This is a genomic window from Corallococcus sp. AB045 (assembly GCF_003668895.1).
Classification (GTDB): Bacteria; Myxococcota; Myxococcia; order Myxococcales; family Myxococcaceae; genus Corallococcus; species Corallococcus coralloides.
Window position 1 is genome coordinate 1 of record NZ_RAWN01000018.1, and the last position, 55,618, is coordinate 55,618.

Consider the following 55,618-nt stretch of genomic DNA (forward strand, 5'->3'; position numbering starts at 1 on the left):
GGGGGGATGCGGACTGGCGTCAGGGTCTCCGTGAAGCGTGCCAGCACGGGAAGCGCGACCTCGTCCTTCCGCAAGGGTTGGCCGTACTTCAAGGTCGCCATGTCGACCTGCACGATGCACAGGTCCGGGCTGGTGGAGAGCATGAAGGCTTCGCCTTCGCGGACATCGACCTGCAACCGACGGCCGCTGCCGCCGACCGCTGGGTCGTAGATCCCGACGCGATGGGCGCCGCTGGGAATTCGATACGTGAGATGCCGATCGACGCGATGGAGTGGCTCCAGCTGTTGGTCATCCACGAACACGAGGAGATTGTTGCCCACGACATGGATGAAGCCGCCCTTGTCGCGGGTCAGGTGGAGGACGCCGCCGACCACCGCCACCGCCGCGAGGATTCCCAGCTCGCGCTTCGTGATCCACTGCGTCTTCAGCGCCTCTTCCGCGGGCGGCGGGGGCGGGGCTTCGTACGCACCGAGCAGGGTGTCGCTCGTCGGCGGGGGACCCTGGGTGAGCCGGAAGTATGCCCACCTTCCGGCGAGCGCCACCGTCGCGAAGACCCCGGCCCCCACGGTGTTCCCCGCGCGAAGCAGCAAGACGGTCGTGACGAAGACGAACCAGAGGAAATTGTTACGACGGAAGTCCATGGCTTCCCCCCCGAAGTGGCCTTCCCGCCACTTCAGGGTGTTTCATGGCACGTCTGGTTTTGGAGCGTCAAGAACCGGGGTCCACAGCCCACAGACCCACGGTCCCGTCACCCTGGGCACAGGCGATGAAGTGGCCATCGGGTGAGAAGACCGCGTCACCTGTAGTGAGCTCACTGTCGTCCGAGTGGCTGAACAGCACCTCACCGGTATCGAAGTGGTAGAGCGCGAAGCCATGGGTGTCACTGGAGGAGACCATCAACTCCCCATCCGGGCTGAAGTCGAGGTTGCTCACGTAATGACGGTCGTCGTTGAACGTCCTCAGGACGCGACGCTCATACACATCCATCACCACGGCCTCGTGGACGCATCTCGCGACGAGCAGCGGTCGCGTAGGATGGAATGCAACGCCCGCCGCGAACTGAAATCCCAGGGGATGAACCCAGGGATGGGAACTCGCCTTCAGATCCCAGAGGTAGAGAGCCGCCTGGTCATGACCGTAATACGTCACGATCACCGCCGCGAAGCGTGAGTCACGGGAGAATGCACACGCCTTGACCTGGACGTGCCACTCAACGCCTAGCAGATCACGAACCCATTTCCAGGCCGCCACGTCCCAGAGGAGGGCCTCGCCACGTTCCAGGATGGCCAGCAGCATGCCATCCCGGGACATGGCCAAACCGATGGCGGGCGCGGAGAGGGTCTCCTCACGCCAGAGAGAGCCGTCCGTCGTGGAGAAGGCCATGAGCCGGGGCCTCCAGGTGACAGCGGCCTCCGCGACCGGCGGCCCCGCGGTCACGATGTGACTCGAACCGTGGAAGAGGGCCTCGATGGGCTCCATCTTCAGCTCCACCGAGCCGCTGGCGACGTCCGTTGCCGTGTCCAGGTTCCACCACCGCAGGTGGGAACTCCGGGCGTCTTTCGCGAGCAGCCGGGTGCCTGACGGGTCAAAGCAAAGCCTCTCCCAGCGGGCGGAGTCGAGCTGGGAACCCAGCTGCCGCACACGCTTCAGGCCGGGCGCATTCGCAGCGGTGATGACCGCACGGGTCAGGTCTGTCAGGCTCATGTCGTGTAGGCCGGAATGGAAACGCGCGTGCGAAGGAAGACTCCACCCGTCAGGTCCCTGGCGGACGTGGCCATGGACAAGGCGTGGACGATCGAGGAGACGCGGCCTGACGACCGAAAGGCCCTCTTCGAGGCGTACCTCGCGGCGGCGCGGCTCGGGAAGATGGAGGCCATGACGAACGTGGGACTCCATTTCCTCTACGGGGATGGCGTCCGGCGTGATCCGAAGCGCTCCCGGATGTGGACGGAGAAGGCAGCCGCGCTGGGGGACGATGTCGCGGCCTTCAACCTGGGGCTTGCGTATTACTTTGGAAGAGGGGTCCGGAAGAACAAAGGACTCGCGGAGGCATGGTATCGCCTCGCCGCCGCCCGGGGATTCGCGGTCGCCGAGGGAAACCTGGTGGATATCCTGTTCGCGAGCCCCGAAGCCCATCAGCTGAAGGAGGCGGTCCGGATCTACCGGAAGTACGCACGACAGGGAGACCCGGTTGCCACATACAACCTGGGCCTTGCGTATGAGCAGGGAAAGGGTGTCCGCAAGAGCCTGAAGAGAGCCAACGCGTATTACGAAACGTCCGCGAAGGGCGGCTACGCGGACGCCCAGTTGGCCTTGGGCTACAACTATTCCAATGGCGTGGGTCTTCCTACAGACGCCATGCGTGCCTTTGGTTGGTTTCGACTGGCGGCGAAGCAGGGGAGTGCCAAAGCATCCTTCAACCTGGGGCTGATGTTCGCGAACGGTGAGGGGGTGCCCGTGTCCAAGGCGCGCGCCATGCGTCACTTTCGTGATGCCGCGAACCTGGGACATAAGAGGGCCGCCAGATGGCTGCGGAAGCTCGAGAAGGCTTGATCAGCCCACGTTGGTCCTGCTGAACAGTGCCGCGCCCTCGCTGTCACGGCTCGTCGGCCATGTCGTCAAGCTGCCCCTGTGCCGTCTCTCGGTAGAAGGGCACAACTTCGACCGCGAGCACATCGCGCATTTCCTGGCGCGCGCCCTCCCAGTCGCCTGAATCCTGGAGTCGGTGCATCCGATAAAGGGCGTCCACGAGTCGGTTGGAGCCGTCGGTGATGCGGCGGGCACACTCGCGGAGGAGCGCAAGGGCTCCGGCGTCCGTCTGGAGTGCCGCGGCGGCGTCGGAGACGGCCACTTCATCGGCGGTCTGGAGCAGGAGCGCACGCACGTCGTCGGTGATGACGAGTGGCGCGCCCTCACGGAGCACTCGCCGCGACAGGTTGCGGATCTCGTCCCAATTGGGGTGGGTGGACACCTAGCGCCTCCTCTTCGGGCCGCACAGGTCGATGGGCCATTCGTGCTGGCCTTTGCACCGTCGCAAGCAGGCGGTGCAGTCGCCGCCATACCGGCCGTCTGCGCACTCGTTCCAGGTTCGGAGGCACCTGTTCTTCCAGTCGGGAAGGCGCGGGTCGTCAACGTAGTCGCTTGCGTTCGCGCTGGAGTGCGTGCCCGTGGCACCGACGGCAGCGGCCATGATGGCGGCGGCCTCCGCGGCGGTGAGCCCGCATGCTTCTGGGAGGCCGGGGTGTCGCTGGATGCAGTCGGTTTCGGTGTCCATGGCGACGGTGGCGCATCCCAGGCTCAAGGCCGCGAGGATGGGGGCGAGGCGCCGCCGCCAGTGGGCGGTTCTCGGGACTGTCATGGCGTGCGGAGCCTACAGCATGTCCTGCGCCTTCCATCAGGCGAGCACTCCCCGTGAACGCTCAACCCACGTTGGTCTTGCTGAACACCCGCAGCGCCTCCGCGACACTCCAGGCCTGGGCGAAGCAGCCGCGTGGACGGTAGGGCTCCGTCGCGTCGAAGATTTCGGAAATCTGCCCGATGCCCGCGTGCGACAGGTGGTCCTCCATTCCAGCCAGCAGGGCTCTTGCTGCCTTGATGTCTGGGGACACCTTCAACGTCGCGTCCACGTAGTGGCCAATGAGCCAGCCCCACACCGTGCCCTGGTGATAGGCCGCGTCGCGGGCCCGCAGGTCTCCGTCGTACTTCGGTTTGTAGTCCTTGCTCCCCGGCGCCAGGCTACGCAGCCCCACAGGCGTCACCAGCTCGCGACGCACCACCTCCAGCACCTTCGCCCACTTGTCTCTCTTGAGAACCGGATGCTTGAGCGAGATGGCGAAGACCTGGTTCGGCCTCACGCTCGCGTCCTCGCGGCCGTCCTCTCCGTCCACCACGTCGTAGAGACACCCGCCCGCTTCGTTCCAGAAGCGCTGGTTGAAGCTGCCCTGCGCCTTCTCCGCCGCGGCCCGGTACGGCCCTGATTCCAGCCCCAGCCGCTCCGCCCAGCCCGCCATCAGTCGCAGGGCGTTGAACCACAGCGCGTTGATCTCCACCGCCTTGCCTCGGCGCGGCGTCACCACCCAGCCCTCCACCTTCGCGTCCATCCAGGTGAGCTGGTAGCCCTCCTGCCCCTGCCGCAGGAGCCCGTCCGCCGGGTCCACGCCGATGTGGAAGCGCGTGCCTTTCTGGTGGTGCGCCACGATGTCCTGCAGCGTCGGGAACAGGTCCCGCAACAGCGCTTCGTCTCCCGTCTCCTCCAGGTAGCGGTCCACCGCGTGGAAGAACCAGAGCGTCGCGTCCGCCGTGTGGTAGACGCCCTCGTTCTCTCCGTCCGGGAAGTAGTTCGGAATCAGGCCGTCCCGCACGTAGTGCTCGAACGTGCGCAGGATGGCCGCCGCCTCGCGGTATCGCCCCGTGGCCAGCGTCAGCCCGTCCAGGCTGATCATCGTGTCCCGGCCCCAGTCCGTGAACCACGGGTAGCCCGCGATGACGCTCCTCGCATCCAGGCCCATCGACCGTGCCCACGCGGCGTCCGCGGGCCTTGGCGGATCGATGATGAACTGGTCCGCCGCCAACACCAGTCGCGCCGGCACTCCCGTGCGCCCATGCTCCGGGGCGCGCTCCAGCAGGCGTTCCTGTCTCCCCAGCTCCCGCTCGAACACCTCCTTGGGGTTCCGCTCCAGCAGGTGCCCCGGCGCCTGCGTCGTGAGTCCGAAGTAGAGCGAGCCCCCGGGCTTCAGCATCGCCGTGAAATAGCCCGGCGAGTGCTGCGCCTCCGTGAAGTCGTAGCCGCGCGCCTTCTCCGTCCTCAGGTGCTGGGGCCTGGACGTCTCCGCCAGGCTCACGTACGGCGTGGGCCCGTCCGAATACAGCCGCATCCGCTGAAGCGGACCGTCCTCTCCGTTACGCAGCTCCACCAGCGGACCACGCAGCGTGACGATGGCCTCTCCCACGTCCTTCAACAGCGGCCCGTCATGCGGACGCAGCACTGGAAACGGCCGCAGGTGCAGCGTCACCTCCGGACCGGACAGGTGCTCCCATACAAGGAACACCGTGTCCTCGCCGTGCACCATCACGCAGCGGCGCCTCAGCCTCGCTCGCCCCACCGCGTACTCCCAGACGGGAATCAGCCCCTCCAGGTGGAAGTGCCGCAGGTGCCTCGCGCCGTCCTCCACCGCGCTGCCGTCGTCGTGCTCCTCGGACGTGAGCCGGTAGCGCTCCCCGTCCACCAGCGCCGTCTCCTCCAACCTGGCCATCAGCACCGTGCGGCCCAGCTTCTCCAACGTGGGGATGAACAGGCCGTGGTAGCGGCGCGTGTTGCAGCCCACCACCGTGCCGGAGGCGTAGCCTCCACGGCCGTTGGTCAGGAGCCACTCGTGGTGCACGCCGTTGCTGAAGTCGGCTCCGTCCGGAAAGTCGAAGGACAGGCGGGGCAGGGCAGGGGCTGGTTCGTTCACGCCTTCGTCTCCTCCTCGCCCGTCCCCCCTGGGCGGAGACGCGCGGGAAAGGGTAGGAAGCAGGAATCCGTCGGACATCGTCCCGGGGCCGCATCACGCCATCGCCCTCGCGGAGAGGTTGCTCATGCATGCCCGCGCCACACAGCGCATCCCCCGGCCCCCGGGCTCGAGGGGAGGACAGCCGGGCAGCCAGGCCCTCGACGCCAGCTCGAGCGCTCCGGAGTCCCTTCACGCGAAACCCTTGCGACCGTCCCAAGAGGACCGCACCTCACCCAGAGCCTTCGGGCGCGCCCCGCTTTCCCGAGGAGACACGCCGTGGCCATCGTGAAGTCATCGGGCATCAGCGGCCGGCAGCACAATCTGGCCGAACAGGTCTTCTCCCGCGCCGCGGGCGCGCCGCTCGTGCCGGGCAACGACGTGCGCCTCCTGCGCGACGCTCGCGAGAACTACCCCGCGTGGCTGCGCGCCATCCAGCAGGCCCAGCGCTCCATCCTCTTCGAGAACTACATCATTGAAGACGATGACGTGGGCCGCGGCTTCGCGGACGCGCTGGCCGCCCGCGCCCGCGACGGCGTGCAGGTCCGCGTCCTCTATGACTGGCTGGGCTGCCAGGGCCCCGCGTCCCGCAGCTACTGGCGCTTCCTGCGCGACGCGGGCGTGGAGGTTCGCTCGTTCAATCCCTTCCAGTTCGACCGGCCCCTGGCGTGGCTGGGCCGCAACCACCGCAAGACACTCACCGTGGACGGCGAGATGGGCTTCGTCTCCGGCCTGTGTGTGAGCCACAAGTGGGTGGGCGACGCGGAGAAGGGCGTGGCCCCGTGGCGCGACACCGGCCTGGAGATTCGCGGCCCCGCCGTGGCGGACCTGGTGCGTGCCTTCGCCCAGGGGTGGAGCACCGTGGGCCCTCCGCTGGACGAGGAGGGCTGCCTGTCCGCTCGCGCCTCCCTGCCCATGGGCGACGTGTCCCTGCGCGTGGTGGCCGGCGTGCCCTGGAGCGCGGGCCTCTTCCGCGTGGACCAGCTCATCGCGTCGCTCGCGCGCAAGCGGCTGTGGCTCACCGACGCGTACTTCGTGGGCACCGCCACCTATGTCCAGGCGCTCCGGGCCGCGTCGCGCGACGGCGTGGACGTGCGGCTGCTCGTGCCCGGCAGCAGCGACATCCCCGCGCTGCGCCCGCTCACCCAGGCCGGCTACCGCCCCCTGCTGGAGGCCGGCATCCGCGTCTATGAATGGAATGGCACCATGCTCCACGCCAAGACAGCGGTGGCGGATGGCACCTGGGCGCGCGTCGGTTCGTCCAACCTCAACCCCGCCAGCTGGCTGGGTAACTCCGAGATCGACGTCGCCGTGGAGGACGCCCCCTTCGCCCGGTGCATGGAGGACATGTACCTCCAGGATCTGGAGAACGCGACGGAGGTGGTGCTCAGCGGAAGGGAGCGGCGCCTGAAGGCCGCGCCTGCGCTGCCTCGCGCGCAGCGGCGGGCTGCCGGCCGGCGGGGCAGCATGAGCCGCGCGGCCGCGGGCGCGGTGCGCCTGGGCAACACCGTGGGCGCCGCCGTCACCAACCACCGCGAACTGGGCCGCACCGAATCCAAGGTCGTCTTCGGCGCGGGCGTGGTGCCGCTGGCCCTGGCGGGCGTGGCGCTCTACTGGCCCCACGTCGTGGCCGTGCCGGCGGCGCTCGTGGGCGCGTGGGCCGGCGTTGCCCTGTGGAGCCGGGCCCTGCGCCTGCGCCGCCAGGAAGCGCAGGGCACCGAAGAGCAGCCGCTGCCGGAGCAGGAGGTGCCTGCGCGCCCCTCCATCCCGGAGCCGCGCGCGCTGCCGGACGCGCACGCCTCCCAAGCTCCGGAAGCCGAGCCTCGCCAGCCTTGACGTGAAGGGGAGGGCAGGGCCCGGATACGACAAGGGCCCACGGGCCGGCAGCGGGAGGAAGCCTGGCTTCCCACTTCGCTGATCCGGCCCGAAGGCCCTGTGCTTCCTACAGCGCTTCAGACTTCGCTGGCGTGTGGCGCTACGCCTGCTTCGCGACGCCCGTGGGCTCCGCCACCTTGCTGCTCAAGAGCGAGCTGCCGCCGTACAGGGCCAGGCCGACCATTCCCAGCACGCCTGCTTCGACGCCGTTGCCCAGCGAGGCCCCCATCAGCCCCACGATGCTGGTTCCGAGCATGAAGACCACCCCCACCGCCCCTGCCACCTTGCCCATCCGCTGTCCCCCTCTGGACTGAATTGGACCCTGGAAACCCTACTGCTGTCCGACGCCCAATCCCTTATCAAGACCCGTGCCAGGGCCTTGGCACGGGCGTCCCAGAGGGGGCCCAAAAGGGCGTGGAAGGGATGGGGCTCACGTTGGGCAATCCTCTTCCACCCCGGGGAAGAGATCGGCAGAAAGCACAGGGGCGAACACCGGGGTAGGACCGGAATTTTTCCCGGATGCGCCCATGTGCGCCTGATGTGGCACGCCGTAACCCACTGCATTCCAAGGGTTTTCCCTCTCCCCATGCGCTGGCACACGCGCTGCTAGGAGCCATCGCCAGAAGCGAGCCACCCGGCCCTTCAGGGCGTGTGAACGGTGGCTCGCGCGGAACATCAGTGAACGAAGGAGAGCGGAAGATGGGAATGCGGCGCACGGGGTTCTGGACGGTGATGGGGATGCTCCTCCTGTCGGGTTGTGCTCACCAGCAGACGCTGAAGGTCGACAACGCGGATCAGCCGTACCGCATCGGCCGCGAGGACGTGCTCGACGTGAGCGTCTGGCGCGATTCGGAGCTGTCGCGCACGGTGCCGGTGCGTCCCGACGGCTTCATCTCCATCCCGATGGTGGGGGAGATCCAGGCCGCGGGCATGACGCCCACGGAGCTGGCGGAGGCGCTCAAGTCGGGCCTGTCGCCGTACGTGCAGGAGCCGCGCGTGACGGTCATCGTCCGCGAGGTCAACAGCAGCCGCGTCTTCGTCACGGGCGAGGTGGCCCACCCGGGCGCCTACCCGCTGCGCGGCCGCGTGTCGCTCTTGCAGGCCATCGCGCTGGCCGGCGGGTTCACGGACTTCGCCAACTCCGACGGCATCGTCGTCATCCGCACGGATGGCAAGGGCGGGCAGATTCCGGTGCGCTACAGCGACCTGGTCTCCCCCAACGGCGAGAGCGTCATCCTGCGGCCGGGCGACACCGTCGTCGTCCCGTGAAGCGGGACGGGCGAGCGGACATCAAAGACAGACATCAGGAAGCAGCGAAAGTGGGCGTGGGTCAGGACGGGAGGGCGGCGGTGAGGGGCAACTGGAAGCGGGCAGTGATTGCAGGCTGTCTCATCGCCGCGCCGGCCGCGCAGGCGGCCACCATCCTGGAGCCGCGGCTCCGCCTCACGGCGGAGGAGCGCTTCGACAACGACATCCGTCTGGGGGGAACCGGCACCAACGGGCAGTTCATGACGAAGCTGTCCCCGCGGCTGGGCCTGGACGTGAAGAACGAGCAGCTGACGCTCGAGTCCTTCTACGCCACGGACCTCCTGGCCCGGCACGGCTCCGGGAAGACGACGGTGGACCACCGCGCGGGCATTGGCTACCGGGACGTGCTGTCCCGGCGGCTGCGGCTGGACGCCAGCGCGCGGGTGTTCCGCGTCGCCGACCCCACGTCGCTGCCGCGTGACGGCCTGGCGCGCTCCACGGCGCCCACCTTCTATGCACAGACGAAGGTGGGGCTCACGGGGCGCGTGACGGAGCGCTTCGACGTGCGCGGCAACTACATGTTCGAGGCGACGCGCATCATCGAGCCGGGACGGGTGGCGGGCTACGCGCACTCCCCATCCGTGGAGCTGTGGTACCGCACCACGCGCCGGCTGTCCCTGGGCGCCGAGTACCGCTACCAGGGCTTCCTGTATGACCGGGACTACAGCCAGGCGCACGGCGCTTCCGCGGCCCTGCGCTACCGGCTGACGCGGCCCACCACGCTCACCCTCCGGGGCGGGCCGGTGCGCTACCTGCCTTCGGACGCGGCGCGCGGCGGGTGGCTGCCCCGCGTGGCGCTGGAGCTGGTGCGCGAGGGCGAGCGCAGCGACTTCGGCTTCGCCGTGGGCCACGACCTGGTGGGCGCGAGCGGTTTCTCCGGCGCGGTGTGGGCGGACTACGCGTCGGTGATGGGGGCGCACCGTTTCACCCAGAAGCTGTCGGCCTTCGGGGCGGCCAGCTTCTTCCGGAACGGCACGGCGCCCGGTGAGTACTACACGCAGTGGCGCAACACGACGAACGTGTCGCAGGGCTATGCGGTGGGTGGAGGCGTCGAGTACCGGCTGAGCCGGAAGCTCGCGCTGCAGGGCGCGTTCGACCGCATCGCGCAGGTGGGTGCGGCGGATGTCGCTGGGGCGGGGGACCTGACACGCAACGTGTTCGCCCTCCGTCTGGTTCTGACAGCTTGGTAGGCAACTTTCGAGATGACGAGGATGGAGGAGCGGATCATGGAGCGTGGGATGACGGCGGACCAGTTGCTTTCGGCGCTGTGGCGCCGCAAGGCCCTGGTGGGGGCGATCGCTGCAGCAATCTTCGTGTTGGGTGCGGCCATCGTGATGACGCGGCCGAGCGTCTATGAAGCGTCCGTGGTGGTGCGTGTGGAGCCGCAGCGCCCTGGCGAGGAGATGGTCCAGCGCACGGTGAGCGAGCTCATCGAGCAGCGGCTCGTCACCGTCCGCCAGGAGCTGCTGGCGCGGCCGGTGCTCCAGAAGGCCATCGAGGAGATGAATCTCTACCCGGAGCTGGTGTCGGACCGGGGCATCGAGGCGGCGGTGGAGCAGATGCGCAAGGACCTCACCGTGCGCGTCGAGGGTGAGACGGCCTTCGAGCTCACCTACGCGGGCCGCGACCCGCAGGTGGTGGCGCAGGTGGCCAACCGGCTGCCGGCCATCTTCTCCGAGGAGACGCTGAAGATCCGCCAGACGCAGGCGGCCCGCGCCACCGACCTCTTCACCGAGGAGATGGTCGCCATGGGCAAGGCCGTGTCCTCCTGGGAGACGAAGATCTCCAAGTTCAAGGTGGACCACCTGGGTGAGCTGCCCGAGCAGATGGAGATGAACATGCGCGGCCTGGAGCGCATCAGCGCCCAGCTGCAGACGAAGTCCGAGGAGCTGCGCAGCGCCGAGGCGCGCCGCTCCGACCTGGCCCGCGCCCGCAACGCCGCGGACAGCGAGGCCGGCCGCCTGGAAGCCACGGAGAGCGGCCTGTCCCGCACCCTCACGCAGGCCAAGACGCAGTGGACGCCGGACCACCCGGAAGTGAAGCGGATGGAGCGTGAGCTGGGTGACATCAGCGCCCAGCGCAAGGACGCGGAAGGCCGCATGTTCGCCGAGCGCAACGAGCGCACCCGCGTGGCCACGCTCATCACCAACGTGCAGAAGGACATCGTGGACCTCCAGAAGCAGGCCGAGGCGTACCAGGCGCGGCTGAACAACACCCCGCGCTGGGCCCAGGAGCTGGCGGTCATGAACCGGGACTACGAAATCGCCCGCACCAAGTACCAGAGCGTGGTGAGCCGCAAGGTGGAGGCGGAGATCGCCCAGGAGCTGGAGGCCAAGAGCGCCAAGAGCCTGTTCAACGTCATCTCGCCCGCCGGTGTGCCTTCCTCGCCGGCTCGCCCGGACCGCATGACGGGCCTGCTCATCGCCGCCCTGGTGGCCCTGGCGCTGGGTGTCCTCACCGGCACCGTCCTGGAGATGCGCGACGACAGCCTGCGCGATGGCACCGAGGTCCGTGAGCGCATCACGCTCCCTGTCCTGGCGGTGGTCCCGAACATGCAAGGCAAGACGGAGAAGCGGATCTTGATGCCGATGGCTGGGAGCAAGAACAGCGTCTCCTCGCCTACTTCCCTGAACTAATTGCCGACCCCATACGGAAAGGATTGGAGAACACAGATGGATTCGACGATGGAGCGGGCCGGTAACTTCCTCCCCCGCGTGGATGAGAGCGCGGCTTCCTCGAACGCGGTGGACCGCCGGGTGGTGACGCTCACGGCCCCTGCTTCCGCGGCCGCCGAGCAGTACCGCACCCTGTACTACCGCCTGGAGCGGATGCGCGAGCAGCGTCCGATGAAGGTGGTGGCGCTCACCTCCGCGATGCCCGGCGAGGGCAAGACGGTGACGAGCGTGAACCTGGCCCTGGCCGCCGCCCGGGCGAACCCGGAGCGCCGCATCCTGCTGGTGGACGCGGACCTGCGCCGGGGGCAGGTGGCCCCCACGCTGGGCATGCGCAACAAGGTGGGCCTGGCGGAGCTGCTGGCCGGTGAGTGTGACGTGCGCGACGTGGTGCGCCGCTTCAACTCCACGCGGCTGGCGGTCATCCCCGCCGGCTCCACGCCGGAGGAGAGCACCCAGGTGCTGGCCTCTGCCCGCATGAAGCAGTTCCTCAAGGCGGTGCGTGAGGGCTTCGACGAGGTGTACGTGGACCTGCCGCCCACGCTGCCGTTCGCGGACGCGGCCATCCTGGGCCACCAGATGGACGGCGTGCTGATGGTCATCCGCGCCAACGTCACCCCCTCCAAGGTGGTGAACCAGGCGGTGGAGCAGCTGGCGGGCGCGGCGCTGGTGGGCTGCGTGCTGAACGGGGCGGAAGTGAACGCGACCCCGTACCTGAAGAACTACGTGAAGAAGTAGCAGTCGGTTGTCGAGTGGGAGTGATTCGTGGCCCGACCCGCTCTTCGCACCGATGAGGTGCGATGGGCGGGGGGCCTGGAGCGGCGGCGGGTTGGGGTTGGAGGAGTCACGTGCTTCGCGTTTTCCACCATTATTTTTCAGCCAAGAAACTGACGTTCTTCCTCGCCGAGTCCTCGGCGATCGCGCTGGCCTGTGTCGCGGGTGCCGCGGCCTGCGCGGCCCTCTTCGCGCCCCTGGGTTCCCAGCCCCCGTTCGCCACGATGTGGCCGACGCTGGTGGGGCTGGGCCTGGCCTTCGTCGTCACCTTCCAGTTCACGCTGTACCTGTTGGACCTGTATGACTTGCGCATCGCGGCCGAGGACCGGACGCGCGGCTACCGCTTCCTCAAGGCCGCGGGTGTCACCGCGATGGTGGCGGGCGGGGTGATGCTGCTGCTGCCGCTGGCCCTGCCGGTGGTGCTGCCCCCGGGGACGCTCCTGGGCGGCGCGATGGGCGCCCTGGCCGGCACCCTGGTGGTGCGCGTCTCCATCCGGGCGCTGGTGGGTGAACCCGACGCGGTGCTCGTCGTGGGTGATGGCCTCAAGGCCCGCGCGGTGGCCAGCGCCATTGAAGACGGCGGCGAGGGTTCCTTCCGCGTGGTGGCCCTGGTGGACCCGCGCAAGGTGGAGGAGCCGCTGGACGCGATGGCGGCGCGCCTCAACGCCTCCTACGTGGTGCAGGCCGCGGACGACATGCGCGGCGCCAACTGGGTGGATTCGCTGCTGCGCTGCCGGCTGGACGGGCGGCGGGTGTACGACGCGGCGGGCTTCTGCGAGCGCGTGCTGCGCCGCATCCCGGTGCAGTTCCTGCGCGCCAGCGACTTCGCCTTCGCGGATGAGATGACGGTGTCGCCCCTGCGCCGGGCCTTCAAGCGGGTGTTCGACGTGGCGGTGGCGTCGCTGCTCCTCCTGATGGCTTCGCCCTTCCTGATCCTGGTGGCGCTGGCCATCAAGCTGGACTCCAAGGGCCCCGTCTTCTACCGGCAGGACCGCGTGGGCCTGGGCGGCAGGGCGTATCCGCTCTGGAAGTTCCGCAGCATGCGCACCGACGCGGAGAAGAACGGCGCGGTGTGGGCGCGCTCCAACGACGACCGCGTCACCCGGGTGGGCAAGTTCATCCGCAAGACGCGCATCGACGAGATTCCGCAGGTGTTCAACGTGCTGCTGGGCCACATGAGCTTCGTGGGGCCTCGTCCGGAACGCCCGGTGTTCACCGAGCAGCTCAAGCAGCAGATTCCGTTCTACGGCGTGCGTGAAGCGGTGAAGCCGGGCATCACGGGGTGGGCGCAGATCCGCTACCCCTACGGCGCTTCGGTGGAGGATGCGCGCAACAAGCTGGAGTTCGACCTGTACTACGTGAAGAACGGGTCGCTGTTCCTGGACGTCGGCATCATCTTCCATACGGTCCGGCACGTGCTGTTGGGGCGGGGTGCTCGGTAGCCAGGTTCAGTAGTAGGCGTTGATGACCATCCGCGGCCTCCGGTTGTCGGGGGAGGCCGGGATGCCAAGGGTGGGTAGCCATGGATTGGGATGGGCGAGGGGGTCGGAACATGGTGGGCATGGACGTGGACGCACCGTTCTCAGAGCAGTGGAGCCAGGACGACGCGCGCAACAAGCAGCAGGGCGTGGAGCGCAACGAGCTGCTGCAGGCGCCGAAGAACCGTCCCACGCGCATCGTCGCGATGGGCGGCGGTACGGGCCTGCCCATGGTGCTCAAGGGGCTGGCCCGCCGAGCGGCCCCCAAGGGCGGCCAGCCAGGCGTGGACATCACCGCGGTCGTGGCGATGAGCGACGACGGCGGCAGCTCCGGCCGCCTGCGCCGCCAGCACGGCGCGCTGCCTCCGGGTGACATCCGCAACTGCCTGGTGGCGCTCGCGGGCGGCAAGAGCGCGCTGAAGGACGTGTTCCAGTACCGCTTCGGCGGCGCGAAGGGCCTCGCCGGCCACGCGGTGGGCAACCTGCTCATCGCCGCGCTCGCGGAGCTGAAGGGCGACTTCCTGGAGGCGGTGCGGCTGTCCGGGGAGCTGTTGGGCGCGAAGGGCCAGGTGCTGCCCAGCACGCTCGCGTCGGTGCAGCTCGTCGCGCAGATGCATGACGACACGGAGGTCGTGGGCGAGCGCAACATCTGCCGCGCCCAGGGCCGGGTGCGCCGCGTGTCGCTCAGCCCCCGTTCTCCGCCGCCGGTGGACGGCCTGCTGGAGGCCATCTATTCGGCGGACCTCATCGCCATCGGGCCGGGGTCGCTGTACTCGAGCGTGCTGCCCAACCTGCTGGTGGACGGCGTGGCCCAGGCGCTGAAGGAGACGCGCGCGCTGAAGGTCATGGTGGCCAACCTGATGACCCAGCCGGGTGAGACGGACGGCATGAACTGCCTGGACCACGTGCAGGCCGTCATCGACCACGTGGGGCCGGTGCTGGACGCGGTGCTCGTCAACGGCCGGGCGCCCTCGGATGAGTCCATCCAGCGCTATGCGCGCAAGGGCTCCTTCATGGTCACGGCGGAGACGCGGGAGCTCTTGTCCTCCGGCGTGATTCCGGTGCAGGCGGACCTTCTCAAGGAAGGTTCCAAGATCCGACACGACAGCCGCAAGGTCGCTGCCTGCCTGCTGAAGATGGCGCGCAGCGGGTTGTAGGCCGCGCCGCCCATCACCACCTTGGGGCCCTCTCACATGGAAGCCATTCAACTTTCGGCCGCCTCCCAGGTCGTGGAAGTCAACGACCGGGCGGTCTTCATGTCCCTGGAAGCCGAGTGGAACCAGCTCGTGGAGACGACCTCCCACGAGCTGTTCTACCGGCATGAGTTCCTGCGGCTGTGGCTGGACAACTTCGCCGCCGGGGCACGCATGCGCGTGCTGCTCTTGCGCGGTGAGGATGGAACGCTCACCGCCGCGCTGCCGCTGGTGGAGGAGCGCACGTCGATGTACGGCGTGCCCGTCCGTCAGCTCACCTCCGCTGCCAACGCGCACTCCTGCCGCTTCGACATGCTGGCGCGGGAGCCGGATGCCGCGGCCCAGGCCTTCCTCGCGCACCTGCGCGCGACGGGCGGCTGGGACGTGCTGCGGCTGACGGACGTGCCGGACGGTGGCGCGGGCTTCCGCCTGCTGGAGGCCGCGAAGCAGGGCGGTCTGCCGGTGGGCGAGTGGGAGTCATTGCAGTCGCCCTATGTGCCGCTGCCCTCGAAGAAGGACGCGTACTTCGCGAAGCTGCCGTCCAAGTTCAAGGCCAACTGCCGCCGCCGGCGCCGCAAGCTGGAGGAGCGGGGCAAGGTCACCTTCGAGCGCGTCTCCGGCGGGTTGGATCTGGAGGGCACGCTGGAGGAGGGGCTGCTGCTGGAGCAGAGCGGCTGGAAGGGCGCGAATGGCACGGCCATGGCGCAGGACGCGAAGACGCGCGGCTTCTACACGGAGCTGGCGCGGGACTCGGCCTACCGCGACCGGCTGGCGCTGTACTTCCTGCGCGTGGACGGGCGCGCGGTGGCGTTCCAGTACGGCCTGGAGTTTGGCGGGCGCTACTTCCTGCTGAAGCCCGGCTACGACGAGTCCCTGAAGGAATGCAGCCCGGGGCAGCTCCTGATGGAGGAGGTGCTGGCGGACTGCCTGGACCGGGGGCTCACCGAGTTCGATTTCCTGGGGCCGGACATGGTGTGGAAGCGCGACTGGACGGATCAGGTCCGCCGGCACACCTGGCTCTATGTGTTCAACGACACCGCCTTCGGCCGGGCCCTGTGCGCGGCGAAGTTCCGGTGGGTACCGGCGGCGAAAGAGGTGGTGGCGCGATGGAAGAAGTGAAGACGACCGAGAAGATGTTCGTGCCGTCCCTGCCCACGCTGTGGCCGGGCATGCTGATGGCCCCGCCGCGTCCGGGGGCGCTGCCGCCGTTCTCGTCTCCCAACGCGCGGTACTTCTACTTCGCGCGCAACGCCGTCTGGCTGACCATCAAGATGCTGCGCCTGGATGGCGGCGAGGTGCTGATGCCCGCCTACCACCACGGCGTGGAGGTGGAGGCGGTGGTGGACGCGGGCGCCATTCCGCGCTTCTACCGCGTGGGCAGCCGCTGGGACGTGGACGTGGCGGACGTGGCGAAGCGGATTACTCCGAAGACGCGCGCGCTCTACCTCATCCACTACGCGGGCTTCCCGGGGCCGGTGGACGCCATGCGCAAGCTGGCGGACGAGCACGGCATCCCGCTGATTGAGGACTGCGCGCTGTCGCTCCTGTCGTCGGACGGCGCGACGCCGCTGGGCACCACGGGCGACGTGGGCATCTTCTGCCTCTACAAGACCCTTCCGGTACCCAATGGGGGTGCGCTGGTCGTCAACGGCAAGCGCGCGTACAGCCTGCCGGAGCCGCCAGCGCCGCCCTTGGCGTCCACCTTCAGCCACACCGTGTCCGCGCTGCTGCAGAACCTGGAGCTGCGCGGTGGGACGGTGGGCCGGGGGCTGCGCGGCCTGGTCCGTTCGGTGGGGCACGGCACGGTGAAGGCCGCGAGCATCGAGCGGGTGGCCACGGGCACGCAGCACTTCGACCGGAGGCACGTGGACCTGGGCATGAGCCCGCTGACGAAGCGGATTGCCCTGGCGCAGGACCTGGAGTCCATCGTCGAGGCGCGCCGCCGCAACTACTTCCTCCTGCTGGGCCGGCTGCGCGACGTGTCGCCGCCGCTCTTCAACCAGCTGCCCGCGGGCGTCAGCCCCCTGTTCTACCCGATGGTGGTGCAGGACAAGGAGCTGCTGCTGGCGAAGCTGCGTGAGAAGGGCATCGACGCCATCGACTTCTGGAAGCGCTTCCATCCCGCGTGTGACCCGTCGGAGTTCCCGGAGGTCGCGCAGCTGCGGCGCACCATTCTGGAGATTCCCTGCCACCAGGACCTGTCGCCGGAGGTCATGGGGCAGGTGGCGGACGTGGTCCGGGAGGCGCTGAAGTCCGAGCGCCGGCCGAGCAAGCGCGCGTCGTGAGGGAACAGGAGCTGGCTCCCGGGTTGCAATGGTCCCCGGGGGCCGTGGCAGTGCTTCGGGAAAGGCATCAGGGTGACGCGGTGATCCGCGAAGACGAGTTGACGTCGGGGCCGAGGTTGACGCCGCGGCTGGACGTGGCGGCGGTGGGCAGTGCCTCGCGGCTGGCGGGGATGCGGGCGGAGTGGAACTCGCTGCTGGACGCGAGCACGGCCGGTCCGTTCAACGCATGGGAGTGGCTGTATCCGTGGTGCAGGCGCATCGCGCCCGACGTGCGGCCGCTGGTGCTGACGGCGCGCGACAGGCTGGGCACGCTGGTGGGCCTGTTGCCGCTGGGCCTGGAGCACCGCTGGGTGAACGGCGTGCCGGTGCGGCGCCTGGGCTTCCTGGGTGAGACGCACGTGGGCAGCGACTACCTGGACGTGGTGGCGCGCAAGGGCCGCGAGGCGGAGGTGTCCCGGGCGTTCTTCAACGTGCTCCAGGGGCTGCGCGACGAGTGGGACGTGCTGGATTTGACGGACCTGCGTGAGGGTTCGACGACGCTCGGCGTGGCGCGCGAGGTGTTCGGCGACGTGCGCGTGACGGAGCGCTACGTGTGCCCGTACGAGACGCTGGTGCCGGGCGAGCCGTTCGATGCGTTCCTCAAGCGCACGGGCCGCCGTGACAACTACCTGCGCCGGCGCAAGTGGCTGGAGAAGCAGGACGGCTACCGCATCGAGCGGACGGACGCGCCGGGCGCGCTTGCCGGGCCGATGACGGACTTCTTCCGGCTGCATGCGCTGCGCTGGTCCTCGGATGGCGGTTCGCAGGGCATCAAGGGCGCAGGGGTGGAGGCGTTCCACCGGGACGCGACGCAGTGGCTCGCGGAGCGGGGCCGGCTGCGGATGTACACGATGAAGGTGGGCGGCCAGGCGGTGGCGTCCGTGTACGGCATCCTGCATGGCCAGACGTTCGTGTACTTCCAGTCCGGCTATGACCCGGCGTGGCGCAACCGCAGCGTGGGCCTGGTGCTGGTGGGCGAGACGTTCAAGGACGCCATCGAGATGGGCCTGACGGAGTACGACTTCCTGCGAGGCACGGAGACGTACAAGTCCGACTGGGTGACGAAGCAACGCCAGACGGTGTCCCTGCGCGCGCACGGCGCGGGCTTCACGGGCACGTGGTTCACGCGCTCCGAGGAATGGGCCCGCCAGACACGCAACGCGGTGAAGGGCGTGCTGTCGGATGAACTGGTGGAGAAGGTGCGCCGGTTCCGCCGGCGGAAGGCCGCGGTGAGTTGACGCTCGGGGGCGGCGCGGCGGATCCTGGCGGGTGCCATGGAGAAACTGCGCTGCGCCGTCTTGGATGACTATCAGGGTGTTTCCACGCGGCTCGCGGATTGGTCTTCCGTGAGCGGGCAGGTCGAGGTGACGGTGTTCCGCGAGCACTTCTCCGGTGAGGAGGAGTTGGTCGCGGCGCTGTCTCCGTTCGACCTGCTCGTCGTCATGCGGGAGCGCACGCCGTTCCCGAAGGCGCTCCTTGAACGGCTGCCACGGATGCGGTTGCTGGTGACGACGGGGATGCGGAATGCGTCCATCGACGTGGCCGCGGCCACCGCGCGCGGCGTGACGGTGTGCGGGACCGCGAGCGCGACCGAGCCTCCCGTGGAGCTGACCTGGGCGTTGATATTGGCGCTGGCGAGGAACGTGGTGGGGGAGAGCACCGCGTTCCGGCAGGGCGGCCCGTGGCAGCACTCCGTGGGCGTGGATCTGCACGGCAGGCGGCTGGGGCTCCTGGGCCTGGGGAAGATTGGGAGCCGGGTGGCCCGCGTGGGTGCGGCGTTCGGGATGGACGTGGTCGCGTGGAGTCCGAACCTCACGGATGCGAGGGCCGCGGAGGTGGGCGTGACGCGGGCCGTGTCGAAGGAGTCGCTCCTGGAGACAAGCGACTTCGTGTCCATCCACCTGGTGCTGGGGGAGCGTTCGCGGGGGCTGGTGGGCCGCGCGGAGCTCGCGAGGATGCGGCCCACGGCGTATCTCATCAACACGTCACGCGCGGCCATCGTGGATCAGACGGCGCTCGTTGAGGCGCTCCAGCAGGGGGTCATCGCGGGCGCGGCGGTGGATGTCTTTGAAACAGAGCCGGTGCCCGCGGACGACGCGCTGAGGACGCTGCCGAACCTGCTCGCGACGCCGCACCTGGGCTACGTGTCCCAGGGGAACTACACGACATACTTCCGTGAAGCCGTGGAGGACATCCGCGCGTTCCTCAAGGGCGAGCCCATCCGAAGGCTGGGGTAGGGCTCAGGGAAGGTTTCTGGTAGTTCCGGGCCCGCCGTACTCAGACACGACCCGGTACACCATTGCCCTGGCCCGCTGCACGTGCGGCGCGGGCCAGCCGGTCCGCGCAGGCCGCGAGCCCGAACAGCACGTAGAAGTGCACGGCCACCAGGAAGCCCGCGAAGAGACAGGACACCAGGTGGCCCACCACCGCCGCAGCGAGCGCCCGCACCAGCCAGCCGCGCTCCTTGTCTCGCGCAAGCGTCCACAACGGCCCCAGCGCCGCTCCGATGAAGGACAGGAAGATCGCCAGCCCTATGAAGCCCAGGTCTGAGATGACCTGGAGGAAGACGTTGTGCGCGGCGTACACCCGTGTCTGGCCCGGAGGGCCATATATCCGCCACGCATAGGGGAAGGTGCCCGCGCCCACGCCTAGCAGCGGGTGCTCCACGCTCACCCGGGAGGCCACCGTCCAGGCCCCCACGCGGCTCATCGCCGAGGCATCCTCCTCATAGGTGCCCACCGTGCGCGTGCGGTTCCAGAAGCTCTCCGGGGAGAGCAGCAGCATGGCCCCCGCCGCCACCAGCACCACCAGCGTGCGGGCCAGGTTCCGCTCCAGCAGCACCCACGTGCCCGCGGCGGCCACCAGCCCGAGGAAGCCGCCGCGCGAGTAGCTCAGCACCATGGCGGTGATGGCGAGCGCCGCCGCGAGGCCGCACGTCAGCCGTACCAGCAAGGTGCTCTGCTTTCGCACGAGGAAGGCCACCGCCAGGGGCACGATGATGCCCACGCTCATCGCCATCCGGTTGGGGTCCGCGTACACGCCCACCCAGCGCGAGCGGTAGCCCTCCACCAGGTCCACCCCCGCCTGGTGCCAGGCGATGACTCCGCGCGAGGTGAAGAGCGAGCCCAGGATGAGCGCGAGGCAGGCCCACAGCAGCCGCCGCTCCGTCGTCACCAGGTTCACCAGCGTCAGGTAGACGAGCACCCACTTGAGGAGCTCCACCGCGGTGAACTCCGTGGCGTCCAGGTACAGCGACCAGCTCAGCGAGGCGAACACCAGGCCACAGAAGGTGAGCAGCAGCAGCCCGCGATATCCGTCCACATGCCACAGCTTCTCCCGGCGGCCCACGCGTCCGATCAGCATCAGCCCGGTGGACAGCGCTGACAGCAACAGGGCCGGACGGAACTGGGCGAGCCCTGGAATCCACTCACCAGGGCTGATGTAGATGGCGGCCAGGAACGCGAGCAGGAATCCGAAGGACCAGCGACCCTGACTCCGCACTGCCTTGCTTCCCGTTCCCATCCCCGCACCTCCCCCTTGTGGAGCCAGCTCGCCGGCACCGCACGGCGAGCACCCTCACTTCCGGACGTGACTGCCCGAAAGGCGGTTCCTCCCCCGACACTTTTCATTGCCCGACGCGAGGCATGCCGGCGGACGGTCTCTCGTCACTCCCCCCGGGGCCTCTTGCTCGCGGCGGAATCATCCGCGCGGCCCTGCTGTCCCTACTCACTCAGTTTCCGCTTTCCAACAGGGTCCTCGCATGCGTCTCCGATTGACTACTCTCCTGCTGTCCACCTCGGTCCTGCTTGCCTCCGCTTGTGGCGGGGGTACTTCGTCTGGACCGCAAAGCCCCGCTGGTTCCGGGGACACGGCCTCTCCAGGCTACACTCCGACGGACGGGGCGCCGGGCGCTTCCCCGTCTCCCACGCCAGAAGCGTCCGAGACTCCAGAGCCGACCAGCTACGCGCATGAGTGGGTGGTGAGCCCCACGGGTGATGACGCGGCGGCCGGCACCGAGTCGGCTCCCGTGCGAACCCTCGCCAAGGCCCTCACCCTCGCCGGGCCGGGCGATCGCATCCGGGCGCTCGCCGGCACCTACGCCGAGCGGGTCCTCATCACCGGCAACGTCCGTGCCGGCACGGCCGAGGCGCCCATCACCCTCGAGGGCGTGGACACGCCGCACATCGTCCCGGGCTCCGCGCAGGGCGCGCTCGTCGTCGTGGAGCGGCCCCATTGGCGCATCAAGGGCTTCGACATCGACGTGCAGAACAAGCCCTCCTTCGCCGTGGCCTTCTCCGGTGACACCGAGGGCACCGTGCTCTCCAACTCGGAGGTCCACAACGCCCAGTACGGCGCCGGAATCAGTTTCCACAATGGTGCTCACGGGGCCACTCTCGAGAAGAACCACATCCACCACATCTCCATCCCGAACAAGGATGGTCACGGGGTGATGATCCAGCCCACGGCGCGCAACATCACCGTGCGCGACAATGTCATTCATGACAATTCAGGGGACTCCATTCAGTGCTACAGCACGGATGGCTCCGACCCCAGTGCACCCGCGGATGGATTGCTCATCGAAGGCAACGACCTGTACGGCAATATCGAGCAATCGATTGACATCAAGACCTGCTACAACGTCACCGTCCGCCACAACAAGATGCACAAGGCCCGCCGCCATCCGACGCTCGGAGGCAATGGCGCCATGGTGGTGCACCTGTCGGCCCGGGACGTCCTCATCGAGGAGAATGACTTCTATGACGCGGGTCTGGCCATCGGCGTGGGTGGCAACCGCTTCGGCCCGTACCCCTCGGGCATCGTCATCCGCCGCAATCGCATCCGGGACATGATCACCGAGGGCGGCATGACAGGCGGGGGCTTGCAGATGGCGGTCTCCACGGGGACCCAGGTGGTGAACAACACCTTCACCCGGTTGCAGGGTCCGGCGATCATCATGGGCAGCGGCGATGGCGGGCCCACCGAGAACATGGTGGTGAAGAACAACATCATCGACGCGGCCCAGGCGATGCAGGTGGGGAGCCAGTCGCCCGGGCTGACGACGGGCAACAATCTCTACCAGCCCGGAGCCACCTTCCTCAAGGCGGGCGCGGCCCTCAATCTCTCTCAATGGCAGGCGCAGGGCCAGGATGGCAACTCGCGTGAGGATGCGGCCCTGGTCGACCCGGATACCCTGTCGCCCGGGCCCGCCGCCGTCGACCGCGGCGAGCACCTGGACTTCGAGGCAACTTGTGGTGCGGGGCCGGACATTGGCGCGGTGGAGTCCGGCTGCTGATGCGCAGCCTTCATCCGTGGAACTTGCGAAGCGCCGGTCCTGAACTCATCTCAGGGAATGGGGAGTGGGCTGTTCGCTGACGGTGAGCGAGCAGGGGGAGCGAGGCCTCGGACCGGGGCCTCGCGCGCGCATTCCGTCCGGAAGGACGGGTGCGAGGGGGAGGGCGTATGAAGGGGCTTCGCATCGCGCTGCTGATAAGCATGGCTCCACGCAAGCAGGGCTCGTTGGAGGACTGGATTCACGCTTTCTGCTGGGAGGCCGCGCGGCGCGGTCACCAGGTGGATGTCTGGCTTCACCAGCCCATGCTTCCGTCCTTCGTCACGGAGCTGAAGGCGAGTGGCGCGCGGGTGGATGACCTGGGGGAGTTCGAGCGCTCAGGGCTGGTCAGCATGACGCGGCGTCTGGCGGGTCATGACGTCATCCACCTCAACTTCCTGGCCCCGCGCAGCAGCATCGCGATGGCGGCCTACGCGGCGTGGCCCTCCCAGGTGTTGTACACGGCCCACTCGGACCTCATCGACAAGGCCGAGAACGTGGTGCGCCGGAGCCTGCGCTGGGTGGTGAACCAGGCCACCATGGTCCGCGTGCACAGCCTGGCTGGTGTCTCCGAGCACGTGCGCGTCAAGGAGGGCCGGCGCTTCGGGCTCCATCCCCACCGCTCCCGCACCATTTTCAATGGCGTGGACACCCGGCGCTTCCATCCCCGCGCGCGCTCGCGGCCCGAGGGGAAGGTGGAGCTCATCACCATCGCCAACCTCGTGGAGAGCAAGGGCGTGCACCACCTCTTGGGGGCGCTCGGACGCCTGCGCTCGCCCCGGGGGCGCCTGCGCGTCGTCGGAGATGGTCCGGCGCAGCAGTCCCTTCGTGTGCTCGCGGTACAGCTCGGCCTCCAGCACCAGACGGAGTTCCTGGGGCTGCGCAGCGACGTCCAGGACCTGCTCGGAACGTCGGACATCTGCATCCAGCCCTCGCTGGTGGAGGCCTTCGGTCTCACCGTCGCGGAGGCCATGGCTTGCGGCTGTGCCGTGGTGGCCTCACGGGTCGGCGGCATCCCCGAGCTCATTCATCACGGCAGGACCGGTCTGCTGGTGGAGCCTGGAGACGAGGCCGGCTTCGCCGCCGCGCTCGAATGCCTGCTGGACGACCCGGTATCGAGGTATCAGCTCGGTGCTGCCGCACGCCAGCGGGCCTGCGAAGCCTTCGAGCTCTCCAGCGCCGTGCGCCGTCACGTGGACTGGTGCGAGGACGCCGCCGGGTATGTCTCCCGGGCTCGCGTCCGGCGCACCCCCGCTTCGTTTCTCCCCAAAGCCTATCTCATGCATCCTGAGACAGCCGGGTGAGCTGGCGCCCGGGCGGCGCTCCGGCCCCTTCCGTGCGGACGGCTACTGCTGGCCCGCTTCCGCGCGCAGCTGGGCGATGGCGGGGGCCAGCTGCGGGGGCTGCATGTTCTTGGGCACTTCCACCGTGAAGCGTTCGAAGTGCTCCAGCGCGCCGGCCTTGTCGCCGCGGCGCAGCGACAGGCTGCCCAGGAAGATGAGCGCCTCCTGCGCGTCCGGCCACGTGTCCACCAGCTCCGTCAGCTCCTGCTCCGCGCCCTGCAGGTCGCCCTGCGACGCCGCGCGCAGCACGCCCCGGTGCACCCGCAGCTCCACGTTGAACGGATCCACGGCCAGGCCCTTCAGCGTCACCTTCAGCGCTTCGTCGAACTGCTGCTGACGGATGAGCTCATGGCTCAGCATCGACGCGGCCTCCACGTCGCCCGGGTTCGACGCCAGCCGCTGGCGCGCCTGCTCCAGCTCGTCGTTCATCTCGGGCATCTGCTGCGTCTGCTGCTGGGCCATGCCCGGCGGCGTCGCGCCCGTGCCCATCTGGCCCTCCTCACGCGGCTTCTGCTCGGAGACGAGCAGGTAGCCCAGCCCTCCGAAGAAGACCACCACGCCCGCCCCCCACATCGCGCCCACCATCTGCGGGTTGCGCGACGCCCAACCCGTGGGCGCCGGCACGTTGCGCGCGGGCGCCTTCACTCCCGCCGCCTGCCGCTTCTGGTGCTCGTCCTTCGCGCGCAGCGCCGCGGCTGCTTCCTTCTCCAGCCGCGCCTTCTCCGCCGTGTAGTGCTCCGCGGTGAAGTGGTGCTTCTCCGCCTCCAGCGTGCGCAGCTGCTCGATGAGCGACTGCGCCCGCTGCGCCAGGTCGTCCGCCGTGCCGTCCGCCTTCGTCGTGGTGTCCTGCGGCAGCGCGCTCCCCGTCTTCATCTTCATGTAGAGGAGCCACACGGCCGCCAGCACGAAGGCGACCGACAGGACGATGATTCCGGGCAACCAGTTGGTGGGCTCGGGCTGCATGGCTTAGCGCTCCAGCTCCCGGCGCACGGCCTGGAGGTAGGGGTCCGCATCGTCCGTGGACGGCGCGGGCGTGGAAGGGGAGGGGACCGGCGCGGCTTCCGCGGGCGCGGCGCCCTCGGGCAATGGCTGACGCTGCTTCAGGATGACGAAGAGGCCGCCCAGCACCAGCGCGACGGGCCCCAGCCACACGAACCAGTTGAAGCCCTCCGCGCGCGGCTCCAGCAGCACCCACTCGCCGTAGCGCGCCACGAAGTAGTCGACGATTTCGGTGTCCGTCTTTCCGTCGGAGACCAGCTCGCGCACCTTGTCCAGCTGCGCGCGCGCCATGGACGACGGGCTGTCCGCGACCGACAGGCCCTGGCACACCGCGCAGCGCAGCTTCTTCGCCAGCTGCTGCACCCGCGCCTCCTGGGCCGGCGCGAGCGGATCACTCGCGGCCTGCTGCGGCGCGAACTGCCCCGTGGCAAGGCTCAGGGCGAGGGTCAACGAGACGAGGACGGCATTCATCGGGGGCTCCAGCGGGGGCCGTCCCTAACTACCGCCCCCTGACGGGTATTGCACACGGAATCCTGGGCCGCACGCCCGCCGCCCGGGCAGCCCTTCCGACTGAAGCCGGCAGCCTAGCCCCGATAGCCCGAGTCGGGCTCGGTCTCCAGGTCCTGGTCCGGGTCGTAGGGGTCGTCCTCTGGTGGCAGGAACTCGGCCGGCTCGTCGCGGCCCAGCGCCTGGCGCACGGCATGGAAGCCCACCGCCCCCAGGCCCAGGAGGAACGCGATGGGGCCCACCGCGAGCTTCACCCCCACGAGCGCCCAGAGCAGGCTCACGCTCACCGCGCCCACCGGCGCCCACTTGAGGAGGGCCGGGCGCTCCACGTCCGGCCGCAGCGCCGCGAGCACGAGCACCGACAGGAGCACCAGCAGCGGCAGCTCCGACACCGGCAGGTCCCAACCCGAGCGCGACGCGACGCCAGCCCCCGCGCTGTAGAGCGAGTCGTCCGAGGGCCGCGTCGTGGGAATCACGCGCAGCTCGGACGGCACGCCGCGCACGCTGCCCGGCACCGGCGCGTTGTCCGGCACGGGCGAGCCGTCCGCCATCACCTTGCCCCACGGCAGGAAGAGCGCCACCACGCACACCGCCACGCCCGCCAGCGCCAGCACCCGGGGGAAGCCCAGGAGCGAGCGCAGGTCGAAGTGGCGCGCCACGCCGTCCGGCTCCGCGATGACCAGCCGGTACTGCTCCACGGCGATGAGCGCCGTCCCCGCCGCCCAGATGGGGAAGAGCAGGTTGAAGCCGGAGAGCAGCCGCACCGACAGCGCCACCAGCAGCAGCGTGAACGCGGCGGGGATTTCCGGCCGCATCAGCACCAGCGGCACGGAGTCCACCCAGCCGGGCGCGTTGCCGTCGCGGCGCAGCTCCCTCGCGACGAGCGCCACGCTGCCCACCAGCGACAGCAAGGCCCCCAGCACGCCCACGCTGGGGAAGAAGGGCAGGATGGACAGCACCAGCGAGAACGCCACCAGCCCCACGCCCAACACGCTCTGCGAGTGGCCCGGCACGTCCTTCAGCCAGCGGGGGCCCGTGTACGGATCCTCGTCCTCGTAGGCGTCCTCTGGCGGAGGCTGTGCCTTGGAGCCGCGCGGGGGCGGAGCGCCGCTGCCCTGTCGCCGGGCCTCCTCCTCCTCGTCCAGGATCTCCGCCGCGTAGGCCGGCTCGGACATGGGACGGCTGGGGCGGTTGCTCCTGGCGCTGCTGGCACGGGGCGGGGGCGCGGGACGCGCGGGCATCTTCGCGCCGCAGTTCTCGCAGTACATCAGGCGGACGTCCGCCGCGCTTTCACCGCACTCGGGGCACTGCATGGGGAGCCCACCTCGCTGGAGCAGGGGCCGGGGGAAGCCCTCGCGAACGACGCCGACAGCAGGGACTTACTACGGATTCCAGGGCCCCCGCGAGGCGGCCCCGGGACGCCCTCTCGGGCTCACGGGTGCCTGCCTTCCAAGCGGGCGGAGTTGACTCAGTCCCGGCGCGAGGTTTCCGCCGTCGGACGGGCCGCGGGCTGGGTCAGCTCCTGCACCCGGGTGGCCAGCGTCTTCGGGTCGATGGGGCCCACGTGCTTGCCGCGGATGATGCCCTGCGCGTCGATGAAGTACGTCTCCGGCACGCCCGCGACGCCGTAGTCCACTGCCATGCGCGAGCGTTCATCCATCAGCTGCGGGAAGCTCGCGCCCATGCGGCGCAGGAAGTCGCGCGCGTTGGGCTCCGTGTCCTCGAAGACGACGCCCATGAACACGGCCTGGGCGCCCAGCTCGCGCGCGCCCCACTCGAGCACCGGGTGCTCGTACTTGCAGGGCCCGCACCACGACGCCCAGAAGTTGATGACCACCGGGCGGCCCTTCAGGTCCGCCATCGTCACGGCGTCGCCGCCGTCCAGCGGCTTGAGCGTGAAGGCCGGAGCGGCCGCGCCCTTCAGCATGAAGGGCACCTCGTGTGGATCCCGCCCGAAGCCCTGGAAGAGGACGAAGAGCAGCGCCGCCCCCACCGCGGCGAACACCAGGGGAAGCCGCCAGCGCTTCACGCCGCACCCCGCTCGGCGTCCGTGCCCGGCAGGGGAGGCGACGCGCCCACCGTCGGCGCGTCCGCGCGCAGCACCGCCGCCCGGCGCGCAGGCCATACGGCGATGAGCGTGCCCAGCATCAGGAGCGGCAGGCTGTACCAGATCCATCCCACCAGCGGGAACACCCAGACGTTGAAGCTCGCCGTGCCCGTCGTCTCGCTGAAGGCCATCAGCGAGATGTACAGGTCCTCCTTCGGCGACTCACGCACCGCGGGCGTGCCCACGGGGTCCGTGCTCCGCTCGTAGTAGTTCATGCGCGGGCGCACCTCCGTCACGTCGCCGTTGGGCGCCGTCACCTCCAGGCGCGCGGCGACGTAGGTGCGGTGCGGCTCCTCGCCGCTGGACAGGCCCAGGTACTTCAGCTGGTAGCCGTCCAGCATCAGCGTGCCGTCCTTCTTCAGCGTGCCGGATGTGTGCTTCACGTACGCGCTGGAGGCCGCCACGGCGACGATGATGAGCACGATGCCCAGGTGCACCACGTAGCCGCCGAAGCGCCGGCGCGACTTGCTCGTCGCGGTGGTCAGCGCCGTGACGAAGCCTTCCTTGCGCTCGGTCATGCGCACGCGCACCGGCACCACCAGCTCGCGCAGGGTGATGAGGGTGACGAAGCCCGCCAGGCCGAACGTGAGCAGCGGGTACACACCGCGCAGCCCCGCCGCGTAGCAGGCGATGGTGATGGCCACGCCCACCGCCGCGGGGATGAGGAACTGCCGGCGCAGCGTGGCCTTGTCCGGCGTGCCCCACGGCAGCACCGGGCCCACACCCATGAGGAAGAGCACCGCGATGCCGCCCGGCACCGCCATCTTGTTGAAGTACGGCTCACCCACGCTCACGCGGATGCCGCGCACGGCCTCCGACACCAGCGGGTAGAGCGTGCCCAGCAGCACCGTGAAGGTGATGGCCACGAACACCAGGTTGTTCACCAGGATGCTCGCCTCGCGCGACATCAGCGACGAGAGCCGGCCCTCCGGCGCCAGCAGGTGGCCGCGTGTGGCCAAGAGGCCAATGCACACCACCAGCAGGACGGCGATGAAGACGAGGAACGTGGGCCCGATGTCCGACTGGGTGAACGAGTGCACCGAGTTGAAGATGCCGGAGCGGGTCATGAACGTGCCCAGGATGGTGAGCACGAACGACGCCAGCGCGAGGCTCAGCGTCCACAGCTTCAGCATCCGCTTGCGCTCCTGCACCATGGTGGAGTGCATGAACGCCGTCGCGGTCAGCCACGGCAGGAACGACGCGTTCTCCACCGGATCCCACGCCCAGTAGCCGCCCCAGCCCAGCACGGCGTACGCCCACCAGGAGCCCAGCACGATGCCCAGCGTGAGGAACATCCACGCGATGAGCGTCCAGCGCCGCAGGGGCGCCATCCACGCTTCACCAATCTCCCCGCGCAAGAGGCCCGCCACGGCGACGCCGAACGGCACCGTCATGCCCACGTAGCCCGCGTAGAGCATGGGCGGGTGGATGATCATCAGGAAGTGGTTCTGCAGCAGCGGGTTGGGGCCCGGACCGTCCGCCGGCACCGGCGACACGGCGCCCCAGGGGTTGGCGGGGCCCGCGATGAGGAAGGCGAAGAAGACGCCCACGGCCAGCATGGTGCCCAGCGCCAGCTGCATGTAGCGCGCGTGCTCCTTGCGGTGCACCCAGGCGAACGCCGCCAGGTACACGCCCATGATGAGGCCCCAGAAGAGGATGGAGCCTTCCAGCGCGCTCCACAGCGACACGATGGTGTAGATGAGCGGCGTCGCGCGGCTGCCCACCTGGGCCACGTACTTCACGCTGAAGTCGTGGTTGATGAGCGCTTCCACCATCACCAGGTTGCTGCCGATCATGCACGCGGCGAAGCCCCACACCGCGCGCAGCACCCAGGGGTAGCTGGCGTCGTTGCGGCGCATGCCGCCCACCAGTCCCAGGATGGCGCCGAAGGCGGCGAAGGCCAGGCCCGCGAGGACCAGCCCATAGCCCAGCATTCCGTTCACGGCGCCCCCGGCGGCGTCGCGGTCGCGGTGGTGGCGCCTTCAGCCAGCGTGTCCTGCCACTTGCGCGGCTCCTCGCCTTCCTTGGGCGCGCGGTACTCGTTGGAGTGGTTCACCATCAGCCGGTTGGACGTGAAGACGCCGGACTTGTCGTAGGTGCCCTCCACCACGACGCCGATCTTCTCGCGGAACATCTGCGGGGGCGTCTCCAGCGAGCGCACGTGCACGCTCTTCGCGTCCGCGTCCGGGCCGTCCGCCACGCGGAAGTCCAGCGTGGTGTGGCCTTCATTCCACTGGATGCTGCCCGGCTGCACCACGCCGCCCAGGCGGATGGTGGCCGTGTAGGCCTTGTCCCCGTTGGAGAGCAGCTCCGACGGGCTCCAGTAGTAGACGAGGTTGTCCCCGATGTTGCCAAAGGCGATGAAGCCAAGGCCGGCGCCGGCGAAGAGCAGGGCTCCCAGCGCGATGAGGCGGTTGCGGTTGACGGGCGTCATGGGCTCACTCCTTCGAATCGGCAGCGGCGCGGGGACGGCGCGCCCAGAGGGACACCGAGTAGAGCACGAAGGCGGCCACGGTGATGCCGTAGCAGGCGCCTACGTACCCCCAACCACCCTGGAGACGGCCACTGCCCACCTGGGCCAGCAGCATCAGCGACGTCAGCGAGGTCATGTTCAGGCCACCTTCGAGGAATGGGACGCGCGCAGCGCGGGGTCATCCGAGGGCAGCGCCTCCGGCAGCGCCACCTCCGCCTGCCGCTCCGCGAGCGCGGAGCGGTAGCGGTGCACCATGAAGACGATGAGCAGCGCCAGCATGCCGAACGCCGACACGCGCAGGGGCAGCACCATCTGCGGGTCCACCGTCTTGGGGCTGGACTGCACCTGGTGGAGGCTGCGCCACCAGCGCACGGAGAACCACACGATGGGCAGGTTGATGGCCCCGATGATGGCCACCACCGCGCTCCACACCGCGCGCTTCTCCGGGTCCTCCACGAAGCGCCGCAGCACCAGGTAGCCCGTGTAGGACACCAGCAGGATGGCCTCCGACGTCAGGCGCGGGTCCCAGGACCAGTACACGCCCCAGGTGGGGCGGCCCCAGATGGAGCCCGTAATCATGCCGAGCGTGCCGAAGAGCAGGCCGACCTCCGCGGAGGCCTCCGCCATGGCGTCCGTCTTCCACGACTGACGCAGCAGGTACGTCACCGCGGCCACGAAGTTGATGAACATGGCCATCATGGCCATCCACTGGAGCGGCACGTGGACGTACATGATGCGCTGTACTTCGCCCATCTCCCGGTCCGGCGGCGCCCACGCGAGGCCCAGCCACCAGCCCGCGCCCAGCAGCGCCAGCGTCACCGCCGGCAGGCCAAACTTGACGAACTTGTTCATCCTTCAGTCCTCGATGACCCGGGGAAACAGCACGAAGCCCACGCCCCAGTAAATCAGATTGAACCCCAGCAGAAGCCCCTGCCATGAGCCCAGCTGCTGCATCGGGTCACCCTGGAGTACGAGCGTGGTGCCCTTGGCGGCGGAGAGGAGGGCTGGGATGACGAGCGGGAACAATAGCAGAGGAAGCAGCACATCCCGGGCCCGGGCATTGCTGGAGATGGCCGCGTACACGGTCCCTGGGGCGCTGAGCGCCAGGCTGCCCAGGACCAGGATGCCCGCCAGGTCACCGAACCCGGTGACGATGCGCACGCCATACAGGGCCACCATCACCGGCACCAGCACCACCGCCAGCGCCAGGAGCAGCAGGGCGTTGCCCAGCGCCTTGGACAGGAAGATGGCGCGAGCGTCCGCCGGGGCCAGCCGCACGCCGTCCAGGCAGGCGTTCTCCGTCTCCACGCGGAAGGACTCGCCCAGGGACAGCACGCTGGCGAAGAGGATGGCCAGCCACAGGTAGCCGCCCGCGTTGCGCTCCAGGAGCTTCGTGTCCGGGCCCAGCGCGAAGGAGAAGAGCAGCAGTGTGGCCATGGCGAAGAACACCAGCGCGTTGAGCCGCGCGCGGGTGCGCCATTCGATGAGCAGGTCCTTGCGCATGAGGACGAGCGTCGTCGTCAGCAGGCCCGGGCGGCGCTTCGTGTTCGGGGGGCTCATGCCGCCACCGCCCGGCCGTCCTGCAGGTGCAGCCGCTCCTCGCACAGGCTCAGGCCCTGTTCGATGAGGTGCGTGGCCAGCACCACCGTGGTTCCGCCCGCCTTCAATTCCGCGATGACGCCCTCCATGTCCTGGATGCCCGCGGGGTCCAGCTCACCGAAGGGCTCGTCCAGGAGCGCCAGGGCGGGGGCCTTCATCAGGAGCCGCGCGATGGCCAGGCGCTTGCGCATGCCCGCGCTGAAGCCTCGCACCGGGCTGTCCGTGCGGCGGGTGAGGCCCACCCGGTTGAGCAGCGCGTCCGCGACGTCCCGCGGCGCGTCCACGCCCAAGAGGCGCCCCAGCACCATCAGGTTCTGCTGCGCGGTGAGGTCCTCATAGAGGAAGCTGGCGTGGGACAGGAGCGCCACGTCGTGGCGCACGGCTTCACGGTCCTTCACGGCGTCCCGGCCCAGCACCTCCACCCGGCCCGCGGTGGGACCGAGCGCGGTGGCGACGAGGCGCAGGAGCGTCGTCTTCCCGGAGCCGTTGTGACCGGTGAGCAGCAGCGAGCGGCCGGCGGGCAGCGCGTAGGTGAGCCGCGCCAGCGCCCACCGTCGTCCATAGCGCTTGCTCACGTCATGGAGGGCGAGAGCGGGCGCTGATCCAGAGGGGAGAGGGGGCATCGGCGGGCCGTTTCGTAGCCTTAAACCCCGTTGTTCACCAGTGAAACCCCTGGGGTCGCCCGCCGGAGGACAAGAAGTTTTTACGCCTGCTTCTTCCGCCGCTTTCGCCGGGGGACTGAAAGGTTTTCGCCACGGGTGGGCGCGCGACTGCCCTGGTACACCCAGGTACGACCTCCAGAGGGGCGTTCCTGCCCTCGGGGGCACGGGGTTTCCTGGGGTTACGGGGGATTTCCACCATCTTCCTGCCCTGGCATCCAGCATGCAAACAGGCGGCGCGGGGCCCGGTCCATTGGGGGGAGCGGGCAGACGGCGAAAGCCGCGAGGGAGGCGTGATGGCAGGCAGGGTGTTGCGGCGGGCGGCGAAGGCGGCGGCGGCGGGGTTCCTCCACTACAGCGGGGCGCGCAAGGCGATGGCGGCGTACCGCCGTTCGCAGTCTGGGGGCCGGCGCATCCTCATCGTGAGCTACCACCGCGTGGTGAGCGACTTCACCGGGGAGCTGCAGCGCTCCATCCCGGGGCTGCTCATCTCCCAGGAGACGTTCCGCCGTCACCTGGAGCAGGCGCACGCGGCGGGCTTCGAGCTGGCGAGCATTGGCGACGCGGTGGACGTGATGGCGGGCCGCCGCACCGCGAAGAAGGACCTGTTCGTGGTGACGTTCGATGACGGCTACCGCGACGTGTACCGGTACGCGTACCCGGTGCTGAAGCAGATGGGCGTGCCAGCCATCACCTACCTGCCCACCGCGTTCATCAACACGGACAAGCGCTTCAACCACGACCGGCTGTTCCACCTGCTGCGCCGCGTGCAGGAGCGCCGCTTCCGTCCGGACTACGACACCATGCCCAGCCCGTCGGTGGCGCTGCTGGGGCCCATCCTCACCGGGCAGAAGACGACGTCCGCGGCGCTGGACGACTTCATCGGCGAGCACCCGACGCGCGTGCTCACCGACATCATCGACTCGCTGGAGCAGCAGCTGGGCGGCGGCGCGGACCTGGTGCCGGAGCAGGGCGACGTCATGAACTGGGACGAGGTGCGCCAGATGGCGCGCGACGGCTTCGAGTTCGGCGCGCACACGCTGGGCCACACGGTGCTGACGCTGGAGCCCACGGAGGTGGTGGAGAAGGAGATCCTGGAGTCCAAGCAGACCATCGAGCGCGAGGTCGGCGTCCAGGTGAAGGACTTCGCGTACTGCAACGGCTGGTACTCGGATGAGATGATCCGCGTGCTCAACCAGAACGGGTTCCGCTCCGGCGTCACCACGGAGGACCTGCCCAACCGCGTGGGCGGCGACCCGTTCGCCCTCAAGCGCAAGGTGATGTGGGAGAACTTCAGCCTGGGGATGATGGGGGACTACTCGTCGGCGCTCACGGTGTGCCAGTTCGATGACTGCTTCGGCGTGCTGGGCATGAGCCACCCGGTGCTGGGTCACCGGCCGCACATCCTGGCCCCGATGAACAACACCAACGTGCTCGTCCAGGAGCTGGACGCGACGCTCGCGAAGGCGACGCCGGTGGAAGTCGTGGACGTGACAACGCCGGTGAACGCGACGGACTCGCGGGTTGCGGTGGCGGTGACGGGTGCGCAGGTCGTGGATGCGCCGAACGTGGCCCTTGCCCCGGAGGCGGCGCAGCCGGAGGAGCTCCAGTGAGTGCGTCACCCAAGCCGGCCCCGACCCCGTCGTTCCTGGGGCGGGCCGGCCCGTTGGTGTTGGCCCGGTTGTTCACCGCCGGGCTGACGCTGTCCATTCCGCTCGTGCTCGCCCGGGTGCTTCACCTGGACGAGTACGGCACCTACTACCAGCTGTTCCTCATCGCCACGACGCTGTCGTACGTGCTGCCGTTCGGCGTGGCGCAGAGCCTCTACTACTTCCTGCCCCGCGCGGAGGCGAAGCGGCCCTACCTGGGGCACGCGCTGCTCTTCGTGACGGGCGCGGGCGTCGTGGCGGCGGGGCTGGTGTGGGCCTTCCTGGGCCACGTGGCGGCCTACTTCAACAACCCGGCGCTGATGGAGCACCGCGCGGCGCTGGCGCTCTACACGGCGTTCTTCCTGGGCAGCTTCCCGCTGGAGATTTCGCTCACCAGCCAGGGGAAGACGAAGGCGTCCGCGGTGGTGTACCTGGCGTCGGACGCGGTGCGTTCCGGCGTGATGGTGCTGCCGCCGCTGTTGGGCTTCTCCCTGCATGGGATGATGATCGCCGTGGCCTGCTTCGCGGGCCTGCGCTACGTGGCCGCGTGGTTGGTGTCCCTGCGCGGGTCCACCGGGCCGCTGGTGGACTGGAAGCTGTTCAAGGAGCAGCTGGTGTACGCGGCGCCCTTCGGCGCGGCGATGTGCCTGGCCATCCCCCAGCAGAACGCGCACATGTACGCGGTGGCGGGCGTGGTGGCCCCGGCGGTGTATGCGCTCTACCGGGTGGGCTGCTTCCAGCTGCCGGTGGTGGACCTGCTCTACACGCCCACCAGCGAGGTGCTGATGGTGCGCCTGGGCGAGCTGGAGCGCGAGGGCCGGCTGGAGGAGGGCGTGGAGGCCTTCCGGGAGGCGGCCGGCAAGCTGGCGTACGTGTTCCTGCCGTTCGCGGCGTTCCTCTTCGCGGCGGCGCCGGAGTTCGTGGGGGCCATGTTCGGCCAGAAGTTCCTGCCCGCGGTCCCCATCTTCCGGGTGAGCGTGCTGGGCGTGGTGCTGTCGATCCTGCCCATGGACGGGACGCTCCGGGCCCGGGGACAGACGCGGGCCATCTTCACGTCGTACCTGGTGAAGGCGGTGGTGACGGTGCCGCTGCTCTGGGTGGGCGTGAAGCACTTCGGGATGATGGGCGGCATCGCGTCCTGGGCGCTGGCGGAGATGGTGGGCAAGGGCATGCTGCTCATCCGCGTGCCCCGCGCGCTGTCCACGCCCGAGCGGATGCTGGGGCTCAAGGACGTCATCCCGTGGCGGGAGCTGGCGCAGGCGTCGCTGGCGGCGTTCGCGGCGGGCGGGAGCATCTTCCTGCTGCGCTCCGGCGTGCATGACACGTGGGTGAACCTGCCCACGGGCTTCCTGTGGCGGGTGCTGCCGCTGGTGGTGGCGGGGCTGCTCTTCGTGGTGGGGTACGTGGGGGGCCTGTATGCGCAAGGCGTTCGCCCGTGGAGCGCATTGCAGTCCCTCCGTCCCCGCCGGGCGGGCTGATTCACCGTCGGGTAATGCACGCGTGGGGGGCACTTCCCTCCCTACGCGTGGGTACCTACCTTCCAGGCGTCACGGAGTTCGGGTGAGGGCGAGGAGAGGCGTGATGGGATTCGACGCGATGACGTTGTACCGGATGGCGCATGGGCTGAAGAAGCGGGGGGTGCCGTTGCTGCCCGCCGTTCTGCGCAAGGCCATCTACTACCTGCACAGCTCCTACATCCCCGAGGACGCGGAGCTGGGCGAGGGGACGCAGCTGGGCTACGGCGGCATCGGCGTGGTCATCCACAAGGCGGCGAAGGTGGGCCGTCACGTCCTCATCTCTCAACAGGTCACGATTGGCGGACGCTCCGGGCTGGAGGGCGCGCCGGTGATTGGCGACTACGTGCGCATCGGCGCGGGCGCCAAGGTGCTGGGCAACATCCACGTGGGCGACTTCGCGGTGATTGGCGCCAACGCGGTAGTGGTGAAGGACGTGCCTTCGGGCGCGGTGGTCGCGGGCGTGCCCGCGAAGGTCATCCGCCAGGACGCGGATCCGCTCACCACGTACCAGCGTGAGATGGGCCTGTTGCCCACGCGGACGCCGCCGAAGCTCACCCAGGTCCCACGCCCCTCCGCGCAGGTTTCCGCGCGCTAGGCACTTCGCTTCGTTGGAGAAGGGGCTTCCTTCATGCGCGTGCTGCTCGTCGGGGACTACCCGCCGCCGTACGGGGGCGTGGCCATCCACGTCCGTCAACTCCATCAATTTCTGCGCGACCGCGGGGTCGAGGCGAAGGTGCTCGATATCGGGAAGGGTGGCCGGCCGGCTCCGGACGTCCTCCCCGTTCACGGCGCCGCCGCCTTCGGCCTGCGGCTCGCGGGATTCACCTCCGCGGGCTGGACGGTCCACCTGCACACCAGCGGCAACAACCCGAAGGCGTGGGTGCTGGCGGCGCTGGTGGGCACCATGCCCGGGCCGCGCTCGCCGCGTGTCATCACGCTGCACTCGGGGCTGATTCCGGACTACCTGGCGGAGTCCCAGGCCCGGCGCGTGTTCGCGCGCTCGGCGCTGGCGGGCTACGCGCGGGTGGTGGCGGTGTCCCCGGCGGTGCGCGACGCGGTGGTCGCGTGCGGTGTGCCGGAGGAGAAGGTCGTGGTGCATCCGGCCTTCTGCGGTTCGCAGGTGCGGCCCGGTCCGGTGACGCCGGAGGTGGAGGCCGCGCGGGCCCGGCGACGTCCGCTGCTCGCGATGGCGCACCACCCTTCGCCCGTGTACGGGCGCAAGCAGATGTTCCGCGCGCTGAAGCTCGTGGCGGAAGCGCACCCGGGCGTGGGCCTGGCGCTGTTCGGCCCGGGCACGCGCTCCGAGGAGTTCATCCGCGACGCGCGCGAGCTGGGCGTGGCGGGGCTGCTGGAGGACCTGGGCGAACTGGAGCACGCGAAGGCGCTGGGGCTCCTGTCCCAGAGCGACGTCTTCATCCGGCCCACGACGCACGACGGGGACTCCATCTCCGTGCGCGAGGCGCTGGCGCTGGGCGTGCCGTGCGTGGCCAGCGACGTGTGCGCTCGGCCGGAGGGCACGCGGTTGTTCAAGGCCGGGGACGAGCGGGCGCTGGCGCAGGCGGTGCGCGACGCGCTGGCGGCGGGCCCGGCGAAGGTGACGGCTCCGGATGCGGGGCCGGTGATGCTGGACATGTACGCGGAGTTGCTGTCGTCCGGCATGGCAGGTGCAGGAACCGTGAACGCGGCGTGACGGAGTGGGGACGGGTTGGGGCGCCTTCGAGTGAGAGGGCGCGCTTCAGGGCTTTCAGCACGGAACTTTTGACTTCAGGAGAAGACGATGCGGCGCAGTGAAGAGATGGACCTGTCGAAGCGGGCCCTTCGTGGGCGGGACCTGGTGGTGTTCTCCAACGACTGGGACGGGGATCCGCTGTCGAAGGTCCACATCATGCGGATCCTCTCGCGGGACAACCGAGTGCTGTGGGTGAACAGCATCGGCAACCGCGCGCCCAAGGCGAACGCGCACGACGCGCAGCGGATCATCAAGAAGCTGAAGACGTTCACCCAGGGCATCAAGGAAGTGGAGCCCAACCTCCACGTGCTGGCGCCGCTGGCGATTCCGTTCTACGGCTCGGAGACGGTGCGCCAGGCGAACCGCCACCTGCTGCGGCTCCAGGTGTTGCGCGCGATGAAGCAGCTGAAGTTCGAGCGCCCCATCTCCTGGAGCTTCCTGCCCGCGTCCGCGCCGGTGTCCGGCACGCTGGGCGAGGACTTCGTCGTGTACCACTGCGTGGACGAGTTCTCCGCGTTCAGCGACACGAACGGCAAGCACATCGCGGAGCTGGAGGAGCGCCTCTTGCGCCGCGCGGACATGTGCATCACGTCCGCGGAGCGCCTGTATGAGAACAAGAAGCGCGTGAACCCTCGCACGGTGCTGGTGCGCCACGGCACGGACCACGCGCACTTCGTGAAGGCGTGCGACCCGGCCACGAAGATTCCGGAGGACATCGCGAAGCTGCCCAAGCCCATCATCGGCTTCTTCGGGCTGGTGGCGGACTGGATTGATCAGGACGCCATCATCGCGTGCGCGAAGGCGCACCCGGAGGGCTCGGTGGTCATCGTGGGCAAGACGACGCCGGACTGCGACGACAGCCGCCTGCGCGCGGTGCCCAACATCCACATGCTGGGGCGCAAGCCGTACGCGGACCTGCCGGGCTACAACAAGGCGTTCGACGTGGCGCTCAACCCGTTCGTCATCAACGAGCTGACGCTCAACTCCAACCCGCTGAAGGTGCGCGAGTACCTGGCGTCCGGCCTGCCGGTGGTGTCGTCGGATTTGCCGGAGGTCCGCAAGGTGGGCCTGTGCCGCATCGCCACCACGCCGGAGGACTACGTGAAGCAGGTCAACGCGGCGCTGGCGGACAACCCGGGCCCGAACCGGGAGCGCGCGGAGAAGATCTTCCACGAGAGCTGGGAGGCGCGCGTCGCCGAAATCCGTCAGCACGTGGGTGAGGCGATGCTCGCGGCGGGCAAGAAGCTGTAGGTCCGGTCCGGTACCGGGCGACAAGAGGGCGCGGGTCCGGGGCGTGTGAGCGCGCCGGGCACCGCGCCTTCGTCATTCCTGGGGGACGCCCTCACGGCCCGTCACGCGGCGCTCCAGCAGGGCGTAGCGGCGGGCGAGGCGGGTGTAATCGGCGGGGCGGATGGGAGTGCGCTCCCGCGTGCGCAGGAGGTCTTCCTTCGTGTCCAGGTAGTCGCGCGCGGGCACGCCGCAGGTCTCTTCCAAGAGGCGCGCGGCCTCCGCGTCTGGCAGGGACGGGGCGATGCCCAGGCGCTCGTGCATCAGGCGTCGCAGGCCGGTGTCGAGCTCCGGCAGCAGCTCCGCCTCCACCTTCGCGCGGCGCATGAGCCAGCCCAGGGAGCGCACGTACTCGCGCGACGAGCGGTGCCGCTCCACGCGCACGGGCCGGGGTGCGCCGAAGCGCGTTCCTCGGGAGACGACGTAGACGAGCCCCACGGCGAGGCTCTGCGCGATGAAGACCCAGAGGCCCTGGGACAGGGGCGGGCGGGTGATGACGGCGTGGTGGAACTCGTCGAAGCGCAGGGGGCCGCGCGCGGCGAGCACATCCCAGAGGCGCAGGTTGTCGAGCAGCTCCAGGCGCCGGTTCTCCGCGAGGTCCGGGCCCGCGGCGACGTAGACCTCGCCCTGGCCCAGGCCCCAGCGCCACAGCACGCCCGCGCCGCCCAGGCCCGCCAGCGGCACCGCGTCCTCGTGGTCCACCCGCAGGCTCCGGTCCCGGGCCACGCGCAGGAGCGACAGGTCGCGCAGCGCGCCCGCGGGCAGCCACACGTCCACGGTGACGCCAGCGGGATCCACCCACTCGGAGGCAAGGCCCTGGTGGTTCGTGCCGGGCAGCGGGCCGGAGACGATGTGCAGCCAGTCCTCCATGCCCGGCTGGTGTTCGCCCAGGGCATGCGGAGACAGGTACACCAGCGTGCCGCCGTCCCGGACGAAGCGCTCCAGCGCGGCGACTTCTTCCTTCGTCACGGGCTGGGCTTGCGGCGCGGCGATGACCAGCGTGCGCGTGCCGGCGGGAATCGAGTCCAGGGACGACGTCTGCGCGCTGACGTCCCGTCCGCGTTCCTGCAAGTAGACGAAGAGGGCCTTGAGTCCCAGTGGGCCCGGGTTCGTGATGGACGGCACGGGGGAATCCGGCGGGGCCTCGTGCGAGGCAAGGCCCACCGCCAGCGCCACGGCGATCATCAAGCCCAGGACGACCGCGACGCGCGTGTTCCTCACGGCCGGCCCTCCGCGAGCGAGCCGTGCAGCTGCTCCACGGACTCCACGAAGCGCGTGGCCTCTTCGCGCGACACCGGCTCCAGCGAATAGAAGGCCCGGTCGTACCAGCCGACCAGCCGCTCAACTTCACCGGTCACGCGCGCGGGGGCGCCTCGCGTGGGCAGCTCCGCGGCGAGCTCGCGGTTCGTCTTCACGCGGTCCGGCCGCGCCAGCTTGCGCTGCTCCAGCGTGGACAGCAGGCCCAGCAAACCCTCGCGAATGGCCTCGCGCGCGTCCTCCGTCTCCAGCGCGGTGCGCGCCCGGCCCAGGTGTTCTCCGGGCGTGTCCAGCTCCAGGGGCGCGGCTTCGCCCTCCGCTCCTGGCGCGGTGACGGTCTTCTTGCCGCGTCTCCAGCGCACGCGCAGCACGCCGAACAACACCACCGCCAGCGCCACGCCCAGCATCACCGCGCGCGTGGCCACCGCGAAGCCCTGCGCGCCCCGGGACTCGAAGAGGCCCTCCAGCCAGTTCTGCAGCTCGCGCAGGAGGCGCGTCAGCAGGTCGCTGTTGCGCTGCCGGGCTCTCGCGAACTCCGGCCGGTCGAGGATGGCGCGCAGCCGCTCCGGTTCGCTCGTTACGCCGGGCGACACGGCCGGTTCGGCGTCCAGGGCGCACACGGCCTCCAGGTACACGGTGAGCTGCGTGGCGCGCTCGGGCGCCGTCTGTCCGGAGGTTCCGGGCGGCAGGGGCACGCCGTCCAGCGCCTCCACCAGCCGGTTCACCTCCGCGTTGAACGCATCCGGCCGCGAGCGCGCCGTGTCCTCGAGCCGGCGCGACACGGCTTCCCGGTCTGCGCACGGGGGCAGGGCGGCCAGCAGGAGGAGCAGGGGCAGGGCGGGCACGGGTTGTCAGGGGGACGGCGTCGCCGGCTCCGCGGTCGCGATCCGCCGCTCCAGGTCCAGTCCCTCGCGGCGCACGCGCATGTCCACGTAGAAGAACGCGGACACCACGAAGCTCAGCGGCGTGAAGAAGGACTGCCCCACCACCTGCAACAGCTCCGCGGGGACGAGCAGCGCCTGCGGAATGGCCGCCTGCGCCGCCGGATCAAACAGGTTGCCACCATAGGCGAGCCGGACGATCCACGCGGGCAGCCCCGACACCAGGCTCACCGCGATGAGGATGCCGCCCACCACGGTGGACAGCACCATGGCCCGCACCGTGCCCCGGCCCATGAAGCCCGGCTCGACACGGCCCTTCAGCAGGGCGCCGGAGCGCTTGAAGGCCGCCCACGCACCCACGTCCTCCATGGCCAGCACCGGCGGCAGGAGCATGAATCGCAGGAAGTACCAGAGCACCGCCGCCAGCGCGCCCAGGCCCAGCACGATGGCGCCAATGATGATCAACGCGATGCTCAGCGCCGTTCCTCCGCCAGTGCCCTTGCCGGTGACGGCCGCGACCACGCCCAGCCCCATGACGAGCGAGCCGGGCAGGCACAAGAGGAGCGTCACCCCCGCGGCCCACACGATGGACAGCAGATAGGTCGCGGTCAGGGTGCCCAGGCGCGACACGGCCCGCCGCAGACCTTCCGAGGGCCGCACCGGTTCACCCAGCCGCGCGGGAATCACGTACCGGGCCGCCGCCGTGGTGGCCACCCAGAAGTTCCACACGAGGAACACGTACAGCACGAGCATCAGCCCCAGCATGATGCCGGACTGGGTCAAGGCCTGCGTGGGCTCCGCGCCCGAGGGAGCCTTGCCCAGCCCGGGCAGCACGCCCACCGTGCGCGTCATCGCGACGGTGAACGCCTTGACCGCGATGTAGTTGAGCAGGTCGAACCCCAGGACCAGCACGAACAGGGGCTTCAGGTGCGCGCGCCAGAACGTCGCCGCACGGTCGATGATTTCTCCGATGGCGAGGGGGCGCAGCTCAACGGAGGTCGGGGAGGGCGTCACGGCCGCGCAGCATAGCGCCGCCTCAGTCGCGCGGGGGCCGGCATGCGTCCAGCAGCGCGCCGGCCGCCGCGCGCGGATCCTCCGCCTCCAGCACGGCGGAGATGACCGCGACACCCCAGGCCCCCGGCACCTCCCGAGCCCGCTCCGGCGTCATCCCCCCCAGCGCCAGGGCAGGGCAGGGCAGCCGCTCCGCGAGCCCCCTGAATCCATGAGGCCCCAGCGTGTCGCGCGTATCCCCCGGCTTGGACCCCGGAGCGAACACGGGGCTCACCAGCGCCAGGTCCGCGCCCACCGCGCCTTCCGCCTCACGCGCGTCATGCACCGCCACGCTCACCCACCGGTCCGCGGGCAGGAACGGGCGCACGTCGCGGGGCGAAGGGCCGGACGCGGGCAGATGCAGGTGCGCGCCCACGAGCAGCGCGACATCCAGCCGGCCGTTCACGAACAGCGTCCGGCCCCGGCACACCTCCGCCAGGAGCCGAGCCTCCTCCAGGAACAGCCGCCCGGAAGACTCCGGGTGACGGTGCTGCACGGCGACGTCCGGCCCCGCCTCCAGCGCCCGCTCCAGCGCGGTCAACAACCGCGCCCGGGGCAGCCGCCAGTCCGTGATGACCACGAGGCGGGGCAGGGCGGGCACCGCTACTCCACGAGCCCTTCGATGGGGCTGGACGCGGAGCCGTACGCCTTGCGCGGGATGCGGCCCGCCAGGTACGCGTCGCGGCCGGCCTCCACCGCCTTCTTCATGGCCACGGCCATGCGCACCGGATCCTTCGCGCCCGCGATGGCGGTGTTCATGAGCAGCGCGTCCACGCCCAGCTCCATCGCGATGGCCGCGTCGGACGCCGTGCCCACGCCCGCGTCCACGATGACCGGCACCTTCACCACCTCGCGGATGAGCCGCAGGTTGTGCGGGTTGCGGATGCCCAGCCCGCTGCCGATGGGCGCCGCCAGCGGCATCACCGCCGCGCAGCCCGCGTCCTCCAGCTTGCGCGCGGTGATGGGGTCGTCGCTGGTGTACGGGAGCACCGTGAAGCCTTCCTTCACCAGGATGCGAGCGGCCTTCACCGTCTCCTCGACGTCCGGGTAGAGCGTCTTCTCGTCGCCAAGCACTTCCAGCTTCACCCACTTGCTCATGCCCAGCTCTTCCGCCAGCCGGCACGTGCGCACCGCGTCCTCGGCCGTGTAGCAGAGCGCCGTGTTGGGCAGGAGGCGCATCTTGTTGCGGTCGATCCAGTTCATCAGCGACGCCTCGCCCGTCGCCTTCAGGTCCAACCGCCGCACCGCCACCGTGACGAGCTCCGCGCCCGACGCTTCGTGGCACTGCTTCATCACCTCGTGGCTGGGGTACTTCCCCGTGCCGACGATGAGCCGCGAGGTGAACGTCACCCCCGCCAGCGTGAAAGGCTTGTCCGCGATGCCGCTCATGACCGTCTCCTCTCCAGGGCCTGCGCTCACCCGCCACCCACGAAGGTGACGATCTCCACCCGGTCCCCGTCCTGGAGCCGGTGCTCGGGATGACGTGCGCGGCGCACCACCTCCGCGTTCACCTCCACCGCCACCCCCGGGCCGCTGCCCAGCTCCAACAGCGCCAGCAGGGACGAAAGGGTGCTGCCCTCTGGCAGCGTCCGCGCTTCTCCGTTGACCCACACGTTCACGGCCTCACGGCTCCTTCCGGCCCCCTTCAGACGGGACCCGCCGGTGCCAGTACAAGGGCGGTTCTGCCCTGTCAACGCACAGCCTCCCCCACGCAACAGACCTGCTTCAGCGCACGGGAACGGATTTTTCGCGCTCGTTTGCGTTTTGTTCCGCTTCCCCAGCAGGCGGGCGGCCAGGGCCTCCCTCGTGCGCGGGCCGCCCCTGCTCATGCCGCCACGCGTTGCCAAGCGCTGTGCAGGTACGGGGGGAGCGACCAGTTTCTGCCCAACGCCGGGGAACAAATCACCGGCACTCAAGAACACACTCACAGGGGGCGGTCACACATGCGGAAGCTCATGATTGCGGTGACGGCGGTCGCGGGTCTGACGATGGTCACCGGCTGCAAGAGGGATGATGTCCAGGCCCAGCGCGAGGATGTCGCCGAGGCCCGTCAGGAAGCGGCGCAGGAGAAGGCGGAGGCGCGTCAGGACGAGAGCCAGGAGCTGGCGGCGACGCAGCAGGACGCCAACGAGGACATCGCGGAGGCCCGTCAGGACGCGAACGACAAGATCGCCAGCGCCAACGAGGACGTGCGCGACGAGGAGCAGGACCTGGCCGAGGCCCAGGCCAACCGGAACGAGGACCTGGCCGAGGGCGGCTCCGGCATGGCCGGCACCACCAGCGCCGCGGCGGCGACCACCGTCAACGGCCGCGTGCTGTCCAAGTCCGGTGACACGCTGACGCTGGTGGACAGCACCAACAAGGAACTGAAGATCAAGACCAACGACAAGACCGCGGTGATGGACAACGGCAGCCGCGCGGTGAAGCTGGACGACATCAAGGAAGGCTCGCAGGTGCGCGCCTCCTACGTGATGGACGGCAAGGACATGGTCGCTCGCGACGTGACCCTGGTGGCGCCCATCAAGAAGATGGACAAGTAATCCCCGCGCCTCACGCGCACCTGTCCTTCACGGACTGGGGAAATACTTGAAGGCGGCGGCTCCCACCCTCGCGGTGGGGGCCGTTTCCTTTTTAGTCGGGGAGATGCCCGGTGGGGTCGGATGGGGATGTCTGACCCGGGTGGTAGGACGCGGGCGTGAGGAGTTCCTCATGCCTTCCCACCCCCGGGAAGCGCCTCTTCGTCAGGAGCGTCACCCACGATGGCCACCCATCCCCCCGCGTCCTCCGCGTCCCGGCCCTTCATCCTCTTCACCACCGGGGCCACGTCCTATGAGCTGGTGCGCTACCTGGGGTCGCGCGCCGGAGGGGAGCTGCTGCTCGCCCGCCGGCACTACGCGCGCACTCCGGGCGGACTGGTGCTCATCAAGCGCCTGCGCGACGTGACGGATGACGTGGCGCGGGCGCGGCTGCGGGAAGAGGTGAAGCTGCTCATGCGGCTGTCCCACCCGGCCATCGCGCCGGTGTACCTGGTGCGGGTGCATGACGGCGCGCCCCACCTGGTGACGGAGTACGTGGACGGGCCGTGCCTGGAGACGCTGTCCAGCTTCGCGGCGCTGCGGCGGCGGCCCTTCTCGGAGGCGTTCGCCGCGTACGTGGGCGCGGAGGTGGCGGACGCGCTCCACCACGCCCATGCGCTGGAGGACGCGCGCGGCCTGCCCGTGGGCGTGGTCCACCGCGACATCAGTCCCCGCTCCCTGCGCGTGGACGTGCACGGGCGGGTGCGGCTGTCGGACTTCGCGCTCGCGTGGTCGCGGATGCCCGGGCGCGTGGTGACGGAGCCGGGGCTCGTGCGCGGGGACGTGGCCTATGCCTCGCCAGAGGCGCTGGAGGGCCTGCCGCTGGATGGCCGCGCGGACCTGTTCTCCCTGGGGATGGTGCTGCTGGAGCTGCTCACCGGACTGCACCTGCTGGACCTGGACGACGTGGAGCGCGCCGCGCAGCAGGCCCAGCCCGTGCCCGGAACGCGCGGGCTGTGCGCGGAGACGCCCAGCTGGCTCCCCGCGCCGCTGATGGCCGCGCGCATGGCGTGCCTGACGCCCGCGCACGTGGAGCAGGCCACGCGGGGGCTGTCTCCGGGCATGCGGGCGGTGCTCCAGCGGGTGCTCCAGCGCGACCGCGACCTGCGCTTCCAGACGGGCGCGGAGCTGCGGGACGCGCTCCGGGGCCTGCTGAACGCGCAAGGACGGCCCTATGGTTCCCCTGAAGCGCTGCGCGAAGTGGCGGAGGTGCGCACGGACGCGCTCGTGGACCCGGCCGGGGCGGCGGAAGCGGGGCTCCCGCTGGAGGACGACCTCTGGGACGGCTGCGATGACGACGGCGCGGAGTGGACGTGAGGCGTGACAGCGGGAGGTCCCGGGGCGCTTGTCATCGCGGGAGGCCGTGACGAAGACTGCTGGCATGGGTGACGTGAAGGAGCTGCACCGCCAGTGGTGCATCGCGGATGGACACGCGGATTCACTGATGTGGAACCGCGACCTGTGCGAACGGTCGACGGAGGGGCACGTGGACTTCCCCCGCCTGCGCGAGGCGGGGGTGAAGCTGCAGTGCTTCACGCTGGTGACCCGGGGCTTCCCGTTCATTGGTGGCTTCCCGCTGTTCGCCGCGTGGCGCAAGTGGCCCCGCGAGGCGCGCGGCAGCGAGTGGACGCGCGCGCTCTGGCAGATTGAAAGGCTGGACGCCTTCTGCGCCCGCTCCGGGGACACCGTGCGCGTCGCCACCACGGGGGCGGGGCTGGAGGACAACCTCGCGCACGGGCGGCTGTCGGCGGTGCTGGGCGTGGAGGGTGGCCACGCGATTGAAGGTCAGGTGGAGAGGCTGGCGGAGCTGCACCGGCGCGGGGTGCGCTTCATGGGGCTCACGCACCTGTCCAACAACGACCTGGGCGGTTCGTCGTTTCCCATGATGGGCAACCGGGGACTGACGCCGCTGGGGAACCAGGTGATGGAGGAGATGGCCCGCCTGGGGATGAGCGTGGACGTGGCGCACGCCTCCGAACAGACGCTCACGGACCTCTTCGCGCACCCCACGGTGCGCTACTTCTGCTCGCACACTGGCGTGCGCGCGGCGGGCGGCGGCTGGCGCAACCTGTCCGACGCGGCCCTGCGCACCATCGCCCAGCGCGGTGGCGTGGTGGGCATCATCCTGGCGCCGGTGTACCTGGGCGGCGACACGTGGGACGACGTGGTCCGCCACGTGGAGCACGCCGTGGACGTCATGGGGGAGGAGGGCGTGGGCGTGGGCAGCGACTACGACGGCATGGTGGCGCTGCCTCGGGGCATGCGGGACGTGACGGATCTGCCCCGCCTCACGGAGGCACTGCTCAAACGACACCCGGAGTCCTGGGTGGAACGTGTGATGGGTGGCAACTTCCGGCGTTACTTTCGCGAGACGCTCGGCGGCGGTTGACAGCGAAAAACCTGTCGAAAAGAGTCGCCGGCACCCATGAACCGTCTCCCCCTCGCGCTCTTGTCCCTCGTCGGTTTCTTCCTTCTTTCCGGCTGTGGCGGGCCGGGTTCGGGCGACTCGTGTGACGGCGGCGACTACGTGTGCCAGGACGACGCGCAGGCCCTGGAGTGCCGCAACGGCACCTGGCGCCCGCTCGCGTGCCGGGGGCCGCTGGGCTGCCGGGAGCTGGCGGACAGCGTGCGGTGCGACACGTCCCTCAACCAGGAGAACGACGGGTGCGCCATGGACGCGGAGGACAAGGGCGTTTGCAGCCCGAACGGCGCCGCGCTCCTCACGTGCAAGCAGGGCGTGCTGGTGAAGACGGCGGATTGCTCGTCGTGCGCCGTGCAGGACTCGCAGGTCGTCTGCCAGCCGTGATGTCAGCGCTCCGGTTCCCCTCCGGACCTGGGCGGGGAACCGGGAGGTGGCGCGGGCAGGTAGCCGCCCGCGGCCATGCGCTTCGCGGACCGTTCGTACATGGCCGGTGAGAGGCCCTGGACGCCGGTGCCGTCAATCCACCGGTTGTAGAAGTTGAAGAGGGCGCAGACGGAGACCGCGTCGTAGACGGCCTCGTCCGACCAGCCGGCCGCCCTCAGGCGCTCCACGTCCTCGCGGCGCACGTCTCCGGGCGCGTCGTTGAGTTGGTCCACGAAGGCGAACAGCGCCTTCTCGGCCTCCGGGATGGGGGCCGTCTTCACGTCGTCCAGCACCGCCTGGACGTGCTCCTTGCTGCCCAGCAATTCCGCCGCGACCGCGGCGTGAGAGCCCGTTCAAAATACGCAGGCGTTGCGCCGCGACGTGTACGCGGCGATGAGCTCCCGCAGTCCTGCCGACAGCGGGGACGGGCCGCGCATCACCTCGTGGGTGAAGGCGGACAGCGCGTCCGTCATGCGCGGCTTGAACGCGAACAGGTGCCAGATGCCCGGCGGCGTCATGCCCCCGGCCCGCGCCATGGCGATCATCTTCCCGTAGTGCCCGTCGGACTCGTGCGACTCGACGTCGGGCAGGTACATGTTGTCCGGAGCGGAGGACTTCATCATCGCACACTTCCCTGGCTAAAGGACGGGGACGCCGCCCATCAGGCCAGCGACGCGAGGAAACTGTCCAGCACCGAGTTGAACGCCTCTGGCTGTTCCTGGTTGGGCAGGTGCGCCGCGCCGGGGATGACCTCCAGCCGCGCGCCCTGCACCAGGTCCGCCATCTGCTTCGCCTTCGCCAGCGGCGTCACGGTGTCGTGCTCTCCCACCACGACCAGCGCGGGCCCCGCGTAGCGCGCGAGCAGATCCTTGCTGTCCAGCCGCAGCGCCATGCCCCGCTGCGCGGCGGCGATGGACTCCGGCGACACGGACAGCCCCAGCTTCGTCACCTCGCGGCCCACCGGTGAGTCCGGCCCCGCGTGGACCAGCTTGGGCACCAGCCCCTGGACGACGGACGCGGTGCCTTCCTTCAGGGCCTGCTGCGCGGTGGACTCGCGCTTGTCCTTCCCGGCGGCGTCGTCCGCGGTGCACTGCGTGTCCGAAAGCACCAGTCCGCGCACCCGGCCCGGGTCCTCGCGCAGGAGCGCCAGGGCCGCGTAGCCGCCCATGGACACGCCGCCCACCACCGCCGTGTCGATGTTCAGCGCGTCCAGCAGCGCGATCGCGTCCTGCGCCAGCTTGCGCATCTCCGTGGGGCCTTCACCCAGCCGGCTCTGCCCGAAGCCGCGCAGGTCCGGCACGAGGAATCGGTAGCGCCCGGACAGCGCGGCCACCTGTTGGTCGAACGCGGAGCCATCCAGCGGGAAGGCGTGCATGAGCAGCACCGGCAACCCCTGGCCCACGTCCCGGTAGTGCAGCGAAATCCCATCCACGGCGACCGTCAGCATGCGTGCCTCCTCGCGGCCCGTCGCAGGGGGCGGCGTCAGATCCACTTCTTGTACTTGAACCAGCCGACGAGCCCCAGGGGGAAGCCCACCATGGTCACCCACATGGCGGCGTACCAGCCCCGTCCCGTCAACTGTTCGAAGTTCTGCCCGAAGAAGCCGACGATGAAGGACAGGGGCAGGAAGAGGGTGGCGAAGATGGTGAGCTGCTTGCTGATGTCGTTGGTGCGTTGGGCCACCACGGACAGGTAGCCGTCCATCACGTTGCCCACCACGTCGCGGCTGGCGTCAATCTGCTCGTAGAGCCGCACCAGGTGGTCGTAGACGTCGCGGAAGTACAGCGTCGTCTTCTCCTGAATCTGCGGGATGCCCCGGCGCGACAGCATGCCCACCACGTCCCGCTGTGGAGACAGCACGCGGCGCAGCGTCACCAGCGCGCGCTTGAGCTGGAAGATGCGCTGCAGGTGCTCCGGATCCGGCTCCGCGAAGATGGCGTCCTCCAGGTCGTCCAGCCGGTCGCTGAAGTCGTCCATGATGGGGAACTGCGCGTCCACGAGCGCGTCCGCGAGCAGGTAGAGGATGACGTCCACGCCCCGGCCCAGGGTGCCCGAGGGGTCGTCCTTCACGCGGCGCAGGACGGCGTCATGGCTGGGCAGGCGCAGCGCGTGCACGCTGATGAGCCAGTCCTGCGCGAGGAAGAAGTGATGCTCGTGCAGCGTGAGCTCCGTGACGTCCGGACCGCAGCTGAAGCCCTGCAACACGATGAACTGGTGGTGTGGGTATTCCTCCAGCTTGGGCCGCTGGTCCAGGTGCAGGCAGTCCTCCACGGCCAGCCGGTGAAGCTGGAAGCGCTCGGCCAGGCGGCCCAGCACCTCCGCGTTCGGCTCCAGGACGTCGATCCACTTGGGCCCCGGCCGGTCGAGCAGTTCCTCGCCCCCCGAGACAGCCCTGCCGTCTTCCCACAGACAGACCTGGATCATTTCCGTGGACTCCCCGGCCCACCCCTCGGGCCCGGGACGCTTGCTAGAACTCCCCGGACGCGATGTCGAGCGGTAGAGTGGGGTCAACGTGTCCGCTGCCGCCGAGAATCCACCGCCGGCCTCCCTGACCCCGAGGCTCGAACAAATCCTCCAGTCGCTGCCCGACCGCGCCTTCTCCGCGCGGCTTCGAGCGGTGTATCTCGCCGCGGCCCAGGCCATCTCCCGGCTGAGCGACCTGGACCTGGTGAAGTATGAGACGCCCGTCGTCGACGCCAGCCCCGACCTGTCGCTGTGGGAGGAGATGGCGCCCGTCATCCGCGACACGGTGATGGACGTCAACGCGCTGCTCAACGTCATCCGGGAGCAGTTCCCCGGTACGCCGCAGCCGGCCGCGTCCCGCAAGGGCCCCGCGGACGTGCCCGCCATACTCCAGGAGGGCATGGCCAGTCTGGCCCAGAGCATCACCCAGCTGGGTGAAGCCATGCGCAACCCGTCCGTGGTGAGCGACCGCTGGCAGCTGTTGGCGGAAATCCAACGTTTCCGGTCCGACTACCGCGAACAGATGAGCCAGCTCGTCTTCGAGTCCGCGAGCACCTTCGGCGAGGTGTCGCGCGCCCAGGTGGTGCCCGGCTACGAGGCGGAGGTGAAGGCGGCCGTCACGGTGCGCGCCATCACGTCCGACCTGTCGCGCATCGTCACGGCGCGGCTCAACAAGGTGCGCGACGCGAAGCCGGAGGAGGTGCTGTGGAACGCGCAGCAGCTCCAGACGGAGCTGGACGCCTTTGGCCGCACCGCCGCGTACCGGAACCTGCGCGCGCAGGACAAGCGCCACATCGTGGAGGCCCGCGCGGAGATTGGCGCGCTCGCGCTCGAGTCCTCCCCCGAGCAGGGACGGCTGCTGGCGGTGACGGAAGGGCTGGAGGAGCTGGTGCGCGGCCTGTCTGCGGTGAACCAGCGCCAGCTGCTCATCCTCCACGACCGCGAGGTGTGGGCCGCGTGCGGCGTGCGCCTGGAGCGCGCGCTGGCCCAGTCCACGAAGGATCCGGTCGCGTCCGCGAAGGCGCTGGCGGAGGCCGCGGCCAGCGCGCAGTCGCTCTACGGTCGGGACCCCACCATGGACGCGTTCCTGCGCAAGGCGCGCAAGCTGAAGCTCGCCACGCTCACGGGCCCGGAGCTGCTCTCCACCATCGAGTCCTTCCAGTCCCAGCTCGCGCAACTGGACGTGATGTGACGACAGTGAATGTGAAGGCCGTGGAGCCGCGCCCCCTGCGGCAGGCGGACCTGTCCGGCGTGCAGGGCGTCTTCACCGACGTGGATGGCACGCTGACGACGGGCCACAAGCTGCGCAGCCAGACGGTGCGCTCCCTGGAGCAGCTGTCCGCGTCCGGCCTGCGCGTGGTGCTGGTGAGCGGCCGTCCGGCGGGGTGGGGCGAGGCGTGGGCCCGCCAGCTCCCCGTGGACGGCGTCGTCGTGGAGAACGGCGGGCTGTTCTTCCTCAAGGGTGCCAGGGGGAAGCTGCGCAAGGTGTACCTGGAGCCGCCCGCCCAGCGCGTGGCGAACCGCCAGCGCCTGGAGAAGGAGGTCGAGCGAGTGCTCGCCCAGGTGCCCGGTGCCCGCCTGTCCGTGGACAGCCGCTACACGGAAGTGGACCTGGCGGTGGACTACAACGAGGAGGCCCGGCTGGGCGACGAAGGGGCCTCCCGCATCGAGTCGCTGCTGCGGGCCCGGGGCGTGACGGCGGTGCGTTCGTCCGTCCACGTCAACTGCTGGCTGGGCCGCTTCGACAAGCTCTCCGCGTCGCGCCGCTTCGCCAGGGTGGCGTGGGGCGAGAAGCTGGACCCCGCGGACGGCCGGTACGTGTACGCGGGGGATTCTTTCAACGACGCTCCGATGTTCCAGGCGTTCAAGCTGGGCGTGGGCGTGGCCAACGTGCGCGCGGTGCTGGATCGCATCGACGCGCCGCCGGCCTTCATCACCCGGGCGCCCGAGGGGCGGGGCTTCGAGGAGCTGGCTCGCGCCCTCCTCGCCCGCCGCCGGACGGCCCGCAGTCGAGGAGTTTCAACGTGAATGTCGTGAAGCTGGAGCTGGCCCGAGGCCTGGGGCGTCACCTGCGTGCGGGGCACCCGTGGGTGTTCCGCAAGGCCCTGGAGCACATGCCGCGGATTCCGGCCGGCAGTGTGGTGGACCTGACGGAGAACGGGAAGTTCGTCGCGCGCGGGTACTACGATCCGCACTCGGCCATCGCGGTGCGCGTGCTCACGCGGGACTCGCGCGAGACGGTGGATTCGCGCTTCATCACCCAGCGCGTGCAGCGGGCCCTGGCCGCGCGCACTGCGCTCATCGACCTGAAGGACACGGACAGCTACCGCCTCATCCACGGCGAGGGCGACGGCCTGCCCGGCGTGGTGGTGGACCTGTACGCGGGCTGGGCGGTGATGAAGCTGTACTCGGCGGGCCTCACCCCGTACCGCCCGCTCATCGTGGAGGCGCTGAAGGCGGGCGTCCCGGGGCTGAAGGGCATCCTCGGCCGCGACGAGGTGGGGCGCGACGACGTGGAGGAGGACGACGGTCGCGGCAGCGGGAAGATGCTGTGGGGCGAGGAGGCCCCGGAGCTCATCCCCATCCGCGAGCGCGGCGCCACCTTCCTGGTGGACGCGTGGAAGGGGCAGAAGACGGGCTTCTTCCTGGATCAGCGTGAGAACCGCTACCTCATCCGCCGGCTGGGGCAGGGGAGGGACGTGCTCAACTGCTTCAGCTTCAGCGGCGGCTTCTCCGTGAACGCGGCGCTGGGCGGGGCCAACAGCGTCTTCTCCGTGGATCAGGACCCGGAGGCCATCGCCCTGGCGCGGGAGAACTTCACGCGCAACGGGCTGCCGGCGGCGAAGCACGACTTCCTCGCGGCGGACGTGTTCGCGCTCATCCAGTCGTTCAAGGAGGAGGGCCGCACGTTCGACCTCATCATCCTGGACCCGCCCGCCTTCGCGAAGAGCCAGCGCGCGGTGGAGGCGGCCGTGGACGGCTACGCGTCCCTCAACCGGCAGGCCCTGGCGCTGCTGCGTCCCGGCGGCCTGCTGGCCACGGCGTCGTGCTCCGCGCGCGTGACGGGGGACATGTTCATGGGCGCCGTGCGCGAGGCGGGCTTCAAGGCCGGCGTGGACCTGGCGCTGGTGGAGGAGCGCTACCAGCCGCCGGACCACCCCGTGCGCCTGCAGTTCCCGGAAGGGAAGTACCTCAAGTTCTACGTGATGCAGGCGGTGTAGCGGCGGCGTCCGGCTCCGGGGCGCGCCTGACATGGGGCGCGCCTCCCTGGTGCTCGGGAACGCTCAGGTGCCGAAGACCTTGTGGGCCACGCGGTCCAGCACGTCCTTGCCCCAGACGACGCTGGCCTTGCCCAGCCGGTCCAGGTCGCGGGTGAACTCGCGGCCGTCCGGCATGACTTCGTAGGTGCGGGTCAGGAAGAGATTGCCGGTGTCGGGCTCGAAGTCGACGTTGCCGCCGCCGGTGTCCGTGCCTTCCTCTTGCTGCTGTTGGAAGCCCTCGATGATGCCGGGCTTGGGCGGTTCGCGGAACCGGTAGATGAGGGCGCTGCACTTGAGCGCCGGAGGCGACTCGACGTGCTCGAAGGCGTACTGGCCTTCGCCGTTCATCATGCCGCCCAGCCCCTGCTCGTTGAGGCCTTCAGAGACGCCGGCGCCCTGCGTCTGGAGGTACCACTTCACCAGCTGCCGGGCCGCGTCCCGAGTCATCGGGCCCCCCGCGGGCGGCGCAGGACGCGCCAAGCCCATGGAGGACAAGAGCCACTGAATCTTGCTGGAGAACGTGCTGATCACTTCGCGGGGATGACGCGGTCCGCGACGCGGTTGAACACTTCGTCGCCCCACACGAGGCTGGCCTCCACGAGCCGGTCCACGTCTTCCTTGAACTGCTGCTCCGACGGCACCACGCCGTACGTGCGGCTCAGGAAGAGGGACTTGTTCTCGGTCTCGTAGTCCACCTTGCCGCCGCCGGCGTCCGTGCCCTTCTTCTCTTCGTCACGGAACCCGTCGATGACGCCCGGCCGGGGCGCGTCGCGGAAGCGGTAGATGAGGGCGCTGCACTTCAGCGCCCCCGAGTCCTTCACGTGTTCGAAGTAGACCTGCGCGTCGCCAAGCGCGGCGCCGCCAAATCCCTTCGCGTTCAGCCCGGAGGCCTGCGCATCGCCTCCGTGGGCCCGGATGAATGACTGCACCAGTCGCTGGGCTTCTTCGAGCGTCATACGTGCAGTCATACCAGTCCGGACCCGGGATTAGAACTAGCCGGCGCGGGCCTGGTCGAACGGCACGCGCTGGTTGAGGTACGTGTCGTTGATGTTGTGCGCGCCGGAGAAGATGCTCTTCTCGGAGAAGTAGCGGATCTTCGCGTCCTTGCCCGCGTGCTTGAGCAGGTCCAGGGGGCCCTTGCCGCTGGTGCCCAGACCGAAGAGGCCCGGCACGGGGTCCTTGTCGTTGACGTAGTGGACGTACTTGGGGCCGTCCGGGTAGGTCGCCGCCGCGGCGCCGAAGGTCTCCACGGAGACCTTGCCCAGCTTCTCCTGCACCTGGGCGGGGGACAGCCCGTCTTCGATGCGCAGCCGCTTGGCCACGTCGTTCAGCGCGCGGCTGGTGATGAGGCCACCCTGGCTGTGCGCCATCAGGTGCACGTCACGGCCGGCCTTCAGCTCCGAGTAGAGCGAGTCCGCCAGCGTGTCCACGGCCGGGTTCTTGCCCTTGTCCATCTTGTCCGTGATGCACTGGCCCAGGTCCTTGAAGAAGCCCTCGGTGGAGTTGTGGATACCGATGGTCTTCTGGCCCGTCTTGTCCGCGATGGCCTGCATCGTGGTCTCCTGGCCCGCCTTGTCCGTCATCATCCCGTTCACGTAGATGATGGTGCCCGGCTGCTTCACGCCGCCCTTGGGCTCGTAGGCCGGGATCTGGCTCAGCGGGGTGCTGGCGTCGAAGGCCTGCCCGCCCTTGCCCATGATCTTGCCGTCATAGGCCTTGTCCTTCGCGCCCGCCGGAGCGGTGAACACGGCCGCGGGGGCCGCGGTGCGCACCGCGCTGTTCGACGCCTTGGTGTCGAAGCCGTCCTTCACGGTGTTGGCCGGCTTCGCCGTGGCCGGGGTGGCCGTCTTGGCCGGAGCGGCCGCGCCGGTCGTCCCCGAGGTCGTGGTGGTGCGCGCGATGGTGTTGTTGGAGGTGCGCCCGATGGTTCCCATGGCTTGAGGCTCCTGCGGTGTGCGGATTTTTGAAGGGGGAAGGGAAAGCTTGCTGCGTTGATCCATTCTCACCCGAAGCGCCGAAAAGTTGCGAGCAGGTCACGGAATGTGCGCAACGCGCTGCGGCACAGGCCGTCCGGGAGGGGACGCCGGACGGGAATCCAGCCCGGGCGCACCCGGCAGGACGGCTTAAGGTGGGGGCATGGTCCAGAAAGGTCAGTTCCTGGAGCGCTCTACGCTCATCCCCGTGGGCTCGGACGGCACGGTGATGGAGGGCACGGTGCACCGGGGCCAGAAGTCGCCGCCGCTGCTCATCCTCCCGCCCCGGCCGGAAGAAGGGGGCGGGATGGATCACGTCCTGGCGGCGGAGGTGGCCTTCGCGGTGGCGCGGGCGGGCTTTCCCACCCTGCGCTTCAACCACCGGGGCGTGGGGGCCAGCCAGGGCGTCCGGGGCACCGGCGGGGCGCTGGTGGAGGATGCGGAGGCGGCGATGCGGGTGGCGCTGGAGAACGCGGGGACGACGGCGCTCGCGGTGGCGTCCCTGCACGGCGGGGCCCGGGTGGCGCTGGCGCTCCAGGAGCGGCACCCGGCCGTGGGCGGACTGTGTCTGGTGGCGCCAGATGTGGACCCGCTGTCACTCGTGCGACTGTCGTGTCCGCTGCTGGTGATCGTGGGGGCGCAGGACACCCGGGTGCCCCGGGCGGCGCTGGCCGCGGCTGTCGCGGAGGCCGGGGGCGATTTAGAGGTCATCGACGATGCCGGGGCGACCTTCCATCGCAACCTTCCCCAGGTGGGGCGGGCGGCGGCGGCGTGGCTCCAGCGCCTGGCGGGCGGGTAGGGCGTTGGCGTGCAAACCGTTGGACTTCTTCACCTTTCTTCATCCCCGGCGCCTTGCACGGCTGGCCGGGGGGCGGACAGACTGAAAGCGCAGACCCAATCGTCCCGCCGTGCGTTCGTAGTGGGTCTTCGAGGCGTCTTCGTTCAAGGAGTGTCCCGATGCGGATGAGGCGATGGAACGTGGTTCTCGCGGCGCTGGCCCTG

At 69.7% G+C, this 55,618-nt stretch carries 57 protein-coding genes (1 of these 57 cut by a window edge); 28 read left to right on the top strand and 29 right to left on the bottom strand.

Features of this window, described 5'->3' with window-relative positions; translation table 11 throughout:
- A partial coding sequence (locus D7Y21_RS06665) for a hypothetical protein (RefSeq protein ID WP_147469201.1) occupies positions 1-641 on the bottom strand: 641 nt, incomplete at its 3' end.
- Between the two features lie 67 nt (positions 642-708).
- Entirely contained in the window at positions 709-1,704 is a 996-nt protein-coding gene (locus tag D7Y21_RS06670) for a WD40 repeat domain-containing protein (protein ID WP_158627244.1), read from the bottom strand.
- Positions 1,705-1,776: 72 nt separating this feature from the next.
- On the opposite strand from D7Y21_RS06670, the gene D7Y21_RS06675 reads away from it, so the two are divergent.
- Entirely contained in the window at positions 1,777-2,553 is a 777-nt protein-coding gene (locus D7Y21_RS06675; RefSeq protein ID WP_121712053.1) for a tetratricopeptide repeat protein, read from the top strand.
- Positions 2,554-2,596: 43 nt separating this feature from the next.
- Here the strand turns inward: D7Y21_RS06675 and D7Y21_RS06680 are convergent, their stop codons facing one another.
- Together D7Y21_RS06680 and D7Y21_RS06690 are read right to left on the bottom strand one after the other, a co-directional pair.
- Complete coding sequence (locus D7Y21_RS06680) at positions 2,597-2,971, bottom strand: DUSAM domain-containing protein (RefSeq protein WP_121711999.1); 375 nt, start codon at positions 2,969-2,971, stop codon at positions 2,597-2,599.
- 448 nt (positions 2,972-3,419) lie between these two features.
- Complete coding sequence (locus tag D7Y21_RS06690) at positions 3,420-5,453, bottom strand: amylo-alpha-1,6-glucosidase (RefSeq protein ID WP_121712003.1); 2,034 nt, start codon at positions 5,451-5,453, stop codon at positions 3,420-3,422.
- A gap of 315 nt (positions 5,454-5,768) precedes the next feature.
- Between D7Y21_RS06690 and D7Y21_RS06695 the strand changes: the two genes are divergently transcribed.
- Positions 5,769-7,325: a phosphatidylserine/phosphatidylglycerophosphate/cardiolipin synthase family protein gene (locus D7Y21_RS06695; protein WP_121712005.1), complete on the top strand. Its 1,557-nt coding sequence runs from the start codon at positions 5,769-5,771 to the stop codon at positions 7,323-7,325.
- Positions 7,326-7,464: 139 nt separating this feature from the next.
- Here D7Y21_RS06695 and D7Y21_RS06700 read toward each other — a convergent pair whose 3' ends face one another.
- A complete protein-coding gene (locus tag D7Y21_RS06700; RefSeq protein ID WP_120564430.1) occupies positions 7,465-7,656 on the bottom strand; it encodes a hypothetical protein in 192 nt (63 codons plus the stop codon).
- Between the two features lie 407 nt (positions 7,657-8,063).
- Between D7Y21_RS06700 and D7Y21_RS06705 the strand changes: the two genes are divergently transcribed.
- The 10 genes from D7Y21_RS06705 (at position 8,064) to D7Y21_RS06750 (ending at position 19,350) form a co-directional block, all read left to right on the top strand.
- The gene (locus D7Y21_RS06705; protein ID WP_120564431.1) at positions 8,064-8,633 is read left to right on the top strand and encodes a polysaccharide biosynthesis/export family protein; all 570 of its coding nucleotides are present in this window, start codon (positions 8,064-8,066) and stop codon (positions 8,631-8,633) included.
- Positions 8,634-8,713: 80 nt separating this feature from the next.
- Positions 8,714-9,862: a hypothetical protein gene (locus tag D7Y21_RS06710; protein WP_233591671.1), complete on the top strand. Its 1,149-nt coding sequence runs from the start codon at positions 8,714-8,716 to the stop codon at positions 9,860-9,862.
- A gap of 36 nt (positions 9,863-9,898) precedes the next feature.
- Complete coding sequence (locus D7Y21_RS06715) at positions 9,899-11,308, top strand: Wzz/FepE/Etk N-terminal domain-containing protein (RefSeq protein ID WP_120564506.1); 1,410 nt, start codon at positions 9,899-9,901, stop codon at positions 11,306-11,308.
- 36 nt (positions 11,309-11,344) lie between these two features.
- Positions 11,345-12,082 carry a CpsD/CapB family tyrosine-protein kinase gene (locus tag D7Y21_RS06720; protein WP_120564433.1) on the top strand — a complete coding sequence of 246 codons (738 nt, stop codon included), beginning with the start codon at positions 11,345-11,347 and terminating at the stop codon, positions 12,080-12,082.
- A 110-nt stretch (positions 12,083-12,192) separates the two neighbouring features.
- Complete coding sequence (gene exoE / locus D7Y21_RS06725; RefSeq protein WP_120564434.1) at positions 12,193-13,560, top strand: polyisoprenyl-phosphate hexose-1-phosphate transferase ExoE; 1,368 nt, start codon at positions 12,193-12,195, stop codon at positions 13,558-13,560.
- A gap of 110 nt (positions 13,561-13,670) precedes the next feature.
- Positions 13,671-14,753 (top strand): gluconeogenesis factor YvcK family protein, encoded by a 1,083-nt coding sequence (gene yvcK / locus D7Y21_RS06730; RefSeq protein WP_120564435.1) that lies wholly within the window; start codon positions 13,671-13,673, stop codon positions 14,751-14,753.
- A 36-nt stretch (positions 14,754-14,789) separates the two neighbouring features.
- Positions 14,790-15,908 (top strand): GNAT family N-acetyltransferase, encoded by a 1,119-nt coding sequence (locus D7Y21_RS06735; protein WP_121712007.1) that lies wholly within the window; start codon positions 14,790-14,792, stop codon positions 15,906-15,908.
- Positions 15,896-17,074: a DegT/DnrJ/EryC1/StrS family aminotransferase gene (locus D7Y21_RS06740; RefSeq protein ID WP_199724435.1), complete on the top strand. Its 1,179-nt coding sequence runs from the start codon at positions 15,896-15,898 to the stop codon at positions 17,072-17,074. The genes D7Y21_RS06735 and D7Y21_RS06740 overlap by 13 nt, the downstream gene beginning before the upstream one ends.
- 80 nt (positions 17,075-17,154) lie before the next feature.
- Positions 17,155-18,351, top strand: a complete 1,197-nt coding sequence (locus tag D7Y21_RS06745) for a GNAT family N-acetyltransferase (RefSeq protein WP_120564438.1) — start codon at positions 17,155-17,157, stop codon at positions 18,349-18,351.
- A 36-nt stretch (positions 18,352-18,387) separates the two neighbouring features.
- Positions 18,388-19,350, top strand: coding sequence for a D-2-hydroxyacid dehydrogenase family protein (locus D7Y21_RS06750; protein ID WP_121712008.1), 963 nt, complete (start codon positions 18,388-18,390; stop codon positions 19,348-19,350).
- A 40-nt stretch (positions 19,351-19,390) separates the two neighbouring features.
- Here the strand turns inward: D7Y21_RS06750 and D7Y21_RS06755 are convergent, their stop codons facing one another.
- The gene (locus D7Y21_RS06755) at positions 19,391-20,635 is read right to left on the bottom strand and encodes an O-antigen ligase (protein WP_120564440.1); all 1,245 of its coding nucleotides are present in this window, start codon (positions 20,633-20,635) and stop codon (positions 19,391-19,393) included.
- 457 nt (positions 20,636-21,092) lie between these two features.
- Between D7Y21_RS06755 and D7Y21_RS06760 the strand changes: the two genes are divergently transcribed.
- Both D7Y21_RS06760 and D7Y21_RS06765 read left to right on the top strand, forming a co-directional pair.
- A complete protein-coding gene (locus D7Y21_RS06760; protein WP_158619300.1) occupies positions 21,093-22,406 on the top strand; it encodes a nitrous oxide reductase family maturation protein NosD in 1,314 nt (437 codons plus the stop codon).
- A gap of 167 nt (positions 22,407-22,573) precedes the next feature.
- Positions 22,574-23,746 carry a glycosyltransferase family 4 protein gene (locus D7Y21_RS06765; RefSeq protein WP_120564442.1) on the top strand — a complete coding sequence of 391 codons (1,173 nt, stop codon included), beginning with the start codon at positions 22,574-22,576 and terminating at the stop codon, positions 23,744-23,746.
- A gap of 42 nt (positions 23,747-23,788) precedes the next feature.
- Here D7Y21_RS06765 and D7Y21_RS06770 read toward each other — a convergent pair whose 3' ends face one another.
- The 10 genes from D7Y21_RS06770 to ccmA form a co-directional block, all read right to left on the bottom strand.
- Entirely contained in the window at positions 23,789-24,748 is a 960-nt protein-coding gene (locus D7Y21_RS06770) for a tetratricopeptide repeat protein (RefSeq protein WP_121712010.1), read from the bottom strand.
- Between the two features lie 3 nt (positions 24,749-24,751).
- Positions 24,752-25,255, bottom strand: coding sequence for a cytochrome c-type biogenesis protein (locus D7Y21_RS06775; protein WP_120564444.1), 504 nt, complete (start codon positions 25,253-25,255; stop codon positions 24,752-24,754).
- Between the two features lie 113 nt (positions 25,256-25,368).
- The gene (locus tag D7Y21_RS06780; RefSeq protein WP_147443247.1) at positions 25,369-26,604 is read right to left on the bottom strand and encodes a zinc ribbon domain-containing protein; all 1,236 of its coding nucleotides are present in this window, start codon (positions 26,602-26,604) and stop codon (positions 25,369-25,371) included.
- A 155-nt stretch (positions 26,605-26,759) separates the two neighbouring features.
- Positions 26,760-27,320 (bottom strand): redoxin domain-containing protein, encoded by a 561-nt coding sequence (locus D7Y21_RS06785; protein WP_120564446.1) that lies wholly within the window; start codon positions 27,318-27,320, stop codon positions 26,760-26,762.
- Positions 27,317-29,341 carry a heme lyase CcmF/NrfE family subunit gene (locus tag D7Y21_RS06790; protein WP_121712012.1) on the bottom strand — a complete coding sequence of 675 codons (2,025 nt, stop codon included), beginning with the start codon at positions 29,339-29,341 and terminating at the stop codon, positions 27,317-27,319. The genes D7Y21_RS06785 and D7Y21_RS06790 overlap by 4 nt, the downstream gene beginning before the upstream one ends.
- On the bottom strand, positions 29,338-29,832 hold the full coding sequence (locus D7Y21_RS06795; protein WP_120548240.1) for a cytochrome c maturation protein CcmE: 495 nt from the start codon (positions 29,830-29,832) through the stop codon (positions 29,338-29,340). Before D7Y21_RS06795 ends, D7Y21_RS06790 begins: the two co-directional genes overlap by 4 nt.
- A 4-nt stretch (positions 29,833-29,836) precedes the next feature.
- Entirely contained in the window at positions 29,837-30,007 is a 171-nt protein-coding gene (locus tag D7Y21_RS42160) for a hypothetical protein (RefSeq protein ID WP_199735373.1), read from the bottom strand.
- Positions 30,008-30,009: 2 nt separating this feature from the next.
- Complete coding sequence (gene ccsA, locus D7Y21_RS06800) at positions 30,010-30,723, bottom strand: cytochrome c biogenesis protein CcsA (protein WP_121712014.1); 714 nt, start codon at positions 30,721-30,723, stop codon at positions 30,010-30,012.
- A gap of 3 nt (positions 30,724-30,726) precedes the next feature.
- Positions 30,727-31,431, bottom strand: coding sequence for a heme exporter protein CcmB (locus D7Y21_RS06805; RefSeq protein ID WP_120564449.1), 705 nt, complete (start codon positions 31,429-31,431; stop codon positions 30,727-30,729).
- Positions 31,428-32,093 (bottom strand): heme ABC exporter ATP-binding protein CcmA, encoded by a 666-nt coding sequence (ccmA, locus tag D7Y21_RS06810; RefSeq protein ID WP_120564450.1) that lies wholly within the window; start codon positions 32,091-32,093, stop codon positions 31,428-31,430. The genes D7Y21_RS06805 and ccmA overlap by 4 nt, the downstream gene beginning before the upstream one ends.
- Before the next feature lie 410 nt (positions 32,094-32,503).
- On the opposite strand from ccmA, the gene D7Y21_RS06815 reads away from it, so the two are divergent.
- From D7Y21_RS06815 to exoP, 5 genes are all read left to right on the top strand, one after another.
- Positions 32,504-33,742: a polysaccharide deacetylase family protein gene (locus D7Y21_RS06815; RefSeq protein WP_233591673.1), complete on the top strand. Its 1,239-nt coding sequence runs from the start codon at positions 32,504-32,506 to the stop codon at positions 33,740-33,742.
- A complete protein-coding gene (locus D7Y21_RS06820; RefSeq protein ID WP_121712016.1) occupies positions 33,739-35,256 on the top strand; it encodes a lipopolysaccharide biosynthesis protein in 1,518 nt (505 codons plus the stop codon). The genes D7Y21_RS06815 and D7Y21_RS06820 overlap by 4 nt, the downstream gene beginning before the upstream one ends.
- A gap of 103 nt (positions 35,257-35,359) precedes the next feature.
- On the top strand, positions 35,360-35,890 hold the full coding sequence (locus D7Y21_RS06825; protein WP_120564453.1) for a serine O-acetyltransferase: 531 nt from the start codon (positions 35,360-35,362) through the stop codon (positions 35,888-35,890).
- A gap of 33 nt (positions 35,891-35,923) precedes the next feature.
- The gene (locus D7Y21_RS06830) at positions 35,924-36,985 is read left to right on the top strand and encodes a glycosyltransferase family 4 protein (protein ID WP_121712018.1); all 1,062 of its coding nucleotides are present in this window, start codon (positions 35,924-35,926) and stop codon (positions 36,983-36,985) included.
- An 87-nt stretch (positions 36,986-37,072) separates the two neighbouring features.
- Positions 37,073-38,275, top strand: coding sequence for a spore coat polysaccharide biosynthesis glycosyltransferase ExoP (gene exoP / locus D7Y21_RS06835; protein ID WP_120564455.1), 1,203 nt, complete (start codon positions 37,073-37,075; stop codon positions 38,273-38,275).
- 72 nt (positions 38,276-38,347) lie between these two features.
- Here the strand turns inward: exoP and D7Y21_RS06840 are convergent, their stop codons facing one another.
- From D7Y21_RS06840 to thiS, 6 genes are read right to left on the bottom strand one after another with little or no spacing between them, the layout of a single operon-like run.
- Positions 38,348-39,532: a DUF4350 domain-containing protein gene (locus tag D7Y21_RS06840; protein WP_121712020.1), complete on the bottom strand. Its 1,185-nt coding sequence runs from the start codon at positions 39,530-39,532 to the stop codon at positions 38,348-38,350.
- Positions 39,529-40,413: a DUF4129 domain-containing protein gene (locus D7Y21_RS06845; RefSeq protein ID WP_121712022.1), complete on the bottom strand. Its 885-nt coding sequence runs from the start codon at positions 40,411-40,413 to the stop codon at positions 39,529-39,531. The genes D7Y21_RS06840 and D7Y21_RS06845 overlap by 4 nt, the downstream gene beginning before the upstream one ends.
- 6 nt (positions 40,414-40,419) lie before the next feature.
- Entirely contained in the window at positions 40,420-41,463 is a 1,044-nt protein-coding gene (locus D7Y21_RS06850; protein ID WP_120564461.1) for a hypothetical protein, read from the bottom strand.
- Between the two features lie 22 nt (positions 41,464-41,485).
- Positions 41,486-42,100 carry a thiamine phosphate synthase gene (locus D7Y21_RS06855; protein WP_120564462.1) on the bottom strand — a complete coding sequence of 205 codons (615 nt, stop codon included), beginning with the start codon at positions 42,098-42,100 and terminating at the stop codon, positions 41,486-41,488.
- Between the two features lie 2 nt (positions 42,101-42,102).
- Positions 42,103-42,888 carry a thiazole synthase gene (locus tag D7Y21_RS06860; RefSeq protein ID WP_014395830.1) on the bottom strand — a complete coding sequence of 262 codons (786 nt, stop codon included), beginning with the start codon at positions 42,886-42,888 and terminating at the stop codon, positions 42,103-42,105.
- A 26-nt stretch (positions 42,889-42,914) separates the two neighbouring features.
- The gene (gene thiS, locus D7Y21_RS06865; protein ID WP_120530083.1) at positions 42,915-43,118 is read right to left on the bottom strand and encodes a sulfur carrier protein ThiS; all 204 of its coding nucleotides are present in this window, start codon (positions 43,116-43,118) and stop codon (positions 42,915-42,917) included.
- 324 nt (positions 43,119-43,442) lie between these two features.
- Here thiS and D7Y21_RS06870 point away from each other — a divergent pair, with 324 nt between their 5' ends.
- The 4 genes from D7Y21_RS06870 to D7Y21_RS06885 all read left to right on the top strand — a co-directional run bounded on the left by D7Y21_RS06870 (position 43,443) and on the right by D7Y21_RS06885 (position 46,881).
- Entirely contained in the window at positions 43,443-44,039 is a 597-nt protein-coding gene (locus tag D7Y21_RS06870) for a hypothetical protein (RefSeq protein ID WP_120564463.1), read from the top strand.
- 219 nt (positions 44,040-44,258) lie between these two features.
- On the top strand, positions 44,259-45,392 hold the full coding sequence (locus tag D7Y21_RS06875) for a serine/threonine-protein kinase (protein ID WP_121712024.1): 1,134 nt from the start codon (positions 44,259-44,261) through the stop codon (positions 45,390-45,392).
- A gap of 64 nt (positions 45,393-45,456) precedes the next feature.
- Positions 45,457-46,464 carry a dipeptidase gene (locus D7Y21_RS06880; RefSeq protein WP_120564465.1) on the top strand — a complete coding sequence of 336 codons (1,008 nt, stop codon included), beginning with the start codon at positions 45,457-45,459 and terminating at the stop codon, positions 46,462-46,464.
- Positions 46,465-46,500: 36 nt separating this feature from the next.
- Positions 46,501-46,881, top strand: coding sequence for a hypothetical protein (locus D7Y21_RS06885; RefSeq protein ID WP_120564466.1), 381 nt, complete (start codon positions 46,501-46,503; stop codon positions 46,879-46,881).
- Positions 46,882-46,883: 2 nt separating this feature from the next.
- On the opposite strand, the gene D7Y21_RS06890 is transcribed toward D7Y21_RS06885, so the two are convergent.
- From D7Y21_RS06890 to D7Y21_RS06905, 4 genes are read right to left on the bottom strand one after another with little or no spacing between them, the layout of a single operon-like run.
- Positions 46,884-47,243 carry a carboxymuconolactone decarboxylase family protein gene (locus tag D7Y21_RS06890; RefSeq protein WP_120564467.1) on the bottom strand — a complete coding sequence of 120 codons (360 nt, stop codon included), beginning with the start codon at positions 47,241-47,243 and terminating at the stop codon, positions 46,884-46,886.
- Between the two features lie 30 nt (positions 47,244-47,273).
- Positions 47,274-47,543, bottom strand: a complete 270-nt coding sequence (locus D7Y21_RS06895) for a peroxidase (protein ID WP_121712026.1) — start codon at positions 47,541-47,543, stop codon at positions 47,274-47,276.
- A 38-nt stretch (positions 47,544-47,581) separates the two neighbouring features.
- Entirely contained in the window at positions 47,582-48,367 is a 786-nt protein-coding gene (locus D7Y21_RS06900) for an alpha/beta fold hydrolase (RefSeq protein WP_121712028.1), read from the bottom strand.
- A 35-nt stretch (positions 48,368-48,402) separates the two neighbouring features.
- Entirely contained in the window at positions 48,403-49,344 is a 942-nt protein-coding gene (locus D7Y21_RS06905) for a magnesium transporter CorA family protein (protein ID WP_121712030.1), read from the bottom strand.
- 88 nt (positions 49,345-49,432) lie between these two features.
- Here D7Y21_RS06905 and D7Y21_RS06910 point away from each other — a divergent pair, with 88 nt between their 5' ends.
- The 3 genes from D7Y21_RS06910 to D7Y21_RS06920 are packed head-to-tail and all read left to right on the top strand — an operon-like array spanning position 49,433 to position 52,604.
- Positions 49,433-50,575, top strand: a complete 1,143-nt coding sequence (locus D7Y21_RS06910; RefSeq protein WP_121712032.1) for a hypothetical protein — start codon at positions 49,433-49,435, stop codon at positions 50,573-50,575.
- Entirely contained in the window at positions 50,572-51,411 is an 840-nt protein-coding gene (locus D7Y21_RS06915) for an HAD-IIB family hydrolase (protein ID WP_121712035.1), read from the top strand. Before D7Y21_RS06910 ends, D7Y21_RS06915 begins: the two co-directional genes overlap by 4 nt.
- Positions 51,408-52,604, top strand: coding sequence for a class I SAM-dependent rRNA methyltransferase (locus D7Y21_RS06920; protein WP_121712037.1), 1,197 nt, complete (start codon positions 51,408-51,410; stop codon positions 52,602-52,604). Before D7Y21_RS06915 ends, D7Y21_RS06920 begins: the two co-directional genes overlap by 4 nt.
- 63 nt (positions 52,605-52,667) lie before the next feature.
- Here D7Y21_RS06920 and D7Y21_RS06925 read toward each other — a convergent pair whose 3' ends face one another.
- From D7Y21_RS06925 to D7Y21_RS06935, 3 genes are all read right to left on the bottom strand, one after another.
- Positions 52,668-53,090, bottom strand: coding sequence for a hypothetical protein (locus D7Y21_RS06925; RefSeq protein ID WP_233612007.1), 423 nt, complete (start codon positions 53,088-53,090; stop codon positions 52,668-52,670).
- An 80-nt stretch (positions 53,091-53,170) separates the two neighbouring features.
- Positions 53,171-53,599: a hypothetical protein gene (locus D7Y21_RS06930; RefSeq protein ID WP_043321345.1), complete on the bottom strand. Its 429-nt coding sequence runs from the start codon at positions 53,597-53,599 to the stop codon at positions 53,171-53,173.
- A 36-nt stretch (positions 53,600-53,635) separates the two neighbouring features.
- The gene (locus D7Y21_RS06935) at positions 53,636-54,577 is read right to left on the bottom strand and encodes a hypothetical protein (protein ID WP_121712039.1); all 942 of its coding nucleotides are present in this window, start codon (positions 54,575-54,577) and stop codon (positions 53,636-53,638) included.
- Positions 54,578-54,779: 202 nt separating this feature from the next.
- On the opposite strand from D7Y21_RS06935, the gene D7Y21_RS06940 reads away from it, so the two are divergent.
- Together D7Y21_RS06940 and D7Y21_RS06945 are read left to right on the top strand one after the other, a co-directional pair.
- On the top strand, positions 54,780-55,415 hold the full coding sequence (locus D7Y21_RS06940; RefSeq protein WP_121712041.1) for a serine aminopeptidase domain-containing protein: 636 nt from the start codon (positions 54,780-54,782) through the stop codon (positions 55,413-55,415).
- 158 nt (positions 55,416-55,573) lie between these two features.
- Positions 55,574-55,618, top strand: the 5' portion of a protein-coding gene (locus D7Y21_RS06945; RefSeq protein WP_121712043.1) for a S8 family serine peptidase. Its footprint extends 1,770 nt past the window's final position; only the first 45 of its 1,815 coding nucleotides appear in the window; it begins with the start codon at positions 55,574-55,576; its stop codon lies off the right edge, out of view.

Excerpts from the sequence above, each read along its gene's own strand:
- D7Y21_RS06670 (WP_158627244.1), bottom strand. The coding sequence starts at position 1,704 with ATGAGCCTGACAGACCTGACCCGTGCGGTCATCACCGCTGCGAATGCG.
- D7Y21_RS06675 (WP_121712053.1), top strand. The coding sequence starts at position 1,777 with ATGGACAAGGCGTGGACGATCGAGGAGACGCGGCCTGACGACCGAAAG.
- D7Y21_RS06700 (WP_120564430.1), bottom strand. The coding sequence starts at position 7,656 with ATGGGCAAGGTGGCAGGGGCGGTGGGGGTGGTCTTCATGCTCGGAACC.
- D7Y21_RS06705 (WP_120564431.1), top strand. The coding sequence starts at position 8,064 with ATGGGAATGCGGCGCACGGGGTTCTGGACGGTGATGGGGATGCTCCTC.
- D7Y21_RS06715 (WP_120564506.1), top strand. The coding sequence starts at position 9,899 with ATGGAGCGTGGGATGACGGCGGACCAGTTGCTTTCGGCGCTGTGGCGC.
- D7Y21_RS06720 (WP_120564433.1), top strand. The coding sequence starts at position 11,345 with ATGGATTCGACGATGGAGCGGGCCGGTAACTTCCTCCCCCGCGTGGAT.
- yvcK (WP_120564435.1), top strand. The coding sequence starts at position 13,671 with ATGGTGGGCATGGACGTGGACGCACCGTTCTCAGAGCAGTGGAGCCAG.
- D7Y21_RS06735 (WP_121712007.1), top strand. The coding sequence starts at position 14,790 with ATGGAAGCCATTCAACTTTCGGCCGCCTCCCAGGTCGTGGAAGTCAAC.
- D7Y21_RS06740 (WP_199724435.1), top strand. The coding sequence starts at position 15,896 with ATGGAAGAAGTGAAGACGACCGAGAAGATGTTCGTGCCGTCCCTGCCC.
- D7Y21_RS06750 (WP_121712008.1), top strand. The coding sequence starts at position 18,388 with ATGGAGAAACTGCGCTGCGCCGTCTTGGATGACTATCAGGGTGTTTCC.
- D7Y21_RS06755 (WP_120564440.1), bottom strand. The coding sequence starts at position 20,635 with ATGGGAACGGGAAGCAAGGCAGTGCGGAGTCAGGGTCGCTGGTCCTTC.
- D7Y21_RS06765 (WP_120564442.1), top strand. The coding sequence starts at position 22,574 with ATGAAGGGGCTTCGCATCGCGCTGCTGATAAGCATGGCTCCACGCAAG.
- D7Y21_RS06770 (WP_121712010.1), bottom strand. The coding sequence starts at position 24,748 with ATGCAGCCCGAGCCCACCAACTGGTTGCCCGGAATCATCGTCCTGTCG.
- D7Y21_RS06775 (WP_120564444.1), bottom strand. The coding sequence starts at position 25,255 with ATGAATGCCGTCCTCGTCTCGTTGACCCTCGCCCTGAGCCTTGCCACG.
- D7Y21_RS06780 (WP_147443247.1), bottom strand. The coding sequence starts at position 26,604 with ATGCAGTGCCCCGAGTGCGGTGAAAGCGCGGCGGACGTCCGCCTGATG.
- D7Y21_RS06795 (WP_120548240.1), bottom strand. The coding sequence starts at position 29,832 with ATGACGCCCGTCAACCGCAACCGCCTCATCGCGCTGGGAGCCCTGCTC.
- D7Y21_RS42160 (WP_199735373.1), bottom strand. The coding sequence starts at position 30,007 with ATGACCTCGCTGACGTCGCTGATGCTGCTGGCCCAGGTGGGCAGTGGC.
- ccsA (WP_121712014.1), bottom strand. The coding sequence starts at position 30,723 with ATGAACAAGTTCGTCAAGTTTGGCCTGCCGGCGGTGACGCTGGCGCTG.
- D7Y21_RS06805 (WP_120564449.1), bottom strand. The coding sequence starts at position 31,431 with ATGAGCCCCCCGAACACGAAGCGCCGCCCGGGCCTGCTGACGACGACG.
- ccmA (WP_120564450.1), bottom strand. The coding sequence starts at position 32,093 with ATGCCCCCTCTCCCCTCTGGATCAGCGCCCGCTCTCGCCCTCCATGAC.
- D7Y21_RS06815 (WP_233591673.1), top strand. The coding sequence starts at position 32,504 with ATGGCGGCGTACCGCCGTTCGCAGTCTGGGGGCCGGCGCATCCTCATC.
- D7Y21_RS06825 (WP_120564453.1), top strand. The coding sequence starts at position 35,360 with ATGGGATTCGACGCGATGACGTTGTACCGGATGGCGCATGGGCTGAAG.
- D7Y21_RS06830 (WP_121712018.1), top strand. The coding sequence starts at position 35,924 with ATGCGCGTGCTGCTCGTCGGGGACTACCCGCCGCCGTACGGGGGCGTG.
- exoP (WP_120564455.1), top strand. The coding sequence starts at position 37,073 with ATGCGGCGCAGTGAAGAGATGGACCTGTCGAAGCGGGCCCTTCGTGGG.
- D7Y21_RS06860 (WP_014395830.1), bottom strand. The coding sequence starts at position 42,888 with ATGAGCGGCATCGCGGACAAGCCTTTCACGCTGGCGGGGGTGACGTTC.
- D7Y21_RS06870 (WP_120564463.1), top strand. The coding sequence starts at position 43,443 with ATGCGGAAGCTCATGATTGCGGTGACGGCGGTCGCGGGTCTGACGATG.
- D7Y21_RS06875 (WP_121712024.1), top strand. The coding sequence starts at position 44,259 with ATGGCCACCCATCCCCCCGCGTCCTCCGCGTCCCGGCCCTTCATCCTC.
- D7Y21_RS06880 (WP_120564465.1), top strand. The coding sequence starts at position 45,457 with ATGGGTGACGTGAAGGAGCTGCACCGCCAGTGGTGCATCGCGGATGGA.
- D7Y21_RS06885 (WP_120564466.1), top strand. The coding sequence starts at position 46,501 with ATGAACCGTCTCCCCCTCGCGCTCTTGTCCCTCGTCGGTTTCTTCCTT.
- D7Y21_RS06895 (WP_121712026.1), bottom strand. The coding sequence starts at position 47,543 with ATGATGAAGTCCTCCGCTCCGGACAACATGTACCTGCCCGACGTCGAG.
- D7Y21_RS06900 (WP_121712028.1), bottom strand. The coding sequence starts at position 48,367 with ATGCTGACGGTCGCCGTGGATGGGATTTCGCTGCACTACCGGGACGTG.
- D7Y21_RS06905 (WP_121712030.1), bottom strand. The coding sequence starts at position 49,344 with ATGATCCAGGTCTGTCTGTGGGAAGACGGCAGGGCTGTCTCGGGGGGC.
- D7Y21_RS06925 (WP_233612007.1), bottom strand. The coding sequence starts at position 53,090 with ATGACTCGGGACGCGGCCCGGCAGCTGGTGAAGTGGTACCTCCAGACG.
- D7Y21_RS06930 (WP_043321345.1), bottom strand. The coding sequence starts at position 53,599 with ATGACGCTCGAAGAAGCCCAGCGACTGGTGCAGTCATTCATCCGGGCC.
- D7Y21_RS06935 (WP_121712039.1), bottom strand. The coding sequence starts at position 54,577 with ATGGGAACCATCGGGCGCACCTCCAACAACACCATCGCGCGCACCACC.
- D7Y21_RS06940 (WP_121712041.1), top strand. The coding sequence starts at position 54,780 with ATGGTCCAGAAAGGTCAGTTCCTGGAGCGCTCTACGCTCATCCCCGTG.